Below are 50,929 nucleotides of genomic sequence, written 5' to 3'. Positions count from 1 at the left end.
ATGCCAAAAAGATATTGAATGAACACCATTTTAATAAGGACAACAGGGTCAATACTAGGTCTCCCATTGTCTAAGCTATACTTATCTTTTACCAGGTCATAAATGAATTCAAAATCAATAGCTTGTTCGATCTTTCTAACCAGATGATCTTCAGGCACTAATTGGTCAAGAGCGACCATTTCTATTTGATTTCTTCCATCTTCTACGTGTTTTGATAACATTTGAATCCCCCACAAAAAATCTTTTCAACTTCATTATACAAAAAAAGCTTGTAGACGTGGTCCGTAAAGCAGACTTTGTCTACAAGCTGAAATGCCGGGATACCCGGCATTTTTTTGTTTTGGTGACGATCAGCCGCAATGAATGTCTTAAATGTTTGAAGGCTGCTGTCGCGGGGCAAATTAATAGTTAATTTGATCCTATACTCTTGCTTTTTAACTGAGTTCGCGAATGAACATACAATTGTTCCCTTCTACCTGTTTTTTCACTGGTATCAGGTACGATTGAGCCCCGCCTGCATTCCCAAAAAAATACTACCGGTCATGCAGCTTGATAATAAACCTTCCAAACTGATTGGCAAATGGAAGGACAAGCAAAGATGATACGACATTGAACAGTACACTAATATGGGCAAGCTGTACGTCAGCGTGGTCAGCAGCATTTTGGCCAAGCGTAGCAAGTAAATCAATAAAAGGGTAAAAAGCCGCAACTCCAATGCAATTTAGCCATATATGGGCATAGGCAGAAAGCTTAGCTTCCCTGCCTGAACCAATGGTTGCTAAATAGGCATCAACGCATGTTCCAATATTTGATCCCAGCATAATGGCAATGGCCGTATTTAAATCCATCGTACCAGCAGTCAAAAAGCCCATTATAATTCCAGTTGTTGCGGTGCTTGATTGGATAATGGCAGTAATGATGATACCGGCGAAAACTGCATACAAATGGCTTCCATCAAGAGCAAGAAGCATTTGGTTAACCAAATCATTATTTTTTAGGGAACCTGCCAAATATTCAAAGCCCCTCATTGCTGCAAATACTGCAGATATGCCCAGCAAAGCGAGCCCCGCACTCTGAAGATTTTTTCTTTTCATAACTGCAAGGATACTTCCAGCCGCGGCCATAGGGATGATATAAGACTCTATATTAAAAGTGATTAGTTCGGTCGTAAAAGTTGTTCCAATATTTGTTCCTAAAATAATGCCTATGGTTTGCGGAAACGTGAGCATTCTTGCTGAAACCATTCCTATAGTAATGATCATTACGGCGGAGCTGCTTTGTAAAATAGCGGTAATAAAGGTGCCGATAAGCAGGCCTTTCCAGGGAGCATTTGTCAGCACTGCCAGCCAATTTTTCAATGAATCGGCGGATAGGTTGAAAAGTCCTGATCTTAAAAGTGTCATCCCATAAATAAATATCGCAATAAGAAGTAAAAATAATAACAGCTGGGTCAAGCCCTCACCCCCTACATCTAATACTATGGGGCATAATGCAAGGACATGCCTAAGGCAAAAAAATTGTTTAGTTTGTCGTCATACAGGGTAATAAAAAAGCACAATTATTAAAAACAAACGCTAGAGCAGGCTAATTACTGTTGACCTTGATAAGCTGTTATATTATAATTGCAAGGTACATGGAATAAACCATGTTGTTGATGTAAGTGTGTTGTGCTCGGAGGGAGGGAAAGAGAATGTCTAAAACCGTCGTTCGTAAAAACGAATCGCTTGAAGATGCTCTTCGTCGCTTCAAACGTTCAGTATCAAAAACTGGTACTTTGCAGGAAGCAAGAAAGCGCGAATTCTACGAAAAACCTAGTATTAAACGTAAGAAAAAGTCTGAGGCTGCTAGAAAGCGTAAGTGGTAAGAGAGGGTGTATGTAATGAGTCTTCTCGAGCGTTTAAATGAAGATATGAAACAAGCGATGAGGAATAAAGAAAAAGAAAAACTCACTGTCATTCGTATGATTAAAGCTTCGCTTCAAAACGAAGCCATCAAGATCGGTGAAGAGCTTAACGAAGAACAGGAGTTAACTGTCCTTTCTCGCGAAGTTAAACAACGCAAGGATTCCCTCCATGAATTTGAAAAAGCAGGTCGTGAAGACCTTGTTGAAAAAATTCGTACTGAACTTCAGTATGTCGAATTATATATGCCTAAACAGCTCTCTGAAGAAGAGGTTTCTAAAATCGTTGCTGAAACGGTTGCTGAAACTGGTGCATCCTCAAAGGCTGATATGGGAAAAGTGATGGCTGCCATTATGCCTAAAGTAAAAGGCAAAGCAGACGGATCACTAGTAAATAAACTTGTACAACAACACCTTTCATAAAACTATGTAATAAAAGACCGAAGGCCCTTGGCTAACGGTCTTTTTTATTTTATTTGAAAACCGGTAGTCACCAAAGTTTTAAGGCAGCTCATAAATTTTGGGTATGGAACTAACAAGCCAGTTTTTATAAAAAATTTCATTGTTAACTGCCCTAATACACCTAACAATAGACATTAGTGGGTTATACTAAAATAAGGATATATAGTTTCATTTTTTTCTTTTGGCTCTGTTAAAGATTATTGTTGTTTTTTAACACGAGCGAAAGGCACTAATCCCGCGAAAATGCATTCGCATTTCCTTCGTGCGGTGTTATTTCAGGGAAGCTTATTCAAAGTCCTGCGGGAGTGCGGATCAAAGGGAGACCCCGCAGGAGCAAAGCGACGAGGAGCGTCGGACCGCCCGCGGAAAGGGAGTGCCTCGTGCTGAAATCAACAGACTAATTTAACAGAGCCTTTCTTTTAAAAAAATGAAACTTTTATCAGTGTTCAACCGTAGATACATACATATATTCAAGTTTAACTTCGAAGGGGGGAAAGAGATGACTGTAAGAAGGCTTTTAACAATCTTTTCATTTTTGCTTACTTTTGTCCTGATGGCTGTCCCTTTTCAGGGAAAAGCCGATAATGAAATTGTCTATATAGCGCCTATTGAGGAAACGGTGGAAAAAGGGCTTTACGCTTTTTTGAGCAGGGCAGTCCATACTGCCGAGGAAGAGAATGCTTCTGCCGTTATATTTGAAGTAAATACTCCTGGTGGGGCAGTAGATGCAGCAGGTGAGATTGGAAAACTTTTAACATCGACAAAAGTGAAAACGATTTCGTTTGTTAATAAGCAGGCTTTATCAGCCGGTGCCTATATTTCATTAAATACAGATGAAATTTACATGGTGCCTGGCTCCACAATGGGTTCTGCCGCTATCATAGACCAGCAGGGCAATACGGCTGGGAAGAAAGCTGAATCATACTGGTTTGCTGCTATGCAAAGCGCGGCAAGACAGACGGATAGAGATCCTATTTACGCACTTGCTATGGCGGATGAATCAGTCGATTTGCCAGAGCTTGGCGCGCCAAAAGGAAAGCTGCTCACCTTAACAGCTGAGCAGGCTGAGGAAGTGGGCTATTCGGAAGGTACCGTTGATTCGAGGGCCGATTTATTGAAAAGGCTGGGATATGAGAATGCTGAAATAAGAACCATTGATGAAAGTTTTGCAGAAAAGCTGGCCCGCTTTATTACCCATCCGGTAGTGGTGCCAATTCTTTTATCAATTGGAAGCCTGGGGCTGGTGCTTGAGCTGTATTCACCAGGCTTTGGAATTCCAGGTTTTATGGGGCTATCGGCATTGCTGCTTTTCTTCTACGGGCATATGGTCGCCGGATTGGCAGGATATGAAACACTTATCCTCTTTGTGATCGGCATTGGCTTAATTATTGCAGAGTTTTTCCTCCCAGGCGGCATTGCAGGCATAGCAGGAATTGGTGCAATATTGGGCAGTCTGTTTTTGGCAACTGACAATGTAGTCCATATGGGAATTTCTCTTCTAATTGCACTAGGGGTTTCAGTTTTGGCATCTATTTTAATGATAAAGGTGTTTGGTAAAAAGATGAAATTCTTTAAAAAAATCATTTTAACCGATAGCACAAATACAGAAAAAGGCTATATTTCGAATAAAAGCAGGCTTGAACTGATTGGGCTGGAAGGGTATGCTTTAACGGCACTCCGCCCATCAGGGACGGTAGTCCTCAAGGATGAACGAATTGACGTTGTCAGCGAGGGAGGCTATATAGCCAAAGGTGCAAAAGTAAAAGTTGTTAAAGCGGAAGGTTCCCGTATTGTTGTAAGGGAAATATCTAATCTTGATTTAGATAAATAAAAATTTCAGGAGGTTAGAACATGTTAGAAGCAGGAACAGTATTTGTCCTGGTTGCCGTTGTACTGGGAGTTATTTTGTTGGGTGTTTTATTTACCTTTGTACCGGTGATGCTGTGGATTTCAGCATTGGCAGCAGGAGTAAGAGTCAGCATATTCACATTAATTGGGATGAGGCTTCGCAGGGTTATTCCCAGCAGAGTGATCAATCCGTTAATTAAAGCTCATAAAGCAGGGCTTGATGTTTCAACAAACCAGCTTGAAAGCCATTACCTTGCTGGCGGTAATGTTGACCGCGTTGTGAATGCATTGATTGCGGCACACCGTGCAAATATTGACTTAAGCTTTGAACGCAGCGCGGCCATTGATTTGGCAGGCCGTGATGTTTTGGAAGCAGTTCAGATGAGCGTTAACCCTAAAGTGATTGAAACACCTTTCATTGCCGGTGTAGCGATGGATGGTATTGAAGTAAAGGCTAAAGCACGAATCACAGTAAGAGCAAATATTGACCGCCTTGTCGGAGGTGCCGGCGAGGAAACAATTGTGGCGCGTGTCGGTGAAGGGATTGTATCGACAATCGGTTCATCTGACAATCATAAAAAGGTTCTGGAGAATCCAGATATGATCTCTCAAACAGTTCTTTCAAAAGGATTAGATGCAGGAACTGCCTTTGAGATTCTCTCGATTGATATTGCGGATGTGGATATCGGCAAGAACATTGGAGCAGAATTACAGACTGAGCAAGCAGAGGCAGATAAGAAAATTGCCCAGGCTAAAGCGGAAGAAAGACGTGCAATGGCTGTAGCGCAGGAACAGGAAATGAAAGCCCGCGTTGAAGAAATGAGAGCGAAGGTTGTCGAAGCAGAGGCCCAGGTACCGCTGGCCATGTCAGAAGCGCTTCGTTCCGGTAATATCGGTGTTATGGATTATATGAATATCCAAAACATTTCAGCTGATACGGAAATGAGAGATTCAATCGGCAATATGAGTGAAGACCGCAAAGATGGCCGCAAAAACGACTAAATGATCCCTTAAGGGGAGAAGGGAGGAAACTCTCTTGGAAATATTATTGGAGAATCCATTTATTCTCATAGCTCTATTAGCGTTTATCTCTTCATTCTTTAAGAAAAAGAAGAGAGAACAGTCTGAAAACCCAAACAAACCTCCACAGCAGAGGCCTCAGCCGCAAGCAGAGCGTCCTGCAGTGGAGGCTTCAATGGAAGAAGCTCTGAAAGAGGAAAAGAGGCAGCAGGCAGAGAGAGCAAGCAGGATAGAAGAAGAATACAGGCGGCGAAAACAGCAGGCTGAGGAAAGTATGAGGGCCCTTCAGAACCAAAAGCGAGCTGCTGAAAGAAAAGCAAATTCATTAATGGAGCCGGACGCGAAGTTAGTGGAACGTCCTCAAACCCAAAAACAAACTTCAGGCCAGTTTACGCCTCAAAAGCAGGCTCTTGTCGATGGAGTCATTTGGTCTGAGATCCTGGGTCCGCCCAGGGCAAAAAATCCCCATCGTTCGATTCAAAGGAAGTAATTAAAAATAAGTGCTAGAACCTTCGTTCATTTCATACATATGAGATGAAAGGGGGTTCTTTTTTTATGGCAAAAAAATGGGGACATTTCGTCCGCAGCTGGATGACTAAAAATATGGAGCTTCCTCAAGATGTCATGATGGATTTACCCCGCATCACTATGATTGGACAAATCCATATATATATTGAAAACCACAGGGGATTACTTGCCTTTTCAGATAAGGAACTAAGGCTTCTTTTGAAGCAGGGACAGTTATTAATTAAAGGTAAAGCGTTTGTTATAAAAACAATTTTGCCTGAAGAAATACTGCTGGAGGGAAAAATTGACTCAGTTACCTATATTACAGACAATGATTAATTATTCAGGGGGAAGGAAATGAAGAACCAGTGGATTGAGTTTTATAGGGGTCTTGTAACAGTTAAAGCAAGCGGAAAGGGAATTGAACGGTTTATTAATGCGCTTACCCGAAGCGGAATTTACATCTGGAATGTAAAGAATCATGGCACGCAGGCTGTGACTTTTAAAATGAAGCTTGAGGATGCCAAAAAAATCAGAAGCCTCGCCAGGAACAGCGATTGCAAAATCGAGTTCCTGCAGCGGGCGGGAGCCCCTTTTCTTTTTAAAAGGCTGTTGAAGAACAGCGGGTTTGTCGCCGGTGCTTTGGCTTTTTTTGCAGTAATCCTCCTTTTATCCAATATGGTATGGGGAATTGAAATTAAAGGAGCAAACCCTGCCACAGAATATCAGATTCGCAAAGAACTGGACAAGATGGGAGTTAAAAAAGGAAAGCTGCAGTTCTTTGTTGATAATGTTGAATCGATTCAGCGGAAGTTATCCAATAATATTGAGGCCATTACGTGGATTGGTGTCGAATTAAAAGGGACAACCTACCATTTACAGGTTGTGGAAAAGAATGAACCTGAAAAGCCGGAATATTTAAGCCCACGGCATTTAGTGGCCAAAAAGAAGGCCGTCATAGTGGACATGTTTGTTGAAGAAGGCCGGCCTGTCGTCGATATACATGATCATGTCCAGCCTGGCCAGCTCCTAGTGTCTGGCATAATCGGAAAAGAGGGGGAAACAGAGACTGTTCCTGCCAGAGGAGAAATTTTAGGTGAGACATGGTACAAGTCAACAGTGGAGCTGCCTCTCAAGAGCACTTTTCAGGTTTTTAATGGGAATGAAAAAGTAAAGCATTCCATTACAATTGGGTCATTAAACATTCCTGTATGGGGATTTGGCAAGCTGGAGTTTAAAGAATATGAAATAGAGGAAAATGAAAAGAGAATCAGGTTCTTGAAGTGGGAGCTTCCTTTTTCGTATAAAAATGTAACTTTCAGGGAAAGAGAACAGGTAACCAGGATTTATTCAAACGAAGAAGCATTTGATGTTGCGAAAGTTATGGCACGAAATGATATAAAAAACCGTCTAGAAGAAAATGCTAAGGTTAAGGGTGAAAAAGTTTTGCACCAATCAGTTGACAATGGTAAAGTAACAATATCAATACATTTCCAAATTATTGAGAACATTGCAGAAGGACAACCAATTATTCAAGGAGATACGGAATGACAGAAGACTTGAAGACAATGAATGTGCAGCTGGAAGACCCAAATGAAGCAATTGCCTTATTGGGGAATTCGGATGCGAATCTAAAAATTATTGAACAAGAACTGAATGTATCCATTGTGACTAGAGGCGAATCCGTTTATGTATCTGGAGAAATGGATAAGGTAGAGCTGGTCGGCAAGGTACTGGAAAAATTACTTTATGTTATTCGAAAAGGAATAAATATAAGCCAGAGAGATGTCATGTATGCACTACAAATGGCGAATAAAGGAACGCTTGAATATTTCAGTGATTTATATGAGGAAGAAATAACGAAAAATGCAAAAGGAAAGTCCATTCGGGTGAAAACCCTGGGGCAGCGCCAGTATATTAATGCTATCCGCAAAAATGACCTTGTGTTTGGCATTGGTCCGGCTGGAACAGGAAAGACGTACCTGGCAGTTGTCATGGCCGTCAACGCATTAAAGAATGGCAATGTAAAGCGAATTATCCTTACCCGTCCTGCTGTTGAAGCAGGAGAAAGCCTCGGTTTTTTGCCGGGCGATTTAAAGGAAAAGGTCGATCCCTATTTGAGGCCTTTGTATGATGCATTACATGATATATTAGGAACAGAGCATACCCAAAGAATGATTGAAAGAGGTACGATCGAAATTGCACCGTTAGCTTATATGCGGGGAAGAACACTGGATGATGCCTTTGTCATTCTGGATGAAGCACAAAACACAACCCAAGCTCAAATGAAAATGTTTTTAACCCGCCTGGGCTTTGGATCAAAAATGATCATTACTGGAGATCAAACACAAGTCGATCTTCCAAAGGGAGTAAAATCAGGGCTAATTGTGGCTGAAAACATTCTTGGCGGAGTCAAGGGTTTATCATTTGTTCATTTGGAACAAAGCGATGTTGTGCGCCACCCGCTGGTAGCAAAGATTATTCAGGCCTATGAAAAAGACAATACCTAAAAAACCGCCGACTTTTTGGCGGTTTTTTCTATTGCAATGATGTACATGGTCTAATTGCTGTAAGCTCCAAAATTTTTTGGCAAGAATTTGCACTTTTTAAGAAGATTATGGAATTATTTGCTATTAGTGAAATGTTTAGGTAACCTGTTAATAAATAGATATTTTTGTTGGTGAAACTTAGTAAAAAAACTGTTATGATTTTACATAATTAAAGAGATTGCATTGAGTTGCTAATAAAAGCTTATCTGGCTGCTTTTAGCCAAGATAGGAGGGGTAAATATGGCAAACCTTCAGCAGAGTATGACTAAAATCAGGAATTTACTAAATATGACTTTTTTTCGGGTGCTGCTATTTCTTCTTTTGGGCATCGTTATGTATTTTTCCATGTATAGTAATGTTAAGCCGGAAAAATTAGATCTTGGTTTATTCTCTGTAGCTGAACAAACCATCAGATCCCCGATAACCATTGAAGATAAAGCGAGCACAGAGAGAAAGAAAAAAGAAGCCGAAAATAATGTTAAAGATATATACGTTGTAAAAAAAGAAATAGCGCAGAACCGGGTTGATCTAGTCACCTCCATTTTTGGATCTGTTTCTGAAGTGAATGAAGAAGTGAAAGAGGAGATGGAAGAAAAGGAAAAAGAGGCTTCTGAATCGGCACAGGAGGGGGCAGAGGCTTCGGAGCCGTCAGTTCCTTCTCCAAATGAGAAACTGGAAAGGGTAAAAGAAAAACTGACAGAAGATGTAACAAGGGAAGTTTCCGATGGGGTATTTCTGGCATTGCTGAAGGCAAAAGAGGGTGAACTTTCAATAGCCAAAGACCTCACGGTAACAGCCATTAATAAGATTATGAATAGTGAGATACCGGCAGAACAGGTAGAGAATGCTAAAAAGCGGGTCGAGGAAGAGCTTCGATTTACCAGTTTAAGTTCTGATTTAAAGCAGGCTGCAATTGAATTAGGGCGTTATGCTATTTATCAAAATCAATTTTATGACCCGGTTGCAACAGAAGAATTGCGCCAGCAGACAGTAGAGAGTGTTGAACCTGTTAAAATTCTTCAGGGCCAGATTATTGTTGAAGAAAATCAGCTGATTAGCAGAGATATATATAAACAGCTTGAGCTTGTAGGGCTGCTCGACAGCGTTAATTCCATACAGCCCTTCATTGGACTGTCAATGATTATCGTGATTGTTCTTTCTGCTCTGTATTACTACTTCCATGAATTAAATGTTCAATCTGAAGTCAAGCAAAGTTATTTGCTGCTGTTCAGCCTTGTTTTTATATTGTCCATATTGCTGATGAAGGTCATAAGCATTTTCCAGGAATACGATTACTCGGAAATAGGCTATATTTTCCCTGCCGCTATGGGAGCCATGCTAATTAAGATTTTAATTGATGAAAAACTGGCGCTTTACTTTACAATTATTATGGCTATCTGCGGAAGCATCATCTTCAACGACGGAATTACCGGCACATTCCAGGTAACCGCCGGAATCTATATTATTTGCAGCGGTCTTGCAGCAATCCTGTTTTTAAGCAAGCAAAATCGCCGCTCCAAAATTTTGCAGGCTGGCATGTTTGTATCAGCAGTAAACATTATCGTTATTTTTTCACTGTTGTTTCTAAGAAATGGCCATTATGATACTGTTGAATATGGTTTTTACTTTGTGATTGCACTTATTTCAGGTATATCTTCCGCAGTCCTTACGATTGGGCTGCTGCCGTATTTTGAAGCTGGATTCGGTATTTTATCAACCATGAGGCTGATCGAGCTGTCGAATCCAAACCATCCGCTGCTGAGAAAGATTTTGACGGAGGCACCGGGTACTTACCATCATAGTGTGATGGTTGCCAATCTCTCAGAATCCGCCTGTGAAGCAATTGGTGCCAATGGGCTTTTGGCGAGGGTTGGCTGCTATTATCACGATATCGGCAAAACAAAGCGCCCGCAATTTTTTATTGAAAACCAGGTTAATATTGAGAACCCTCACGACCGGCTGCCGCCGCAGACCAGCAAAAATATAATCATTGCACATGCTGCAGATGGTGCGGAAATGCTGAGAAAGCACAAGATGCCGAAAGAGATTGTCGATATTGCCGAACAGCATCATGGGACTACATTGCTAAAATATTTTTACCATAAAGCAAAACAAAATGGACTGGAAGTCAAAGAGGAGGATTATCGATATCCCGGACCGAAAGCGCAATCAAAAGAATCCGCAGTTATTGGGATTGCAGATAGTGTGGAGGCTGCAGTTCGATCCATGTCGCACCCTACTACTGAACAAATTGAAGGACTGGTCAGAAATATTATTGCAGACCGGCTTCAGGATGGACAGTTGAATGAATGTGATTTAACCTTAAAAGAACTGGAAACCGTTTCACACTCATTTTGTGAAACGTTAAATGGAATATTCCATTCTCGTATTGAGTATCCTGAAATGACAAAACAGAAGGTGAAACAAGCATGAGTTTAATCATTGACTTTTTAGATGAAACAAATGAGCTGAAGGAAAACAATATTGTCCAAATAGAAGATTTAATTAACTTTGCCGCCTCAAAAGAAGGAGTAGAGCCGGATAGCGAGGTATCCATTACATTTGTGACCAATGATCGTATACAGGAAATCAACAGGGAATACCGTGAAAAAGATCGGCCGACAGATGTTATTTCTTTTGCTATGGAAGAACTGGGTGAAGGAGAAGTTGAGCTTGTTGGAGCCGATATGCCAAGGGTTTTAGGGGACATTATTATATCTGTTGCAAAAGCACAGGAGCAGGCAGAGGAATACGGACACTCTTTTATGCGGGAACTTGGTTTTTTGGCGGTTCATGGCTTCCTCCATCTCCTAGGGTATGATCATGAAAACGCTGAGGATGAGGAAAGAATGTTTTCACGCCAGAAGGATATACTTGATGAATTCGGGCTTACGAGGTAATAACAAACGTACCCACAGTGTCCTTAAATCCTTTACTTTTGCATTTGCCGGCATCAAATCAGCTGTGAAGAAAGAAAAGAATCTGCAAATACATCTTGTTATTTCTGCAGCTGTTATTTTGCTGGGAATAATGCTTGCGATCTCCCGTCTTGAGTGGATTATGGTCCTTTTCGCCATCGGTGGAATGCTGTCACTTGAATTAATGAATACGGCTGTTGAAAGGGTTGTTGATCTTGCAACCGAAGATTATCACCCCCTTGCAAAGCAAGCGAAGGATATTGCTGCCGGAGCCGTTTTTATATATGCCGCTTTAAGCGTAATAATTGGAGCCATCTTATTTTTGCCGAAGATCATCGCTTATATGAGTTGACCACGAAAGCTGTCCAATTGGGCGGCTTTATTTTTTCTAACCTGCTTATTTCAAGGCATCAAAGAAAGTTGTTCAGGCCAACCTAATTTCTTGTAACAAAATTGTTGTTTCCAAGGTTTGAAAACGCTCACTGAATCCGCTAAAATGACAGAACAGCCTATTTAAATTTTGGCTCTGCTAAACTTGCCTGTTGATTTCCGCTCCAGGCGCTCAGCGAACAGCGGGCGATCCGGGAGCCTCCTCGGCGTCTTGCGCCTGCGGGGTCTCCCTTTGATCCGCACTCCCGCAGGACTTTGAATAAGCTTCCCTGAAATAATAACGCACGAAGGAAATGCGAATGCATTTTCGCGGGATTAGTGCCTTCCACTCCAATCAATAGGGTGCTAAATCCATATGGAGCTTTAACACAGCCTAAATTTTAAAAGCTGAATTATTTTTAGAAAATTCAAATTTTTTATTACGTTTTTGCTACAAACGGTGAAAATGGCGGCAAAATGTTGTAAAATAAAAGGGAGGCGGCAGCCTTCTTACTCGAAAGGAAGAAATAATCGTGAAAATGGATCAACTAATTGGAGAAGCAAAGATTGCAAGAGATAGAGCTTATGTACCTTATTCAAAATTTAAAGTAGGAGCGGCGCTTTTAAGTGATGACGGGCAGGTCTTCCATGGCTGCAATATTGAGAATGCAGCATACAGCATGTGCAACTGTGCCGAAAGAACTGCTCTGTTCAAAGCGTATTCAGATGGAGTTAAAAATTTTTCAGCCATTGCTGTTGTCGCTGACACAGATCGGCCTGTACCACCATGCGGAGCATGCAGGCAGGTAATTTCAGAGTTATGCCCCCCAGATATGAAAGTGGTTTTAACGAATTTAAAAGGGGATATAAGTGAATTAACAGTAGAAGAATTATTGCCAGGAGCATTTTCACCGGAGGATTTACATGAATAACGAAACTACACCAAAGGGCCACAAATCAGGATTTATTTCCATAATTGGCAGGCCAAACGTAGGAAAATCGACCTTTTTAAATCGCGTAATTGGACAGAAAATTGCCATTATGAGTGATAAGCCGCAAACGACACGCAATAAAGTCCAAGGTGTCCTGACAACAGATGATACACAATTTATCTTCATCGATACACCTGGAATCCATAAACCAAAGCATAAGCTGGGAGACTTTATGATGAAAGTTGCCCAAAACACGCTTAAGGAAGTTGATGTCATCCTGTTTATGGTTAATGCCCAGGAAGGCTTCGGCCGCGGTGAGGAATTTATCATTGAAAAATTTCAGTCAGTTCGTACTCCCATTTTCCTTGTTATCAACAAAATTGACCAGGTGCATCCGGATGAACTGCTGAAGTTAATAGAGTCATACAAGGAGAAGTACGAATTCAGTGAAATTATCCCCATTTCAGCTCTTGAGGGAAATAATGTTGAGACACTATTGGGACAGATTAAGGAATATATTCCGGAGGGCCCTCAATTTTATCCTGCCGACCAGGTGACAGATCACCCTGAAAGATTTATTGTTTCCGAACTGATCAGGGAAAAAGCACTGCATCTAACAAGAGAAGAGATTCCGCACTCGCTGGCCGTAATTATCGATAAAATGGAGCGCCGTGAAGAGAAGGATGTCGTTCATGTAATGGCCACCATAATCGTAGAACGTGATTCGCAAAAAGGCATCGTAATCGGAAAGCAGGGAAAAATGCTGAAGGAAGTTGGTAAACGGGCTAGGGTGGATATAGAAAATCTGCTCGGGTCAAAAGTATACCTTGAGCTTTGGGTTAAGGTTCAAAAAGATTGGCGAAACAAAATGTCCCAGCTCCGCGATTTTGGTTTCCGTGAGGATGAGTACTAATTTACCAGCCCTAATTAAAGTATTAACGTTTTTTGGTTAATATGCATGATACTGATTGACAATATTTTCGTCTCATGATTTTACAAAGACAGGCTATGATATAAATAAAGTATTGGGATAAATAAATTGCTAGTTGAATAACGGAAAGGTGGGGTTTTCGATGATGGACTTTACCTGGAAAGTGTTTTCCCAGACAGGTAATATTGACACATATCTTCTCTTCAAGGAGCTAGAAAAGGAAACTCAAGAAATACCCGGAAATAACGATGAAGAGCTAGCAGAAGCTGATTTTCCCATCTCATAGGTTTGTCGAAAGACAGGGATGGTGTCAAAGGTGCTTGATAAATGTGAAGGCATCGTCATAAGGACTACTAATTATAGCGAAACAAATAAAATAGTTACTCTATTTACCCGTGAGTGGGGAAAGGTTGGTGTGATGGCACGCGGTGCGAAAAAGCCGAACAGCCGGCTTGCTGCTGTCACCCAGCTTTTTACATACGGATACTTTTTAGTACAAAGAGGGAGCGGATTAGGGACTCTTCAGCAGGGGGAAATGGCCTCATCCATGCGTTCCATAAAGGAAGATATTTTTCTGACGGCTTACGCAAGCTATATTGTGGATTTAACCGATAAAAGCACAGAGGACAAAAAACCAAACCCTTTTCTATTTGAATTGCTTTATCAATCACTGAATTATATAAATGAAGGGTATGACCCCGAAATCATTACAAATATTTATGAAATGAAGATGCTGAATACTTTGGGATTATATCCGGTTCTTGATCAATGTTCTGTCTGTGGAAGTATTGACGGGCATTTTTCGTTTTCTATCCGGGAAAACGGCCTCATATGTCACCGTTGCCTTGAAAAAGACCCGTATCATTACAAAGTTTCACAGGGGGCAATCAAGCTGCTTCGCCTGTTCTACTTTTTTGACTTGTCCAGGCTTGGAAATATCTCTGTCAAGCCGGAAACAAAAGCAGAATTGAAAAAAATTATTTCAGCTTATTACGAAGAATACTCTGGCCTAAACTTAAAGTCAAAGAAGTTTCTTAACCAAATGGCCAAGTTTGATGACCTCATGTGAATGAAACGAAGGACAGGGCCTGCTTGAATATTGACAATCAATATTGTTTCCGCTATGATTCAAATTAATAAAATAATTGCAGTGAAGGGGAAGAGTACTTAACTCATTCTATAAAAGCGAACCTGGGACGGTGGAAGCCAGGCATGGAAGGTTAAGGAAGGGCGCTCCAGAGCAAATATTGTCTTTTGACATAAAAGAGGCTGCGGCAAAGGCTGCAGCAAATAGGGTGGAACCGCGGGTAAACTCTCGTCCCTATGCCTTGAGCATAGAGACGGGAGTTTTTTTATGTTTAGCTCTATTAAAGCTTATTGTGGTATTTAACACCCTGTTGATTAGAGCGGAAGGTACGGATCCTCGGAAATGCAATCGCATTTCCTTCGTGCGGTGTGAATTCGGGGAAATTTATTCAAAGTCCAGCGGGAGGAGCGAGTCAAAGGGAGACCCCGCAGGCGTAGACGCCGAGGAGGCTCCCTGATCGCCCGCGGAAAGCGGGGTCTGCAGCAAAATCAACAGACAAGGTTAATAATGCCAAATGTTTCAATACTAAAAACAGGAATAAGGAAGAGGTGTCCTATGAATATTCAAAACATGATTTTAACACTCCAAAAACATTGGTCAGGCCATGGATGCATCCTAATGCAGGCTTATGATGTTGAAAAAGGCGCAGGTACGATGAGCCCTTATACTTTTTTAAGAGCAATCGGCCCGGAACCATGGAATGTGGCTTATGTAGAGCCTTCACGCCGCCCTGCTGATGGACGTTATGGAGAAAACCCGAACAGGCTTTATCAGCATCACCAGTTTCAGGTTATTATGAAGCCTTCTCCAGACAATATCCAGGATCTATACCTTGATTCTTTAAAAGCATTAGGCATTAATCCTCTTGAGCATGATATCCGCTTTGTTGAAGATAACTGGGAAAACCCATCCCTTGGCTGTGCCGGCTTAGGATGGGAAGTATGGCTAGATGGAATGGAAATTACACAATTCACCTATTTCCAGCAGGTAGGCGGATTGGAGTGCAAGCCGGTTTCTGTTGAAATTACATATGGGATTGAAAGGCTTGCTTCATACATCCAGGATAAAGAAGATGTTTTCGACCTTGAATGGACTGATGGGTTTACCGTAAGAGATATTTTCCTTCAGCCTGAATTTGAGCATTCAAAATATACTTTCGAAACATCGGATCCGGAAATGCTTTTTAATTTGTTCAATATCTATGAAAAAGAAGCACACAGACAAATGGACGAAGGCCTTGTCCACCCAGCTTATGATTATGTTTTAAAATGTTCGCACACTTTTAACCTGCTTGATGCCAGAGGGGCTATTTCTGTTACAGAAAGAACTGGTTATATAGCACGCTGCAGGAACCTGGCCAGAAAAGTTGCCAAAACCTTCTATGAAGAGCGAGAGAAGCTTGGCTTCCCGATTTTAAAGGCAAAGGAGGAAGGAACCCATGAATAAAAAAGATCTGCTATTGGAAATAGGCCTTGAAGAAATGCCCGCCAGGTTTGTGACTAATTCAATGAACCAGCTTTCAGATAAAGTATGCTCTTGGCTTACAGAAATGAAAATTTCATTTGAGGAGATTATAGCCTACTCTTCTCCGCGCCGTTTGGCTGTTCTTGTAAAGGGAGTCAGTACAGCTCAGGAAGATATAAATGAAGAAGCAAAAGGTCCTGCAAAAAAAATCGCATTAACTGAAGATGGCCAATGGTCAAAAGCGGCCATTGGGTTCAGCAGGGGCCAGGGAGCAAGTGTAGAGGATATTTTCTTTAAAGAAATTAACGGGGTTGAATATGCCCATGTTAACAAATTTATAAAGGGACAGGAAACAGCTGTCCTGCTGCCAGAACTGCAGCAAATTATTACTTCATTAACATTTCCAAAGAATATGAAATGGGCAGACCAGGACCTTCGTTTTGTAAGGCCTATTAAATGGCTGATGGCCTTGTTCGGAAACGAAGTCATTCCTTTTGCCATTACTAATGTCCAAACATCAAACTGGACGAGAGGACACCGATTCCTGGGTGAAGAAATTGAGCTCAACCATCCTGCTGATTATGAAAAATCCCTGCTGGCGCAATATGTGATTACTAATCCGCAGGTAAGAAAAGATGCCATTCGGTCACAGCTGGAAAAGATTGAAGAAGAGAACGGATGGGTTATTCCTGTAGACGAAGATTTATTAGAGGAAGTAAATAATCTAGTTGAATACCCAACTGCTTTATATGGGCAATTTGAAGAGGAATTTCTTGATCTTCCAGAAGAGGTATTGATTACATCTATGAAGGAACATCAGCGTTATTTTCCGGTGAAGTCAAATGACGGAAAGCTGCTTCCATACTTCGTTACAGTCAGGAATGGCGGGCATGAAAATTTGGAGAAAGTCGCCAAAGGAAATGAAAAGGTTTTAAGAGCAAGACTTGCAGATGCTGCATTCTTCTATAAAGAAGACCAAAAAACGGATATCAATGTTTCATTGGCTAAGCTAAAAAGCATTGTATACCATGAGGAAATCGGTACTCTTGCAGAAAAAGTGGATCGTGTGCGCGAATTGGTAAATAAATTGAGTGACGAACTCAGTTTTAGTGAAGAGGATAAAGCAGTTGCAGACCGTGCTGCTGAAATAAGCAAATTTGACCTTGTTACCCATATGGTATATGAGTTCCCAGAGCTTCAGGGCTTCATGGGAGAAAAATATGCTCTTCAAAAAGGAGAAAAAGAAGCTGTTGCACTTGCCGTCAATGAGCATTATATGCCGCGGAATGCAGAAGATAAAACGCCATCAGGAATTACGGGAGCTGTATTGGCCATTGCTGAAAAAATGGACACAATAGTCTCTTCCTTTGCTATTGGCATTATCCCTAGCGGTTCCCAGGATCCATATGCCCTAAGAAGACAGGCAACAGGAATCATTCAAACATTACTGGCGAAAAATTGGAATATTAAGCTTGAAAACCTGATCGCATTAGCTTTGGATGCAGTCCAGAATGCGAAGATCGGCAAGAAGACAAAAGAGGAACTTCTCCAGGAATTGATTTCCTTCTTTAAGCTAAGAATAAAGTATCTGCTACAGGAAAAAGCTGTTCGATATGACTTAATTGACGCTGTTTTAGGCGGTGAAATCGGCTCGGTGCCATCCCTTGTAAAAAGAGCTGAAGTCCTTGAATCCAACAAGAACGCTGAAGGCTTTAAAGAAAGCATAGAAGCTCTTAGCCGTGTTATTAATATTTCTTCAAAAGCAGAAGAAAAGGGCGAAGTGGATAGCAGCCTGTTTGAGAATGAATTCGAAAAAGCTCTTTTCAATAAATACCTATCAGTGAATGAAGAGTTGGGGAAAGAAGTTTCGGAGGAAGCAGCCTTTACCTTGCTCATAAGCATGAAGCCTGAGATTGATCAATACTTCGAACATACAATGGTTATGGCCGATAATCAGGCCATCCGAACAAACAGACTGAATCAAATGGCACTTTTAGCCGAATTAATTATGCAGTTCGCCAATATGAATGAAATTATTGTTAAATAACGAGCTAAAATTTTGCGTTTCATGATGGAATAGGATTAAATTTGAATAAGAAGGGCAGCAGGAACTGCTGTTGGAAAAGAAAGAGCCTGTTATATATTTGACGGGCTCTTTCAAATTTTTGACATAATAGAGTGGCTAATAACTGATTATGTATGAAACGCATCTTTTCATTTATGGCAAATAGTATATAATAATTATATAAAAGTATAACCTTATTTATATTGAATTCAGAAGGTTGGGCAATGTAAATCCTATATTGTAGTCCCGATCTTTCCCTTGTTAGGTGGTGAGGAAAATCGAATTAAATAAAAGGCAGGAAAAGATTATTGAAATCGTGAAGGAAAATGGTCCAATTACTGGCGAGAGCATAGCAGAACAATTAAACTTGACTAGGGCGACTTTAAGGCCTGATTTGGCCATTTTGACCATGGCTGGCTATTTGGATGCACGCCCTCGTGTAGGCTATTTTTATACTGGCAAAACAGGTGCCCAGCTTTTAACGGAAAACCTTCAAAAGCTGTATGTAAAGGATTATCAGTCGATTCCGGTTGTGGTCAATGAAAATGTCTCAGTATATGACGCTATTGTTACGATGTTTCTGGAAGATGTAGGCACGTTGTTTGTTGTCGACCAGCATTCATTGCTTGTTGGAGTTTTATCCAGAAAGGATCTTCTTCGTGCAAGTATTGGCAAGCAGGAGCTGAACTCGATTCCTGTAAATATTATTATGACAAGAATGCCGAATATAACGATGTGCGAGAAAGATGATTTACTTATAGAGGTAGCTAAAAAGCTAATTGAAAAACAAATAGATGCACTGCCGGTAGTAAAGAAAACGGATAAGGGATTCGAAGTTAACGGCAGAATAACAAAAACAAATTTAACAAAAGCATTCTTGGCCCTTGCGGGGGAAAAGTAGATTTGTGATAGAAGGAGATGGTTTTGAAGAATGGGAAAAATGCCGATCATCTATGTTGTTTCTGACTCAGTTGGGGAAACAGCCGAACTTGTTACAAAGGCTGCAACGAGCCAGTTCAACGGCAGTGATATAACCATCAAGCGGTTTCCGTATGTTGAAGAAAAGGTACATATTGATGAAGTCATTTCTCTTGCTAAGCTGGATAATGGGATGATTGCTTATACGATGGTTAAACCTGATATGAGAAAATATATTAACCAAAGGGCAGCTGAAGAAGGAATTTATACATTCGATATCGTCGGCCCTTTAATGGATCAAATCCAAAAGGCGTGTGATGTAACGCCGCTTTTTGAACCAGGATTGGTCAGGAAGCTTGATGAAGATTACTTTAAAAAAATTGAAGCCATTGAGTTTGCGGTAAAATATGATGATGGCCGCGATCCTCGGGGAATATTAAAAGCAGATATTGTCTTAATTGGTGTTTCAAGAACTTCGAAAACACCACTTTCACAATATCTTGCACACAAAAGGCTGAAGGTTGCAAACGTCCCTCTTGTGCCTGAAGTGGATCCTCCTGAAGAGCTTTTTCTTGTGCCGCCGGAAAAATGCTATGGCCTAAAAATCAGTCCTGAAAAATTAAATTATATCCGCAGAGAGCGTTTAATATCTTTAGGATTAAGTGATAGTGCAAGCTATGCAAATATAGAGAGAATTAAAGAAGAAATATCTTATTTTGAAAAAATTGTTTCCAAAATCAAATGCCCGGTTATTGATGTTACCAATAAAGCTGTTGAAGAAACGGCAAATATGATCTTAAATCAATACCGAAAAAGCTTTCCAAGAAGTTAGCACATAAAATTTTTTATGTGCCTTTTTCTTTTGCCGAAGTTTTCTTCGATGTAATCTTTCCATCAAGTGCTGAATACTTATAAAATCGGACATTAGTTCTGCAAAAATAAGCAAACTGGGAATAGACGGTGCAGCTGTCTGTAGACTTCCGATGTTCAAATTGATGTTTCAGATTATAGAGATAAAATAATGGCAAAATAGACTTTAATGTACTATAATAAAAAATTGTGATAAAAATGTACCCGAATAGGTTTAGAGTTCATTCCGAACGAATAAACTATTTATTGTGGCATGTCAAGGTTTCGTCCAAGAAAAAATTCGACATATATCTCAATGCAAAAGTTATTCTTGGAAAGAAGGAATATGCGGAGTGATGTAGAATTATTAGAACATTAGGCAAACCAATCATTATGGTAGATGCAGATTCCTGTCCCGTGAAAGAAGAAATTGTCGAAATTGCCAATTCCTTTTTCGTGGATGCAGTGTTTGTTGCTTCATTTGCCCACATGAAAAATGATCTGAACGGGGCAGTTTGGCAGTTTGTTGATTCCAGCAAGGAAGCAGCTGATTTATTCATCATGAATAATGTCAAATCTGGAGATGTGGTTGTTACACAGGATATTGGATTGGCATCGACTCTTTTGCTAAAAGGAGTTTATGTCCTTTCACCCAAGGGAATTTTATTTGAAGAAAATGAAATTCGCACTGCGCTTGATATGAGATATTTATCAGCGAAAGCGCGCAGAAAAGGAGTATACGGGAAAGGCCCAAAACCTTATAGTCGGGAGGACCGGTCCAGGTTTGTGGAACAACTGACAAACATTTTGTCGAATTTTGAAGGGATTCGGTAATATTTATAGAATACCTCAGTAAGTAATGGAGTTGTTCATATGGCAGAGCGGATCGCCGAGGAAAAAGTTAATGAAATTCGGCAAGCTGTAGATATTGTTGATGTCATTGGCGACTATATTCAATTAAACAAGCAAGGGCGCAACTACTTTGGTCTTTGCCCTTTTCATGGTGAGAATACTCCTTCCTTTTCTGTTTCACCTGAAAAGCAAATCTATCATTGCTTTGGGTGCGGAGCAGGAGGCAATGCCTTTTCATTCTTGATGGATTTAGAAGGCTATTCCTTCCAGGAAGCTGCACTAAAACTCGCTGAAAAAGGAAATGTTAAGCTTGAGATTGATGCTTCATCAGTTGCGTCAGCAAAATCAATGCCTGTTGATTTGCAGCAGATGATGGAAGCCCATGAGCTTCTACGTAAATTTTATCACCATCTGCTTGTAAACACAAAAGATGGTCAGCATGCACTTGAATACCTGCTTAACAGAGGCTTTTCAATGGAGTCAATTGAAAAGTTCCAAATCGGCTATTCATTGAAGTCCTGGGATTTTGTCTTTAAGTTTCTGACTAAAAGAAAATTCCCAGCAGGTGTTATGGAAAGAGCTGGGCTGATTATCAAACGGGAGAAAGATGGGAACTATTTTGACCGCTTCAGAGACAGAATCATGTTCCCGATTTTTGATCGCAGCGGAAATACGATTGCTTTTTCAGGAAGATCACTAGGGGACGATGAGCCCAAATATTTAAATAGCCCTGAAACAGCAATCTTCAATAAAAGTAAAACTTTATATAATTTTCATTTGGCGAGGCCTCAGATAAAAAAACTGCAAAGAGCCGTTCTTTTTGAAGGGTTTGCAGATGTTATCGCCGCTGATCGCGCCGGTGTTGGAAATGGTGTCGGCACGATGGGTACAGCATTAACGGAGGAGCATGTCGCTTCCTTAAGAAGAAATGTTCAATCAATCACGATCTGTTACGATTCCGACAACGCAGGGATAGAAGCAGCTTATAGAGCCGCGAATCTGCTGACGGAAGCGGGCTGCAAGGTAAGAGTAGCTTTAATGCCTGATGGATATGATCCTGATGATTATATTAATGAGTATGGCGAAGAGAAGTTCCGCAATGAGGTAATTGATTCAAGTGTAACTCTCATGGCTTTCAAGCTGCTTTATCTGCGCAGAGGCAAAAGGCTTCAGAATGAAGGAGATCGCCTTCTTTATATCGAAGAAGTATTAAAGGAAATCAGCCAGCTGGATAAAGCAGTGGAAAGAGACCATTATCTCCGCCAGCTTGCAAGTGAGTTTTCACTTTCCCTTGAAGCTTTGAAAGAGCAGCAAAAGCAGGTTTTTTACGCGGAAAAGAAAAAGAACCAGCAAGGCAAGGGGGCTTTTGAGCCTCAAAAAAAGCTTCAAGTGGTGCCGAAAAGGGCAGACCGTCTTCAACCCGCATACCATACAGCGGAAAGAAGACTAATCGCCCACATGCTTCGAGATAGTGACGTAGCTTTTAAAGTTCAGGATATGCTTCAGGGAAATACCTTTAACATCGATGAGCATCAGGCCATTATCACATATCTTTTGGGTTTTTACGAAAAAGGCCATTCACCTGACCCAAGTGCATTTATAAATTTTATAAACGATGAAAAGCTTAAGCGGATCGTGGTGGATATCGAAATGATGTCCATAAATGAGGAAATAAGCGAACAGGAATTAACTGATTATATTAAACAGGTGTTGAATTATCAAAAGATGTTAAAAATAAAGGAAAAACTTAATGAAGAAAAAGAAGCAGAACGACAAAAGGATTATGCAAAAGCGGCATTAATCGCAATGGAAATTATCCAATTGCGCAAGTCACTATAGATGGCAGTAAATTGAAACCAGGCCGTGGAAAAGCGCCTGGCACATGCTACTTGGGATAAACGTCTCCTATGAAATTTTCCCATGTGCATGATGGATGACGAATGTCTGTGATTTTTGGAAGGAGGGGGACATATGGCTGAAAAATCGGCCCGTTCAAAAGAGGTTGATTCAGAGTTGACCCTTGAACAAGTAAAAGACCAATTAGTTGAAATAGGAAAAAAGACAGGTGTCCTAGCCTACGATGATATAGCGGAAAGAATGTCTCAGTTTGAGGTTGATTCCCATCAGATGGATGAATTTTATGAGTTCCTTGGCGATCAGGGTGTTGAATTGGTAGGCGATACCGAAGATGCCGATCCAAATGTCCAGGAACTTGCCAAAGGTGAAGAGGAATTCGACCTTAATGATTTAAGCGTGCCTCCAGGAGTTAAAATCAATGATCCGGTCCGTATGTACTTAAAAGAAATCGGACGCGTGGATTTGCTCTCAGCAGAGGAAGAAATTTCGCTTGCCAAGAGAATCGAGGAAGGCGATGAAGAAGCAAAAAGACGATTGGCAGAAGCAAACCTTCGGCTGGTTGTTAGTATCGCTAAAAGATATGTAGGCCGCGGAATGCTTTTCCTTGACCTGATCCAGGAAGGAAACATGGGATTAATTAAAGCAGTTGAAAAGTTCGACTACCGTAAAGGTTATAAATTCAGTACTTATGCAACATGGTGGATCCGTCAGGCCATTACGAGAGCCATTGCCGACCAGGCAAGAACGATTCGTATTCCTGTGCATATGGTTGAAACCATTAACAAATTGATTCGCGTTCAGCGTCAGCTTCTCCAGGATCTAGGACGTGAACCAACTCCGGAAGAAATCGCAGAAGATATGGACTTGACTCCTGATAAGGTACGTGAAATCCTGAAGATTGCACAGGAGCCTGTATCTTTGGAAACACCAATAGGCGAAGAGGACGACTCTCATTTAGGTGATTTCATTGAAGACCAGGATGCGACATCACCATCTGAACATGCTGCATATGAATTATTGAAAGAGCAGCTGGAAGACGTTCTCGACACACTTACAGACCGCGAAGAAAATGTTCTCCGCCTTCGTTTTGGATTGGACGATGGCCGCACAAGGACTTTGGAAGAAGTCGGTAAGGTATTTGGCGTAACCCGTGAACGAATTCGTCAAATTGAAGCCAAGGCATTAAGAAAATTAAGACATCCAAGTCGCAGCAAGCGTTTAAAAGACTTTTTAGAATAGAAAAAGGATTGCCAGGAAATAGTTTACTTCTTAAAATGGAAGTAAACTATTTTTTTTACAAAATTTTCATATTGGATGTGCTAATGGTTGAATAACAGCAGAAAATAAATTATTGTTAATGAGCTATTATACTGGAAGATTGGCCGAATGCTTCCTGATCAATATTATGATTACTTATTAGCTCTTTACACGGAAGGAAATCAGCCGAAGGAATTAAGAAAAGAGAAAATAGGACTGATGGTATATTTATTAAACCTTATTTTCTTGCTGCTTATTCCAATTTCTGTGTTTTTAATTTATTTTACTGAATTGTCTATTATTTTGCAAATCGCCTTTTTGTCCCTTTTTGTTTTTGCAGGTATTTTCGCGGTTTTTTATTTTTCTAAAAAAGGAATATCTTATCATTTGCCTATAATTTCAGCCGCGTTAATTCTGCTGATTGGATCTGGTGCTTTTGTGTCGGGTGAATACAGAGTAAATCATTCTATGCTGTATTTGACTCTGGTTTTAAATTGTTTGTTTTTTGCTGGCGGGAGGCTGGAAGCTAAACCTTCACTATTTTTGGATATCCGGTATATTTGGTTTGTTACTCTTATTTATTTCTATATTCATATAATAAAATATTTTAAAAAGTTTTTAAATGTTGAGAAAACTTATACATCCCTTATATAATGGTAATGAAAGCGGATACAGAAAACGGAATGAGGGGGATGTAAATGAATTTCGATTTAACAGCAGAACAGAATATGATACTTAAAACAATAAGGGATTTTGCTGAAGAAGAGGTAGCGCCAGGCGCTCTTGAAAGAGACCGGACGAAAGAATTTCCGGTGGGAGTTTTCAAGAAAATGGCCGATCTTGGTTTAATGGGACTTCCTTTTCCTGAAGAATATGGCGGAGCAGGGGCAGACACAGTCAGCTTTGCAATTGTAACTGAAGAGCTAAGCAGGGCTTGTGCTTCTACCGGGATTACCTATTCAGCCCATATTTCTCTTGGGGGGGCACCGCTTTATTTATTCGGGACGGAAGAGCAAAAGCAAAAATATCTTGTACCGATTTGTACTGGGGAAACTTTTGGAGCTTTCGGTCTTACTGAGCCTAATGCAGGATCGGATGCAGGCGGTACAAGGACAAGGGCAGTCGAAAAGGACGGAGAATATATAATCAATGGAAATAAATGCTTCATCACAAATGCCAGCTATGCCAAGCATTTGGCCTTAACAGCTGTAACTGCTGAACAGGATGGCAAAAAAGAAATCAGTGCAATTATTGTGCCGACGGATGCTCAAGGATTCACTGTCATTGATAATTATGAAAAAATGGGACTGAATGCTTCCAATACAACAGAACTTGTTCTTGAAGATGTGCGTGTACCGACTGAGCACTTGCTCGGCAAAAAAGGTGAGGGCTTTAAACAGTTTTTAATCACTTTAGATGGCGGCCGTATTGGAATTGGTGCTATGGCTTTGGGCATTGCTCAGGCCTCATACGAAAAAGCCCTGCAATATGCAAAGGAGCGCCAGCAGTTTGGTCGTTCTCTATCAAACTTTCAGGCTATTCAGTTTAAGTTGGCTGATATGGCAATGAAAATTGAATTGGCAAGAAACATGGTTTATAAAGCTGCATGGCTGAAAGACCAAGGAAGACCTTTTGCGAAAGAGGCCTCTATGTGCAAGCTATATGCTTCGGAAATTTGTATGGAAATAGCCGATCAAGCAGTACAGATTCATGGCGGATACGGGTATATGAAAGATTATCATGTGGAACGATACATGAGAGATGGAAAGCTTACTGAGATTGGAGAAGGTACCTCCGAGATCCAGCGAATGGTTATTGCACGCCAAATTGGCTGCTAATGCAGGGAAAGTAAGCGTATTCAAATCAAGTGGAAAGCAGATGCTGAAAACAGACAGAACGATTATCAATAAAAATCATAATTGAAGGGACGGCAATAAGCCAGTTCTTAATGAAAACTCCATCCAGCAGGATGGAGTTTTTGCCTAAATTATGAACAAGATATGACAAAGTTTACTTTAGGGCTTTTCCTTCTGCCCTTTTTAAAGTAAAATAGAAATTGTTTGTATACTTACTTAAACTGAAATGTGCTTACATAAGGGAGGTTAAGTCATGAATCGCAATCCAATCATTCCATTTGTATTAATTATGGTTTTCGGTGTGGTAGCAATGTTCCTTGTTTCTTTTAAAGGTCTTGGCGATATGGACCAGCTTGCAAAAGAACAGGAAGGCGGCGGTGCTGAAACCGAAGAAACAGCAGCTGCAAGCCCTGAAGAAATCTATCAGAAGAGCTGTATTGGATGTCACGGTGACCAGTATCAAGGAGGAGTCGGCCCAGCTCTTACTGGTGTAGGCGAACGTTTATCTCAGGATGAAATCGCAGATATCGTTGTGAATGGTAAAGGCTCTATGCCTCCAGGGTTAGTGCCTCAAGACAAGGCTGCAGAAATGGCCGAATGGTTAGCAGGCCTTAAGTAAACCTATAATGAAAGTCCTTTGCATATGTAAAGGACTTTTTTTATACTATAAGAAAGCTATCGTAAATATTCGATAGCTTTTTAACTATTTCGCACTAGGAGCAGATAGGCGTGGCGCGCTCTGCGCTTTTAAATACATAGATAAGTGGTGACAGAATGAATACGGACAAATTATCACAGCGGCTTGAAGCTGTAACAAATTATATTCCCAGTGGTGCACGTGTAGCTGATATTGGTTCAGACCATGCGTATTTGCCATGCTATGCAGTAAAAAAAGGTATTGTCCCTTTTGCTATAGCTGGTGAAGTAGTGGAAGGGCCATTTCAATCGGCTAAAAGCCAGGTTGAAATGGAGGGGCTTTTGGATCAGATAGCTGTTCGCAAAGGAAATGGCCTTGAGGTTATTAACTCAGGGGAAGTAGATTGCATTACAATTGCTGGTATGGGAGGCGCTTTAATTGCGACCATTCTCGAAGAAGGAAAGAGCAAGCTTGATTCTGTTCAAAGGCTTGTTCTGCAGCCCAATTTAAGTGCAATTTCGATTAGAACCTGGCTTATAGAACATGGATGGGAGCTTATAGCCGAAGAGATTCTTGAAGAAGACGGAAAGATCTATGAAATACTCGCAGCAGAAAAAGGGGAGCCGCTTAAGCCGTATAAAAACGCGGAACAAGGTTTGCTTATGGGTCCTTTTTTAATCGAAGAAAAGTCAGCGGTCTTCCAAACTAAGTGGCAGGGGGAATTGAGAAACTGGGAACGTATTCTCATGCAGCTTGAGAAGGCAGCAGACACTGAAGAGACCGAAAAGAGAAAACAGGAATTAAAACAGAAAATAAAAATGGTGGAGGAGGTTTTAAACCAGTGAAAAAAATAAACGGGCATGAAATCATTCAATTGTTTGAGCAGTTCTCCCCAAAAGGATACGCGATGGAAGGTGACAAAATTGGCCTGCAAATCGGAAAGCTCAACAATCCTGTCCAAAATGTAATGATAGCCCTTGATGTCTTGGAGGAAGTTGTGGATGAAGCAATCGAAAAGAATGTGCAGCTGATTATTGCGCATCATCCTCTTATTTACAGACCTTTACAAAAGATTGCAACAGACTCTCCATCAGGAAGAATTATTGAAAAGCTTATTAAACATGATATAGCGGTATATGCAGCCCATACCAATCTTGATGTAGCCAAAGGCGGTGTCAATGATATGCTGGCGGATGCTCTGCAGCTTTCCAGTACAGAAGTCTTATATCCAACATTTGAAACCGTTTTGAAAAAGCTTGCTGTGTATGTGCCAGAAGAAAATGCAGAGGTGTTAAAAAAAGCTCTTGGCGATGCAGGAGCAGGTGCTATTGGGAATTACAGCCATTGTACGTTTTCTTCAGCAGGGACTGGCCAATTCAAGCCAAACGAAGAAGCCAATCCTCATATTGGCCAGCAAGGGAAGCTTGAATCTGTTGCTGAGGTCCGCATAGAAACTATTTTTCCTGAGCATTTGGAGAAAAGGGTACTCTCTGCAATGTTCAAAAACCATCCATATGAAGAAGTTGCCTTTGATATTTACCAACTTGAAAACAAAGGGGAAGTTTTAGGCCTCGGCAAAATAGGAGAAATCCGCGAGATGACATTAGAGGAATTTGCCGGCCATGTAAAAACAACTCTCGAGGTAGACGGAGTCCGAGTTGTAGGAGACCTTTCCTCAAAGGTTAAGAAAGTGGCTGTTCTTGGCGGTGATGGAAATAAGTATTTTATGTCCGCAAAAATGAAGGGTGCGGATGTTTATGTTACCGGAGATATGTATTATCATGTTGCCCATGATGCCATGATGGCGGGTCTAAATATAGTGGACCCTGGCCATAATGTGGAAAAGGTAATGAAAAAGGGCGTCACAAAAAAATTGGAAAAGCTTTGTGCGGAAAAAGGGTATGAAGTGTCGATATTTCCTTCCGAGATACATACGGATCCTTTTCAATTTATATAAAGGTAAAAAAAAGCCGGCTTCCCTCGAAACCGGTTCTTTTTGTATTAAATTTTAGTAGCTTTCTTTACTTTAGGAAGAATTTTATTTAACGGTACTTTTTTCTCGAGTGTCCATGTAGACTCTTCTTTTGGATCGTATTGTTCAAGGAAGGTGATGACTTCCTTAGTAATAGGTGTTGGCGTTGAGGCGCCTGCAGTGACTGCAACAGTGGAAGCCTCTTTAAGCCAACTTACATCAAGTTCAGTGATGTCGGCAATCCGGTAGGCTTTCGTACCTGCGATTTCCTCAGAGACTTGGGCAAGGCGATTCGAGTTATTGCTCTTTGGGTCCCCAACCACAATCAGAACATCAGCCTGGCCAGCTTGTTCTGCGACAGCCTCTTGGCGTACCTGGGTAGCCATACATATTTCTTTGTGAAATTCTGCGTGAGGATATCGTTCCTTTATCTGCTCCATGACATGGCCAACATCCCATTGGCTCATTGTCGTTTGGTTTGTCACAAGAATTTTATCAGCCTTGATATTTAATTCGTTCACGTCTTCAATTGTTTGTACAAGGTGAACAGCGTGCGGCGCTACCCCCACAGCCCCTTCAGGCTCAGGATGTCCTTTTTTGCCGATGTAGATGATCTGAAAACCTTCCGTTTCTTTCTCTCTAATCAGATCATGGGTCCTTGTTACATCTGGACACGTAGCATCAATTGTCACTAGGCCTTTTTGTTTGGCTGCTTCCCGTACTTGAGGAGAAATGCCGTGGGCTGTGAAAATGACAGTCCCTTTATCAACTTTATCCAAAATTTCTTTTCTGTCTTTTCCATCAAGAGTAATGATGCCCTCTTCTTCAAAAGCATCCGTTACATGCTTATTGTGGACGATCATACCCAAAATATAAATCGGTCTTGGCAATGATGGATCGAGTGCTGCGTTTCTGGCAATCACCATCGCATCAACCACACCATAACAATATCCCCGAGGAGAGATTTTTATGACATTCATCCGTTTATCCTCCCTTATTACAGCTTTTATCTGAAATTGTTATTTGATTATGTTCAGGTTAAAACACCAGGGAAATCCCCAGCATGCTTATTCTATTATATAAGAGATAGAAGGATAATACAAAAAGCAAAAAAGGAAAGAAAATAACATGCTTTAGGCTTCAATGACACTATTCCCAGAGGAGAGAATGGTGAAAGGGAGTTATAGTTCTTGTAATAAAGCCATTTATATCTTCATAGCCACGGTCCTGCAAAGTAAAAAAACAAAGAATGCCTTTCGCATTCTTTGCCATTATATATATAATTTAGGCTTGGATTCACGGCTTCTCGTACTTTCGGAGACCGGCGGTTCTGTTTCATTAACCGTTTCATCCTTTTTTCGTTTTGGAGGTTGCTTAGCTCTGGCTTTAACTTCTGTGCTTGTTTTTTCTGTTTCTTCGGAAGACTGATCTTCCGGAGCATTCTTCAAGCCCCTGTACAGCTTCCACATGGCCGGCAGGTTCCTAACCAGCGGCCCATACTGCTGAACCATGGGCCCAATCTGCTGCGCTGTATTTAAAACCTTTTGGGTATTATTTAAGAAGCCATTTATAGAAGTAGGATTGCTTATTGCCTGCAGTATGCCCCCCCCTGCACGGGAGCCTCCTGCTGCTCTGGCAGCACCCATTCCGCCTGGAGTCTGAGCATTGCCTTTTCCTAATAATTTAGAGAGCAATCCCCCTCCTCCGCGGCGCATTCCCGGAGCGCCTCTCATAGTTGGCCCCATGGGAGGTCTGCCTTGCATCGGATTCATAAAAGGATACGGGGGCATTCCTCCGCGCATGGGAGGTCTTGGTCCTGGCATCATCGTTGTTTGCCTCCTTTCAAAAAACACTCGCTTCTGCCATAGAAGCAGACAGTGGAGATAGTCTAATTGCACCCATATATTAAAGTATGCGTTTATCACATTTTGGTTTAGGTATTATGCGGAAGATTCTTATTTTCTTGTTAAAAATCATTTGAATAGCCCATCATAAAAATATATATGCCTGTATGAGTGGTTATTTGGAGGAAACTTTATTATAATAACAGGATGTAAGAAAAGCTCGATTAACAGAGCTTACTTTTGAATATGCTGTTTTCGCAAACTTTGTTGCTTTTTAAACAAGTAGTGAGGAGTGGTTGATTTCCGCTCCAGGTTGCTCGCTTTCCGCGGGGCGGGCGGTGAGCCTCCTCGGTGCGCACCACCTGTGGGGTCTCACCTGTCCCACTCCTCCCGCTGGAGTCTCGCACCTTGCGCTCCAATCAACCAACCTTATTTATCAATGTTTTTATTTACAAACTCTATTTTAAAACAACAATCTTTTAGAAAAGAGCCTTTAAATAAATGAATCGGGTGCATTCCAATACTGCTGAATATCTAGCAGCATTTGCTAACCTGAATCACTGAGGAGTTTTTATATGAACGAAACGAAATTTGACCGATTTAACCTTAAGCCATTTATAATAGAAGCAGTGAAAGAATTCGGCTTTTACGAGCCAACAGAAATTCAGGAAAGAATGATTCCAGCTGTACTCAAGGGGGAAAGCGCCATTGGCCAGTCCCAGACAGGTACAGGCAAAACCCATTCCTACGTATTGCCTATTTTGCAAAAGGTTGATCCTTCCCGCCAGGAGGTTCAGGCAATAATAGCCGCGCCTACAAGAGAACTTGCCAACCAGATCTATCATGAAATCCTGAAGGTAACTGAGCATTGCCCTGAGGGAGAAGAAATAACAGCACGCTGTTATATCGGAGGAACGGACAAGCAAAGGACGATTGAAAAACTGAAAAAACAGCCGCATGTTGTAGTTGGGACACCTGGCAGAATAAATGACCTTGTCAAGGAGCAGGCTTTGTTTGTCCATACCGCAGGAATCCTTGTGGTTGATGAAGCGGATTTAATGCTTGATATGGGATTTATCGAGGACGTTGACCAGGTTGCCGCGAGAATGCCGGAAAAACTGCAAATGCTTGTGTTCTCAGCAACGATCCCTGAGAAACTGAAGCCATTTTTAAAAAAGTATATGGAAAATCCAAAGTATGTGCATATTGAGCCTAAGCAGGCAACCGCCGCCAATATTGAACACTGGATGCTTCCATCCAGGCATCGCAATAAAGTAAATCTGGTATATGAAGCACTGACTTCTTTTAATCCTTATTTAGCCATTGTTTTTACAAATACGAAGAAAAAAGCGGATGAAGTCGCGGATGGATTAATCAGCAAAGGCCTTAAAGTCGGCCGTATTCACGGGGACCTTAACCCGCGTGAACGGAAAAAAATGATGAAGCAAATATTGGATCTTGAGTTCCAATACATCGTGGCGACTGACCTTGCAGCAAGAGGAATTGATATAAAGGGAATCAGCCATGTGATTAACTACGAGCTTCCAACTGATTTGGACTTTTATATTCATCGTGTGGGTCGTACAGCCCGAGCAGGTTTCTCAGGAATTGCACTGACAGTGTATGAGACTTCCGATGAAGATTCATTAAATAGGCTTGAAAAGATGGGGATTGAATTCCAGCATAAGGATCTGCAAAAAGGGGAATGGACAGATCTTGAAAATCGAAATAAAAGGAAGAACCGCCAAAAACAAGCGGATGACATAGATAAAAAAGCTTCATCCTTGGTGCAAAAGCCGAAAAAAGTGAAGCCAGGCTATAAAAAGAAAATGAAATGGGAAATGGATAAAATTAAAAAACGCGAAAGAAGAATAAAGCGTAAATAAATTTTATAAGGGAGAGGCAGGAATCATCATGCTGAAAATTGGTTCACATGTTTCCATGAGCGGGAAAAAAATGCTTTTAGCAGCAAGTGAAGAAGCTGTTTCATACGGCTCCAATACTTTTATGATTTATACAGGCGCCCCGCAAAATACAAGAAGAAAAAAAATAGAGGATTTAAATATTGAAGCCGGGATAAGGCATATGGAAGAGAACGGTATAGCTGATATTGTTGTACATGCTCCATATATTATCAATATTGGCAATACGACAAACCCGTCGACTTTTGAATTAGGTGTTAATTTCCTCCGCTCTGAAATCGACCGTACAGAAGCAATTGGTGCAAGACAGATCGTCCTTCATCCTGGGGCACATGTAGGCGCAGGAACGGAAGAAGGAATAAAGAAAATCGTCGAAGGCCTGAATGAGGTGCTAGGTGGCGAAGAAAAGGTACAGATAGCACTTGAAACCATGGCCGGCAAAGGTTCAGAATGCGGAAAATCTTTTGAAGAGCTTGCCATGATTATTGATGGGGTCAATTATAATGACCATCTTTCTGTTTGCTTTGATACATGCCATACGCATGATGCAGGATATGATATCGTTAATGATTTCGATGGCGTATTGGAAAATTTTGATAAGATTATCGGCTTGGATCGCTTGAAGGTTCTTCATATTAATGACAGCAAAAATGAACGCGGCATGCGCAAAGACCGCCATGAAAATATCGGTTTTGGCCATATTGGTTTTAAAGCATTAAATTATATCGTCCATCATCCTCAATTAAAGGATGTCCCAAAAATTCTTGAGACTCCTTATGTTGGGGAAGACAAGAATAATAAAAATGCGCCATACAAGCATGAAATTACTATGCTCCGCAATAAGGAATTCGATGAAAACCTTTTGGATGCTATTATGGAAGGCTAGTTGAATAGCAAAAAGCTGTGTATCGATTACACAGCTTTTTGTATGGGTAAATTAAGTATTAGTAAAAACAATAGGCTATTTTGTGAATTGCAGGAAGAGGCGGTTTACTTCCCTGGCGGTTTCCGGTCCGGCAATTTTGGCAATTTCCTTTATTAATTTTGTCCGCTCGCGATCTTCGAAGATATTTATTTGCTTTCCTCGCAGGTAGCCAGCAATCTTTTGTGCCTGCGGTTTTGTAATGCTGATGTTGAATTGCTCTCCATATTTTAATAATTCTTCTGCAGTAATATTGCTCAATTTATGATTTATGATGTTTTCAAAAATTTTCATCCTCATCACTCCTCCCCTGTACTGTATGAGGGAAGAAGGGAAATCGTGACAGTTTTTCTTTACCGGCTGTTAATTTATAAAAATCCTGTTTTCTTTACTTTAAAGGCAAGTTCCTGTATACTTCTTTTGTAAATCGGAATGATTCTTAATATTACGGGTGATAAAAATGGCAGAGCCAATAATAGAAATAAGGCACGTTTCTTATCGATATGAAAAAGAAAATGTTCTTGAGGATATAAATTTAACCATACATGAAGGGGATTTTCTCGGCATTGTAGGACCAAATGGTTCCGGTAAATCCACCTTGATAAAACAGATATTAGGTTTGCTGAAGGTTCAAAAGGGGAGTATTAAGCTTTTTGGACAGGAAATAAACCGTTTTAAGGAATGGCAAAAAATAGGATTTGTTTCGCAAAAGGCCAATTCATTTAATACAGGTTTCCCAGCAACTGTCTTTGAAGTTGTATCCAGCGGACTTACAAAGAAGCTCGGGCTTTTTAAGTTTTTTGGAAAAGCAGAACATCACAAAGTACTGCAGGCGATTGATTCGGTGGGCCTGCTTGAATTTGCGAAACGGAATATTGGAGAACTTTCGGGCGGACAGCAGCAGCGGGTTTTTATTGCACGTGCATTAGTGAGCGACCCGAAGCTGTTAATACTTGATGAACCGACAGTAGGAGTGGATGCAAAAAATGTCCAATCCTTTTACGAAATGCTTGAAGACTTAAACAAGAAATTTGGAATTACTCTTTTGCTGGTTACACATGACATTGGGACAATCTCGGATAAGGTCACTCATGTTGCCTGCCTGAACAAAAATTTGCATTTCCATGGAAATACAGCAGAATTTGAAAGCTTGAATATTAGTGAGATGTCGGAGATTTACGGCCATGATGTCCATGTATTGACCCATAATCATGACCATCACAACCACGGGGGAACAGTCCGATGATAGCAGGGGTTTTACAATACGAATTTTTGCAAAATGCATTTTTAACTGGAATCATAATCGGAATAATCGCACCCTTGCTGGGCGTTTTTATCGTTGTCAGAAGGCTGTCATTAATTGCTGATGCTTTAAGTCATGTAACGCTTGCCGGAATTGCTGCCAGTCTTCTGCTTGAGAAAAAAGTGCTTGGATTGAGCGGGTTAAACCCCCTTTATATGGGGATGGCTTTTTCAGTCGCTGGGTCTTTGTTTATTGAAAAGCTTAGGGCTGTTTACAAGCATTATCAGGAGCTGGCAATTCCCATTATATTGTCAGGGGGAATTGGACTTGGCGCAATATTTATTTCCTTGGCCGACGGGTTCAATACAGACTTATTTAGTTATTTATTTGGAAGTGTAAGTGCGGTAAGCCGTCTAGATTTATGGACCATTTTAATCATTAGTGTTTTTGTTATTGCACTTGTTATTTTATTGTATAAAGAATTATTTTTGCTGTCTTTTGATGAAGAGCATGCAAAAGCATCCGGCATAGCAGCAAAGAGTGTTCATTTTATTTTTATTATCATGGTGGCTTTGGTTATTGCTGCCTCTATGAGAATTGTCGGTATCCTTCTGGTTTCCTCTTTAATGACATTGCCGGTTGCAGCAAGCATAAGGATTGCCAAAGGCTTTAAACAAACTATTTTCCTGTCCATGCTGTTTGGTGAAGTTTCCGTTTTAGGCGGATTGACGATTTCTTATTATATTGATCTTGCGCCGGGAGGAACAATTGTCATTATTACAATCCTCATACTGATTATCACCATTCTGGTAAAGAAGATTTCAAGCATGAGGCCGGCCTAAAAAAATTTAACAAAAGAGGAATATTTGAAGGCACTATCGAACAGGTTGTTTCCGGTTAGGCAAAAGCTTTGATTGTTAAGAGCAGGAACACGAGGTGAAAAGAATGAATGTAAATGAAGCAATGCAGCTTTTAAAAGATAAAGGCTATAAGCATACAGGAAAAAGGGAAGAGATGCTTCAGCTTTTCGCTGATAGCGATAAATATTTAACTGCCAAAGATGTTCTGGAAAAAATGAAGGACAACTACCCTGGGCTAAGCTTTGATACAATATACAGAAATTTATCATTGTTTGTGGATTTGGATATTTTTGAGATGACAGAGCTTTCGGGAGAAAAACACTTCCGATTTACATGTTCACATGAGCATCATCATCATCATTTTATCTGTTTGGACTGCGGAAAGACTAAAGAAATTGAAGCTTGTCCCATGAAACAGGTTCAAGAAAACCTGAAAGGCTATGATGTCTCCGGCCACAAGTTTGAAATATACGGAAAGTGTCCGGAATGTTTCTAAATCACGTACAAAAAAGCATGGGTGCTAATAAAAGCTCCATGCTTTTTATATATGGTGAATTTATTTTAGCCAGTTGTCTACCCATTTATAAGCTTCATGCCAACTGCTGACCCTTATGACTCCATTTGGGACAGGGTCTTGATTATAAGGGGTATCGAATAAAATGACAGGGATTTTGCAAGCTTCATGAATCATGACAGCATTATCATGTTTATCTTCAAGAAAGATGTCTACCTCAAACTTCTTTGCTGCCTGAATTTTATCATGTGTTCCAATCAGCTCAATGTGATCAAATTCTAAAGCGTTCTCCAAAAACCATTCTTCTGTTATTTGCTGAAGATGTGAGCCGCGTGCACTAATAAAATATAATTCATGAACTTGTCTCCATTTTGTCAGGATTCCTTTTGCCCCTTCTGCAAGGGGAGATCCCCTGTAAATTACTGGTTCATTTTCTTTAAACCATTTCGCAAATTCTTTTTCGGATATATCCACAAGTGGAGTTAAATCATATTGCTTAATATCATCCAGGGTTATATTCAGGTTAAATGCTTTATTTAAATATGGAATCATGGATGATGGACATGTAACCGTGCCATCAATGTCAATTCCAAAACGCTTCTTCATAATAGTTGCTCTCCTTTAAATACATATATCCCTTATCTTAACAAAAGTCCCGTCCATGCAAAAGAGCAATGGCTCTAATGCTGTTCTGCCAGGCATTAATTGATAGTCAAACATTAACATCTTAAAAAGAACACATATCGCAAACACTATAAATGCTCCATTAAGTAATACTTTTGCAAGGAACACAGTAAAGAAAGCGAGGGATCATGATGGCAGACCAAGAGCGCACCAATGAAGAGTACGATCTTCGCCATAGCGAGCGAATTGGGGAAGCTAATACAGATTATGATTATACAGAAGAAGCCTCTGCTGAAATCGCAGCGCCTGGTGTCTATGACAGGGCGATGGACAGGGAAGAAGCTAATGCAGATTATACAGAAGAAACCTCTGCTGAAATCGCAGCGCCTGTTGTCTATGACAGGGCAGTGGACAGGGAGGAAGAAAACGAAACTGCTACTGCCGGCAGGGGAGTCGGATACGCCGCCCTGGCATTGTCCATTCTATCTCTGTTTGTATTGCCGGTTCTGTTTGGAGCAACAGGCATTGTCCTTGGTTTTATAGCCCGCCGAAGAGGATCAGAAACCCTTGGCAACTGGGCCATAGGAATTGGAGCCATTTCGATTATTGTTGGCATGTTTATCTTGCCGTTTTTTTAAGCAAAGTAAAAAGCCTGGCATCTTCTGGCCAGGCTTTCTTTTTATGATTGGATGCTTTCACCTTTGATTTTTTCTTCTTCTTGTTTTGCGAAGTATTCTTCAGCAATTTTATCTATTTCGATCTTCAGTTCATCCACCATTGTTGCTTCAGGAACCTTCCTTACAATCTGGCCTTTGCGGAATAGAAGACCTTCACCGCGGGCACCGGCAATGCCGATATCAGCCTCTCGTGCTTCCCCTGGACCATTAACCGCACAGCCCAGTACTGCCACCTTAATCGGTGCTTTAATCTTTTGGATATATTCTTCCACTTCATTTGCGATGCTGATTAAATCAATTTCAATCCGTCCGCAGGTTGGGCAGGAAATCAGCGTGGCTGCATTCGATGACAGGCTAAATACTTTTAGAAGCTCGCGCGCTACCTTTACTTCTTCAACAGGATCAGCACTTAATGAGATTCTTAAAGTATTACCGATTCCTTTGCTTAAGATTGCTCCAAGGCCGGCAGCACTTTTAACAGTACCGGCAAAAAGTGTGCCTGATTCTGTAATTCCCAAATGTAATGGATAGTCAAAGGCTTTTGCCGCTTTTTCATATGCTTCAATTGCCAGATTAACATCCGAAGCCTTCATTGATACAATGATGTCATGAAAGTCGAGGTCTTCTAGAATCTTGATATGATGAAGGGCGCTTTCGACCATTCCATCGGCAGTAGGGTACCCGTACTTCTCTAGAATCCGTTTTTCAAGGGACCCAGCGTTCACGCCAATACGGATTGGTATTCCTTTTTCCTTTGCCGCCTTAACAACCGCTTCCACTTTTTCGCGTTTGCCGATATTGCCGGGATTGATCCGAATCTTATCTGCCCCGCCTTCAATTGCTTTTAAAGCAAGTTTATAGTCAAAATGAATATCGACCACAAGCGGTATATTTATTTGTCTTTTAATATCTGCGATTGCATTTGCCGCCCTTTCATCCGGGCAAGCCACACGGACAATTTGGCAGCCGGCTTCCTCAAGCCTTTTAATTTCAGCTACAGTAGCTCCCACATCATGTGTTTTAGTCGTGGTCATACTTTGGATGAACAGCTCATTGCTGCCGCCAATGGTTAAAGGCCCGACTTTAACAGGCCGTGTTTTAGTTCGATGTATAATATTACTCAATGGAGATTCGCTCCTTTTTATCTATTCATATAACAGCATGGAAATTTTGATGCTGATAAAGAAGGTTCACTTTATTGTATCAATGAACCGATGCGATTGACAAGAATGATGATAAAGATTAGTTGTTCTTATTATATTTCGGAAACTTATAGGTTTTTCCTGATTTAATTTCTTCTGGTTTCATGCCGCTGTTTAATTTAGAGAAATCTGCCACAACCTCATCTATGCTGACAGGGATTGGCCCATCAAGATTTAACTCCACAATCGAAAGAACGGTCTCTCCAGGGCTCACTTTTTTTTCAAAAAAAGACATACCGGATTCAGCCGGCTGTGTGCTGGCCTCTAATACTTGTTCTTTTCCAGCAGGGAGTGTGCCTTGGCTTAAGTCATAATAAATAACATAAATAACAAGAACTGAAAGCAGGATTCCAGCGATTCGCTTCATATTGGCCTAACCCCCTGTAATTAGCGTATTTACCCAATATGTATGCTTGTCCTATAATGGATAGAACGTAAAAACCAGAAAAAATTTCACCCAACTAAGAAAACAAAAAAACGCGCCAAAATGGCACGTTTTATTTCTGCGTTTGTTGTGAAACTTCTTTGACAGCAAGCAGGAGAATGATCAGCGAGACAAACCAGTTTATGAAAGCTCCATTCGGTACAGCAGTCTGCAAGGCTGCCATAATTGTGAAAAAGACAGTCGGCAAGGTGATGCTATAGGCAGACATTCGCCATAAATGCCGGTATTGCAAATTTTTCCCTAAGGCATTTTTAATAAGAAGGCCAATTAAGGCGAGAATGGATATCTCAATAAACCTTATCCCAGCAGTAAAAATATAAATGACAATCGCAATCAACGGGATAATAATGGGTACTAGAGATTTAGCAGAAACCAAATAGTCTGATAAGCTTTCTCTTGTAAGTGTGCCATTGGTTAGCATCGAATAAGGATAGGATTGTTCCTGCCCCGCAGCAATTATGTATAGATCATTTTTGAGAAGGGCGATTGTATTGTCGCTGTTTGAAAAGGCAGATGGCTTTACAGTTCCTGTAGAATCCACAATAATTGCAAAGCCATTTTGGTTAATGGTAACAGGCGCTTCTTGATCAGTAAGCAGTTCTCCGTCTTTGATCTGGAAATCCGGCAAATCGCTATCAATTGTTTCGTCTATAGCATTTAAGCTATTTACTATTGCTGTGCTGGAATAAAAAACGGTTGGAATGATGGATAACAGGGTAAGGAAAAAAACATATAGTATTGTTTTCCCAATTCCTTGAAAGCGGAATAAAGTTATATCTTTGGGAGAATATAAGCTTTTATAAAATTGCTGAAAAATATTCATTTTTGACACACCCTTATAAAGATTCATCTTATTAGTTTAGCCACATTATGCGGTCTCTACAAGTAACTCAGCTTATTTAAAATTAGCAAGGGATTCTTTTTATTTGTAACATAAATGTAATATTTAAAAGAAATGTTAAGCTATTGTAAATTTGATAAAATAAATCTTTACTTTTTATTCACTTTTCCTTAATAATTGTATGGGGTTTGATGAATCATGTCGAATAAACAGTTATAGGGGTTGAAAAATTGTGGAACTAGACGTTCAACAAATGCTTTTTGAGTTTCTTGGCGGACTTGGTATTTTCTTATATGGAATCAAGTTCATGGGTGATGGACTGCAAAAGTCAGCTGGTGACAAGCTGAGAGATATTCTGGATCGCTTTACGACAAATCCGCTAATGGGGGTATTAGCAGGTATTGTTGTAACAGTATTACTTCAGACTAGCAGTGGTACAACTGTTATTACAGTTGGACTAGTTAGTGCCGGTTTCATGACACTCCGTCAAGCAATTGGGGTAATAATGGGTGCCAATATTGGTACAACTGTTACTGCATTCATTATTGGTATTGATATTGGTGAATATGCCCTGCCAATCATTGCAGTTGGTTCAATACTTCTGTTTTTCTTTAAAAATAAAAAAATACACAATTTCGGGCAAATTGTTTTTGGTTTTGGAGCACTTTTCTATGGATTGGAACTAATGAGCGGCGGTATGAAACCATTACGCAGTTTAGAGGCTTTCCATGATCTTACTGTAAGTATGAGTTCAAACCCGGTTCTTGGAGTAATCATTGGTACTGTATTTACAGTGATTGTTCAAAGCTCTAGTGCGACAATCGGTATCCTGCAAGGTCTTTATGCTGAAGAACTTGTTAATTTGAATGCTGCCTTGCCGATTTTATTCGGTGATAATATTGGTACAACGATTACGGCTGTCTTAGCAGCTATTGGAGCATCCGTTGCAGCGAGAAGAGCTGCTGCTACTCATGTCCTGTTTAATTTAATAGGAACAACTGTGTTTTTATTACTTCTAAAGCCTTTCACATTGCTAATTGAATCTTTAGCGGTTAATTTAAACCTTAATCATGAGATGACCATAGCGTTTGCTCACGGAATTTTTAATACTACAAATACGCTTATACAACTTCCTTTTATTGGAATTCTTGCTTTGATTGTAACAAAGCTTATACCAGGAGAAGATTCGGTTGTAGAATACAAAACAAAGCATTTAGACCCTGTTTTTATTGAGCAATCACCTTCTATCGCTCTTGGTCAATCAAAAGAAGAAGTATTGCGAATGGGTCAATTTGCTGTGCGGGGACTTGAGGAAACAAATCAGTTCTTAAAAAATAAACAGCAAAAGCATTCTGAAACGGCTTATCAACTTGAAGATGCCATTAACAATTTAGATCGCAAAATTACAGATTATCTAGTTAAACTTTCAACAAGCTCACTTTCAGTTCATGAGTCTGAAGAACATACAGTTCTGATGGATACTGTCAGAGATATTGAGCGAATCGGTGACCACTTTGAAAATATTATTGAGCTTGCGGAATACCAGCAGGCAAACAAAGTTAAAGTTACTGAAAATGCAATGGATGATCTTGATGTAATGTTTAACCTTACTATTTCGACGGTTAAGGAAGCTCTTCAAGCGCTGGATCATAATGATAAAGAAATAGCAAGACAAGTGGTTGAGAAAGAAGAAGAGATCGACAAAATGGAAAGAAAGCTTCGCAAACAGCATATTCTTCGTTTGAACGAAGGAATCTGCTCCGGACAAGCAGGCATTGTGTATGTTGACATTGTCAGCAATCTTGAGCGAATCGGTGACCACGCTGTGAATATTGCGGAAGCTGTTTTAGGAGAAGAATAAGTGGTAAAATAAGCAAGGGGAATTCCCCTTGCTTTTTGTTTATTTTTAACGCATTTTATAAAAAGGGTGCTGAGGATGGAAATTATTTATTGGACTTTAATTATTATTTTATTTGTTATAGCTTTTGCTGGGTTGATCTTCCCAATTATACCCAGTGTGCTGTTTGTTTTGGGCGGATTTATTCTTTATGGCGTTCTCTTTACTTTTGAGTCCTTTAATTGGCTGTTTTGGACCATCCAGTGCCTTTTTGTTGTTTTACTTTTCGGGGCGGATTATATAGCCAATATGATTGGGGTAAAAAAATATGGAGGCTCCAAAGCCGGCGTTTGGGGAAGTACAATTGGACTTTTAATAGGACCGTTTGTGATTCCGGTGTTAGGAATTCTGATCGGGCCATTCCTGGGCGCGATCCTTGCTGAAATGGCGGTAAATAGAAAAAACCTGAATGATGCAATAAAAATTGGATTTGGTTCTGTTATAGGATTTGTCAGTAGTGTAGCGGCAAAAGCTGTTGTTCAAGCAGTAATGATTTTTTATTTCTTGATCGTGGTACTTTAAATAATTCATAGGAGGGAACAGTCATAAGGCTTTGTTATGGCTGTTCCTACTTTTTTTAATTGAGTTACTTAATTCACTCCGCATATTTCACTCGGGCAGTTTTGGCAATCTGTTTCCCGCTTTAAATAGCTCAGATCTTTAATTATAATTTTTTGCCCGTCATAAAGAATAATTTCCTCTTCCCTTAGTTCCTTCAGCATTCGCTGAATGACTTCCCGTGTACCGTAAGTAAGGTTAGCCAATTCCTGGTGGGTTAAGGGCAAATCAATTAATATCCCGTCATTCACGCTTATGCCATATCGGCTGGCAAGTCTTATTAAAATAGAGTACAAACCGCCTTTTTTTCCATTGATCATTAGATCCTGGCATCTTAGCTGAGACTTAATATACCTTGAACTCAGCCATCTTGTAAGATAGCTCATTGCCCGCATGTCGCCCAACATGAACTCTTCAAAATCTTCTTTTTTAATCTGAAGGAATTTGCATTCTGTTATGGCTTTGGCATGGAAATGGTATTTTGGCGCCTCCTTAAACATTTGATATTCGATTAATACTTCTTCGCCGTCCAGGATTTTTAAAGTGAATTCCTTTCCTTTTCGATGGGATCTTCCTAAAGCCAAACTGCCTTCCAATAGGAGGTAGATATTTTTTACCCTCTCACATTCCTCAAAAAGAGTGTTTCCTGGTTTTACTTTTAAAATTTTTCCTTTATCGATAAATCGCTGCAATAAAAAACTGTAAAGCGAAATTCTGAAGTCATCCATGATATCACTCCTTTTCTTCCTACACTTTGATTTAAAGAAAATACCGAAACACTGTCAATCAGGTGAAAGGGGGTGTAAGAATGAAATAAAATCTAAACGTTAAAAAATGGTTGATACAGTGCACTTCTAAACACTATTGACGAATTTATGAAAGTTGCACCAGGAGATGGTTTTTGCAGTCATTTTATCTATGGATAGAGGGTTGCAAGAGGGAATTTGAATAATAAAAAATAAATGGGCAATTGTATATATGTAGCAATGCTTTTTGTTTGAAACAAAAACCCAACTTTGGTAATCTTAAGCTAAAGATCTTTAGAAACATTCTAATATCAGAATTTTGTAAACGATTGAATGTTTCGGGATCTACTAAACCAGATACATAGGGAGGAATTTTTAATGGCATTCGAACTACCGCAATTACCTTACGCTTATGATGCATTGGAGCCAAACATCGACAAAGAAACGATGAATATCCACCATACAAAGCATCACAATACTTATGTAACAAACCTGAACAATGCTTTGGAAGGAAACGAAGAGCTTCTTTCTAAAACAGTCGAAGAAGTTGTTTCCAACTTGGATGCTGTTCCTGAAGCTGTTCGCACTGCTGTCCGCAATAACGGCGGAGGCCATGCAAACCATTCATTATTCTGGCAGGTTATTTCTCCAAATGGCGGAGGAGAGCCTACTGGTGAGCTTGCTGACTCGATTAACAGCAAGTTCGGAAGCTATGATAGCTTTAAAGAAGAATTTGCAAAAGCTGCTACAACTCGTTTTGGTTCCGGCTGGGCTTGGCTTGTTGTGAACAATGGCCAATTAGAAGTAACAAGCACTCCTAACCAGGATTCTCCTTTAATGGAAGGCAAGACTCCGATCCTTGGTCTTGATGTATGGGAGCATGCTTACTACCTGAACTATCAAAACCGCCGTCCTGAATACATCAATTCCTTCTGGAATATTGTAAACTGGGATGAAGTTACCAAGCGTTACAGCGCTGCAAAATAATAAAAGGTTAAACACGGCAGGAAATCTCTGCCGTGTTTTTTGTGTTTCTCGCCAATCTTTAAATCATTGCATAAGCACACTAACTTTGTAGGAGACTACCCTTTAGAACCAAAGGGGAGTTTTTTTATGAGCAGATTCAAAAAACTGATCGGAGATGTGGACTTAACAAGAGATTTAAAATTGCTTCTGATTATTGGGGGGCTTTATTCCTTAAGCGCTGCCCTTTCAAATACATTTGTAAATATTTATCTATGGAAGCAATCTGGTGAGTTCAGCGATCTTGCACTATACAATTTGTCCATCGTGGTTATGCAGCCCTTAACGTTTATTTTGGCGGGGAGATGGGCTAAGAAAATTGACAGGGTTATTGTATTAAGAATAGGTGTAATCTTTTTGGCATCCTTTTACCTGACAGTGCTTTTCATTGGTATAAATGCTTCGAAATTTCTGGTGCTGCTAGGTGCTCTGCTGGGTGTTGGATATGGTTTTTACTGGCTTGCGTTCAATGTGCTGACTTTTGAAATAACGGAGCCGGAAAACAGGGATTTCTTCAATGGCTTCCTTGGAATACTCACATCCGTTGGCGGAATGATCGGTCCGATTGCAGCGGGTTTCATTATTTCAAGGATGGAAAAGTTCACCGGCTATTCGGTTATTTTTGGGATTTCTCTGACGCTCTTTTCAATAGCCGTCTTTTTAAGCTTTTTTCTAAAACGGCGGCCTGCAAATGGGAGGTATTGGTTTAGAAGAATCCTTTCTGAACGAAAAAACAACCCGAATTGGCGAATGATTACCAACGCCCACTTTTTTCAGGGGCTGAGGGAAGGCACATTTGTTTTTGTTATCTCGGTATATGTATTTATTTCAACAGGGAGTGAACTTGCCCTTGGAACTTACGGGCTGGTTAACTCGGGCATTTCCTTTATGGGATATTTTCTGGTATCAAGGCTTCTAAAAAAGCAGTATCGGAAAAGGGCGATATTAATCGGCGGATTGTTATTGTATGCCGCCATATTTTTTATCATATTTGAAGTTACTTATCCCAAGCTGCTTATGTATGCTGCAACTATTGCCGTAGCATATCCGTTATTGCTGGTCCCTTATATTTCTTTAACTTATGATGTTATCGGCCGAGGCTGGAAAGCTGCGGAAATGAGGATAGAGTATATAGTTGTCAGGGAAATCTTCTTAAACTTGGGACGAATCGTTTCTATTTTGGGCTTTTTGGCAGCTGTAACTTTTTTTAATGATGAAAAAAGCATCCCAATATTACTTGTATTCATTGGTGCTGGACATGCTGTAATTTATTTTTTCGTCCGGAAAATACATTTTCAGTCGACATGAGAGAGGCCAGCCTCTCTCTTTTTTAGTGGAAGGATAGTATTTCCAACATTTTATTTGTGTCGAAAAAAGGTTCTTTATAGAATTAATTGCCGATTTCTTTTAGAATGGTAAAAGAGACTTTTTTAAAGGAAGTGTGCGATACCTTGAATAGAAAGAAAAAAAAGAAGACCCATGTTCCTTTTCGACTGAATATGCTCTTCTTTGTTGTTTTTTTATTGTTCTCAATGCTGATCCTCCGGCTGGGGATGGTTCAGATAGTCTATGGTGATGACTACAAGCGTGAGATTGAAAGAACGGAAGATGTTACAGTCAATAGTCCGGTTCCTAGAGGGAAGATGTTTGACCGAAACGGGAAGGTGATTGTTGACAATACTCCGCAAAACGCAATTACCTTTACAAATAACGGTTACAAACAGGACGAGATGCTTGAGGTAGCTGAAAGGCTTGCCCAGCTCATAGAAATAAATACAAAAAAAGTCCAGGAACGCGATAAGAAGGATTATTGGATTATAAAGAATCCAGATGAGGCAGAAAAGAAGGTATCTGAAAAAGAAATAGAAGCACTTAAGAAGAAGCATGAAGGAGAGCAAAAAGAACTTGATAAAGCAATTTATCAGCTTACATTGGACCGGATTACGGAAGAGGAATTGAAAGAACTGAAGGAACAAGACTTGAAAGTTCTTGCAATATTCAGAGAATTTACGAGCGGCTATGCGTTAACACCGCAAATCGTAAAAAATAAAGATGTTACCCCGGAAGAGTTTGCGGTTGTAAGCGAGAATCTCCAGCTGCTGCCTGGTGTTGATACCACAACAGATTGGGAAAGATATTATGCTTTTGGCGATACTTTAAAATCTGTTCTTGGCAAGGTGACAAGTTCCGACGAAGGGATCCCTGCTGAACAGCTTGAGTATTATATGGCTCGTGACTATAGCCGCAATGACAGAGTTGGAAAAAGTTATATTGAGATGCAATACGAAGAGGTGCTGCACGGACAAAAGGCTAAAGTAAAAAATATTACCGATAAAGCCGGAAACGTCCTGGAAACTGTGCCGATCACGGATGGTCAAAGAGGAAAGGACCTTGTGCTAAGCATCGATATGGATCTCCAGAAGGCAGTTGAGCAGATCATTGAGGAAGAACTGCGCGCTGCCAAAGCTTCTCCTGGTACTGCATTGCTTGACCGGGCATATGTTTTGCTAATGGATCCTCACACTGGGGAGATTCTTTCAATGGCCGGAAAAAGAATTGTGAAGGATGAGAAGACCGGCAAGTCAGAAATGCAGGATGATGCACTAGGCAATATTACTACTACTTACAATGTTGGTTCTGCCATAAAGGGAGCGACCATTCTTACAGGGTTTAAGGAAGGAGTTATTCAGCCTAATTCCGTCATTTATGACCGTCCGCTCCAAATTAAGAACACACCAGTGAAGAAATCATGGAAAAACTTTGGTCCGTTAAATGATATCAATGCGCTAAAGTATTCTTCGAACGTTTATATGTTTGAGACGGCCATACGAATTGGAAACGGTGAATATAAATTTGACCGTCCACTGCCCCTTGATCCTAAAGGCTTTGATACGATCAGGGATTCTTTTGCACAATTTGGTCTAGGAGTCCGGACTGGAATTGATTTGCCGAATGAACAAACAGGCTTTAAAGGAATGAGTACTATGCCTGGTTTTATGCTTGACCTTGCAATAGGCCAGTATGATACGTATTCCAATATGCAGCTTGCACAATATGTTTCTGTCATCGCCAATGGCGGAAATAGAATGGAACCACATATTGTTAAGGAAATCCGTGAACCGTTAATGGAAAACAACGAGCTCGGACCTATTGTGGAGGAAATGGAACCCAAAGTGCTTAACCGGGTTGAACTTGAAAAAGGCTGGATGGAACGGGTGCAGGAAGGCTTCCGCAGAGTTATGCAAGAAAAAGGCGGAACGGCTTATACCTATTTCGCAGGCAAAGAATATAAGCCGGCAGGAAAGACTGGAACTGCAGAGGCATTTTATGATGGTCCTGAAAGAAGCAAATTTGGCAAGGAGCCTCCTGAGGTGATGAATCTCAGCCTTGTCGGCTATGCACCATCTGTAAATCCGGAGGTAGCTATGGCTGTACTGGTTCCGTGGGCTTATCAAGGCGGCCGGGATCACGGAGCAAACAAGAAAATTGGCGAACGTGTACTGGATGCCTACTTTGATCTTAAAAAAAATCGCCATGAAGAAGGCAAAGACAGCGAAGATCCTGTCCAGAAAGTAGAAAATATTAATGAAGTTCTTGAAGGGCAGGAAGATGTACGCGAAGAAGAAGAAAATGAATAAGTATGGCTATACTGTCTCCCGTTTGTACGGGAGGCAGTTTTTTTTATGAAGAGTTCATGTATTTGAAGCTGGCTAAACTGGAATGCTAAATTAAACGTTATACCTCTATTTCGACATATTTACACATTAATCGCCAACATTTACAAAAGCTTTACAATTAGTTAAAACCGCGTTAACAGTAAACCCTTATTCTATTACTCGTAGGACAAAACAACCAATTTTCTTAGGGGGAATTCAGGAATGAAGAGTCTTAAAAAAATGAGCCTGTTTTTAATGCTTGCAGCTGTGATGGTATTTACTGCAGCTTGCGGGGGCGGAGATACAAATGAAGGTGCAAATGGAGAAAACGGTGAAGAGCTTGAAGGCAGCGTAGTTATTGACGGATCTGGTACAGTTTATCCTTTTATGGCACGCATGGCTGAGAACTATATGGGAGAACAGGAAAATGTCTCTGTTGAAGTAAGCCGCTCTGGAACTTCAGCTGGCTTCAAGAAATTCCTTGCAGAAGACGGAACAGACTTTAATGATGCTTCCCGCCAAATTAAAGATGAAGAAAAAGCACAAGCGGAAGAGCTTGGCATTGATGTACAAGAAATGAAGGTTGCTTTAGACGGTATAACAATTGTAATAAACAAAGAAAATGACTGGGCTACAGAGCTTACACAGCAAGAGGTTATTGATATCTTCCTTGCAAGTGCCGGCAAGAAAAAGTGGTCGGACGTTCGCGCTGACTTCCCGGATGAAGAAATCCAAACTTATGGCCCGAATGAAAACCACGGTACTTATGAATTCATGTTTGAAAATATCCTTGGAGAACAAGATCTTCCTGAAAACATTAACTTGCAGCAGGATTACTCAACTCTTGTAGACCTTGTGTCTAAAGATAAAAATGCAATTGGATTCTTTGGATATGGATACTACGATAGCAATAAAGACAAGTTATCCGCTGTTAAGGTTGACTTTGGCAACGGCCCAGTTGAGCCATCATTGGACACAATTAAAGAAGACGGCGATTATGCTCCTTTTACACGCCCTGTATTCACATACTTGAATACAAATATGGCTAAAGAAAAGCCGCAAGTGCTTGATTACGCTATTTATACAATGGAAAATGCACAGGATGTTGCAGCAGAGACTGGCTTTGCCCCATTATCTGATGAAGATGTCCAAGCTTCTCTAGATGCTTTAAACGGATTAAAGTAAGATTTTAAAAGTGTTGAACATGGGAAGATGAGAAGTTAACCTTCTCATCTTCTTGTTGGTGTTAAATGTTAATTTGGGTTTCCCTTGGGTAATATAAGCTAAAGAGTTCTTCCTTGGATGAGAAGGATGAAAGGGGTTTTACACTTGGCAAAAAGCGCTGTTCACGGTAACAACAAAAAGTTGAATGTACGTGAAATCATACAGGAAAAGAAAAAATCTCGAAGCGTTAATAACGTTACGGAAAAATTAATACCAAAAATTCTATTTGGAATAGCAGCAATTTCTGTACTAACAACTATTGGAATTGTACTTACTTTACTAACGGAAACAATCGCCTTTTTTAAAGACGTTCCTTTTATAGATTTCTTTACAGGCACAAAATTAAAGCCATTAGGGGAAAATGCAGTCTTTGGAGTAGTGCCGCTGTTGACTGGTACAATTATTTCATCTGCAATTGCCATGCTGGTAGCCATCCCAATCGGACTGATGACCGCTATTTTCTTAAGTGAATATGCGTCAGAAAAATTAAGAAGAATGTTAAAGCCTCTTCTTGAGATTCTGGCAGGTATTCCTACTATCGTTTATGGGTTTTTTGCCTTTACATTTGTAACGCCAATATTAAGGTCTATTATTCCTGGCCTTGAACCAACCAATATTCTAAGCCCTGGGATTGTAATGGGGATCATGATCATCCCGATGGTAGCGTCATTATCTGAAGATGCGATGAGTTCGGTGCCAAATGCTATGAGGGAAGGTGCTCTTGCATTAGGTGCAACAAAGCTGGAAGTAACCTGGAAAGTAGTGGTTCCAGCCGCAATTTCAGGTATCATAGCTTCCTTTGTACTCGGAATTTCGAGGGCGATTGGGGAAACCATGATCGTCACCATTGCGAGCGGAAGTTCAAAAAACTTTACCTTTGACGTGACTCAATCCATGCAGACGATGACTGCTTATATAGTAGAAGTAACAGGCGGAGAAGCTGCGGCAGGTACAACTTTGTATTACAGCCTTTATGCAGTTGCTATGACATTGTTTGTATTTACGCTAATTATGAATCTTATCGCTCAGTATATCTCTCGCAGGTTCAGGGAGGAATATTAATATGAAGTATGTTGACTCAACTCAAGTGCATAAAAAAATGGGCAGCCGCCTATTTGCCAATAACCTGGCAAAAACACTCTTCTTTTTGGCAACATTGTTTGGCCTAGTTGTATTAGTTATTTTGATTTATCGGGTCCTGGCAGATGGATTAGGATGGATTAACTTTGATTTCTTGACGAATAGGCTATCAACCGATCCAGAAAGAGCGGGAATCTGGGGAGCTATATTGGGAACATTATGGCTTATGCTGGTTGTCGCTCCTGTAACGATGATTTTAGGGGTAGGTACAGCTATTTATCTTGAAGAATATGCCGCCAAGGGACGTATTTCCTCATTTATTAAAACGAATATCTCCAACTTGGCAGGTGTTCCATCCGTTGTTTTTGGTATCCTTGGATTAACTGTTTTCGCAAGGGCATTGGATTTGGGTTCTGTAGTACTTGCGGGCGGCTTGACTATGGCGCTGCTCGTTCTTCCAGTCGTTGTAGTGGCCAGCCAGGAAGCAATCCGGGCTGTGCCTCAATTTTTAAGGGAAGCCTCTTATGGAATGGGTGCTACAAAGTGGCAGACCATTAAAAATGTAGTTCTTCCCGCGTCCTTGCCGGGAATTCTTACTGGAGTTATTCTGGCGCTATCCCGTGCTATTGGTGAAACAGCACCGCTGGTGGTAATCGGTATACCGGCATTGTTAATTCCTGTTCCGGACGGAATCTTTGACAAATTTACCATTTTACCGGTGCAGATTTATTATTGGACAATTGACTCGGCTCTTGTAGCTGAATACGCAAACCTTGCAGCAGCGACAATTGTTATTCTATTAATTGTTTTGTTCGCGATGAACTCAATTGCCATTATGATTCGGAATAAATTTCAAAAAAGATTTTAGTCTGGGAGGTTTTATAAAATGCCTGTAATGACAGAAAAAGCAAATCCAAATGTAAAAACAGATAAACTAAACGCGGGAACGAAAGAAAACAAGAAGGTTGTTTATAATACGAAGGATCTTAACTTGTGGTATGGGGAAGGCCATGCTCTAAAGAATATTAATTTGGCTATTAATGAGAATGAAGTAACAGCCATTATTGGACCTTCAGGCTGCGGTAAATCAACCTATATTAAAACGTTAAACCGGATGGTTGAATTAGTGCCTTCTGTAAAGATATCCGGAGAAATTTTATACCGTGAACGAAATATCCTTGATAAATCGTTTAAAGTGGAAGACTTAAGAACAAGTGTAGGTATGGTTTTCCAAAAGCCAAATCCGTTTCCTAAATCCATTTATGAAAATGTAGCATATGGTCCAAAAATACACGGAATCCGCGATAAGAAAATCCTTGATGAGATTGTTGAAAAAAGCTTAAGGGGCGCAGCAATCTGGGATGAAGTAAAGGACCGTTTAAACCAGAATGCATACGGCCT

The 50,929-nt window shown here is 40.5% G+C and carries 52 protein-coding genes and 1 other annotated feature (1 of these 53 running past the window's edge); of the genes, 42 read left to right on the top strand and 10 right to left on the bottom strand.

The genetic code is table 11. From position 1 onward, the window contains the following. A partial coding sequence (locus IQ19_RS21895; RefSeq protein WP_199749522.1) for a transposase occupies nucleotides 1-221 on the bottom strand: 221 nt, incomplete at its 3' end. 312 nt (nucleotides 222-533) lie between these two features. Next, nucleotides 534-1,454 carry a Na/Pi symporter gene (locus IQ19_RS21890; RefSeq protein WP_144545080.1) on the bottom strand — a complete coding sequence of 307 codons (921 nt, stop codon included), beginning with the start codon at nucleotides 1,452-1,454 and terminating at the stop codon, nucleotides 534-536. Between the two features lie 236 nt (nucleotides 1,455-1,690). Between IQ19_RS21890 and rpsU the strand changes: the two genes are divergently transcribed. From rpsU to IQ19_RS21755, 27 genes are all read left to right on the top strand, one after another. Then, entirely contained in the window at nucleotides 1,691-1,864 is a 174-nt protein-coding gene (gene rpsU, locus IQ19_RS21885; protein WP_009333009.1) for a 30S ribosomal protein S21, read from the top strand. Between the two features lie 15 nt (nucleotides 1,865-1,879). Then, the gene (locus IQ19_RS21880; protein ID WP_144545078.1) at nucleotides 1,880-2,323 is read left to right on the top strand and encodes a GatB/YqeY domain-containing protein; all 444 of its coding nucleotides are present in this window, start codon (nucleotides 1,880-1,882) and stop codon (nucleotides 2,321-2,323) included. Between the two features lie 538 nt (nucleotides 2,324-2,861). After that, the gene (locus tag IQ19_RS21875; RefSeq protein WP_144545076.1) at nucleotides 2,862-4,193 is read left to right on the top strand and encodes an NfeD family protein; all 1,332 of its coding nucleotides are present in this window, start codon (nucleotides 2,862-2,864) and stop codon (nucleotides 4,191-4,193) included. 20 nt (nucleotides 4,194-4,213) lie between these two features. Continuing rightward, on the top strand, nucleotides 4,214-5,212 hold the full coding sequence (gene floA, locus IQ19_RS21870) for a flotillin-like protein FloA (protein ID WP_110066117.1): 999 nt from the start codon (nucleotides 4,214-4,216) through the stop codon (nucleotides 5,210-5,212). 34 nt (nucleotides 5,213-5,246) lie between these two features. Beyond that, nucleotides 5,247-5,720 (top strand): hypothetical protein, encoded by a 474-nt coding sequence (locus IQ19_RS21865; RefSeq protein ID WP_144545074.1) that lies wholly within the window; start codon nucleotides 5,247-5,249, stop codon nucleotides 5,718-5,720. Between the two features lie 65 nt (nucleotides 5,721-5,785). Next, nucleotides 5,786-6,076, top strand: coding sequence for a sporulation protein YqfC (gene yqfC / locus IQ19_RS21860; RefSeq protein WP_110066119.1), 291 nt, complete (start codon nucleotides 5,786-5,788; stop codon nucleotides 6,074-6,076). A gap of 18 nt (nucleotides 6,077-6,094) precedes the next feature. Beyond that, a complete protein-coding gene (yqfD, locus tag IQ19_RS21855) occupies nucleotides 6,095-7,288 on the top strand; it encodes a sporulation protein YqfD (RefSeq protein ID WP_144545072.1) in 1,194 nt (397 codons plus the stop codon). Beyond that, nucleotides 7,285-8,247: a PhoH family protein gene (locus IQ19_RS21850; protein ID WP_144545070.1), complete on the top strand. Its 963-nt coding sequence runs from the start codon at nucleotides 7,285-7,287 to the stop codon at nucleotides 8,245-8,247. The genes yqfD and IQ19_RS21850 overlap by 4 nt, the downstream gene beginning before the upstream one ends. Nucleotides 8,248-8,526: 279 nt before the next feature. Continuing rightward, complete coding sequence (locus tag IQ19_RS21845) at nucleotides 8,527-10,719, top strand: HD family phosphohydrolase (protein WP_144545068.1); 2,193 nt, start codon at nucleotides 8,527-8,529, stop codon at nucleotides 10,717-10,719. Further along, nucleotides 10,716-11,186 (top strand): rRNA maturation RNase YbeY, encoded by a 471-nt coding sequence (gene ybeY / locus IQ19_RS21840; RefSeq protein ID WP_144545066.1) that lies wholly within the window; start codon nucleotides 10,716-10,718, stop codon nucleotides 11,184-11,186. Before IQ19_RS21845 ends, ybeY begins: the two co-directional genes overlap by 4 nt. Next, complete coding sequence (locus IQ19_RS21835; protein WP_144545064.1) at nucleotides 11,164-11,556, top strand: diacylglycerol kinase family protein; 393 nt, start codon at nucleotides 11,164-11,166, stop codon at nucleotides 11,554-11,556. Before ybeY ends, IQ19_RS21835 begins: the two co-directional genes overlap by 23 nt. Before the next feature lie 556 nt (nucleotides 11,557-12,112). Beyond that, nucleotides 12,113-12,505 (top strand): cytidine deaminase, encoded by a 393-nt coding sequence (locus IQ19_RS21830; protein WP_144545095.1) that lies wholly within the window; start codon nucleotides 12,113-12,115, stop codon nucleotides 12,503-12,505. Beyond that, complete coding sequence (gene era, locus IQ19_RS21825; RefSeq protein WP_144545062.1) at nucleotides 12,498-13,418, top strand: GTPase Era; 921 nt, start codon at nucleotides 12,498-12,500, stop codon at nucleotides 13,416-13,418. Before IQ19_RS21830 ends, era begins: the two co-directional genes overlap by 8 nt. Before the next feature lie 160 nt (nucleotides 13,419-13,578). Further along, nucleotides 13,579-13,722 (top strand): YqzL family protein, encoded by a 144-nt coding sequence (locus IQ19_RS21820; RefSeq protein ID WP_110066126.1) that lies wholly within the window; start codon nucleotides 13,579-13,581, stop codon nucleotides 13,720-13,722. 30 nt (nucleotides 13,723-13,752) lie between these two features. After that, complete coding sequence (recO, locus tag IQ19_RS21815; protein ID WP_144545060.1) at nucleotides 13,753-14,505, top strand: DNA repair protein RecO; 753 nt, start codon at nucleotides 13,753-13,755, stop codon at nucleotides 14,503-14,505. Between the two features lie 72 nt (nucleotides 14,506-14,577). Continuing rightward, nucleotides 14,578-14,762, top strand: a binding site (T-box leader). A gap of 316 nt (nucleotides 14,763-15,078) precedes the next feature. Beyond that, nucleotides 15,079-15,969: a glycine--tRNA ligase subunit alpha gene (glyQ, locus tag IQ19_RS21810; protein ID WP_144545058.1), complete on the top strand. Its 891-nt coding sequence runs from the start codon at nucleotides 15,079-15,081 to the stop codon at nucleotides 15,967-15,969. Then, on the top strand, nucleotides 15,962-18,034 hold the full coding sequence (gene glyS / locus IQ19_RS21805) for a glycine--tRNA ligase subunit beta (RefSeq protein ID WP_144545056.1): 2,073 nt from the start codon (nucleotides 15,962-15,964) through the stop codon (nucleotides 18,032-18,034). The genes glyQ and glyS overlap by 8 nt, the downstream gene beginning before the upstream one ends. A gap of 283 nt (nucleotides 18,035-18,317) precedes the next feature. Then, on the top strand, nucleotides 18,318-18,953 hold the full coding sequence (gene ccpN / locus IQ19_RS21800; protein ID WP_110066130.1) for a transcriptional regulator CcpN: 636 nt from the start codon (nucleotides 18,318-18,320) through the stop codon (nucleotides 18,951-18,953). Between the two features lie 30 nt (nucleotides 18,954-18,983). Beyond that, entirely contained in the window at nucleotides 18,984-19,802 is an 819-nt protein-coding gene (locus tag IQ19_RS21795; protein ID WP_144545053.1) for a pyruvate, water dikinase regulatory protein, read from the top strand. A gap of 410 nt (nucleotides 19,803-20,212) precedes the next feature. Next, on the top strand, nucleotides 20,213-20,653 hold the full coding sequence (locus IQ19_RS21790) for a YaiI/YqxD family protein (RefSeq protein WP_199749521.1): 441 nt from the start codon (nucleotides 20,213-20,215) through the stop codon (nucleotides 20,651-20,653). A gap of 39 nt (nucleotides 20,654-20,692) precedes the next feature. Beyond that, nucleotides 20,693-22,510, top strand: a complete 1,818-nt coding sequence (dnaG, locus tag IQ19_RS21785) for a DNA primase (protein ID WP_144545051.1) — start codon at nucleotides 20,693-20,695, stop codon at nucleotides 22,508-22,510. Nucleotides 22,511-22,642: 132 nt separating this feature from the next. Further along, nucleotides 22,643-23,767, top strand: a complete 1,125-nt coding sequence (gene rpoD, locus IQ19_RS21780; RefSeq protein ID WP_144545049.1) for an RNA polymerase sigma factor RpoD — start codon at nucleotides 22,643-22,645, stop codon at nucleotides 23,765-23,767. Nucleotides 23,768-23,914: 147 nt separating this feature from the next. Next, nucleotides 23,915-24,439: a hypothetical protein gene (locus IQ19_RS21775; RefSeq protein WP_242021087.1), complete on the top strand. Its 525-nt coding sequence runs from the start codon at nucleotides 23,915-23,917 to the stop codon at nucleotides 24,437-24,439. 44 nt (nucleotides 24,440-24,483) lie between these two features. Beyond that, entirely contained in the window at nucleotides 24,484-25,623 is a 1,140-nt protein-coding gene (locus tag IQ19_RS21770) for an acyl-CoA dehydrogenase (protein WP_144545047.1), read from the top strand. A 271-nt stretch (nucleotides 25,624-25,894) separates the two neighbouring features. Continuing rightward, nucleotides 25,895-26,260, top strand: a complete 366-nt coding sequence (cccA, locus tag IQ19_RS21765; protein ID WP_144545045.1) for a cytochrome c550 — start codon at nucleotides 25,895-25,897, stop codon at nucleotides 26,258-26,260. A 155-nt stretch (nucleotides 26,261-26,415) separates the two neighbouring features. Further along, a complete protein-coding gene (locus tag IQ19_RS21760) occupies nucleotides 26,416-27,123 on the top strand; it encodes a tRNA (adenine(22)-N(1))-methyltransferase (RefSeq protein ID WP_144545043.1) in 708 nt (235 codons plus the stop codon). Then, nucleotides 27,120-28,235: a Nif3-like dinuclear metal center hexameric protein gene (locus tag IQ19_RS21755; protein WP_144545041.1), complete on the top strand. Its 1,116-nt coding sequence runs from the start codon at nucleotides 27,120-27,122 to the stop codon at nucleotides 28,233-28,235. The genes IQ19_RS21760 and IQ19_RS21755 overlap by 4 nt, the downstream gene beginning before the upstream one ends. Before the next feature lie 44 nt (nucleotides 28,236-28,279). On the opposite strand, the gene IQ19_RS21750 is transcribed toward IQ19_RS21755, so the two are convergent. Then, nucleotides 28,280-29,230: a 4-hydroxy-3-methylbut-2-enyl diphosphate reductase gene (locus tag IQ19_RS21750; RefSeq protein WP_144545039.1), complete on the bottom strand. Its 951-nt coding sequence runs from the start codon at nucleotides 29,228-29,230 to the stop codon at nucleotides 28,280-28,282. A gap of 291 nt (nucleotides 29,231-29,521) precedes the next feature. Beyond that, nucleotides 29,522-30,076, bottom strand: a complete 555-nt coding sequence (gene vrrA, locus IQ19_RS21745) for a VrrA/YqfQ family protein (protein ID WP_144545037.1) — start codon at nucleotides 30,074-30,076, stop codon at nucleotides 29,522-29,524. A gap of 593 nt (nucleotides 30,077-30,669) precedes the next feature. Between vrrA and IQ19_RS21735 the strand changes: the two genes are divergently transcribed. Together IQ19_RS21735 and IQ19_RS21730 are read left to right on the top strand one after the other, a co-directional pair. Continuing rightward, nucleotides 30,670-31,980 (top strand): DEAD/DEAH box helicase, encoded by a 1,311-nt coding sequence (locus IQ19_RS21735; RefSeq protein ID WP_144545033.1) that lies wholly within the window; start codon nucleotides 30,670-30,672, stop codon nucleotides 31,978-31,980. A 28-nt stretch (nucleotides 31,981-32,008) separates the two neighbouring features. Then, nucleotides 32,009-32,902: a deoxyribonuclease IV gene (locus tag IQ19_RS21730; protein ID WP_144545031.1), complete on the top strand. Its 894-nt coding sequence runs from the start codon at nucleotides 32,009-32,011 to the stop codon at nucleotides 32,900-32,902. A 75-nt stretch (nucleotides 32,903-32,977) separates the two neighbouring features. Here the strand turns inward: IQ19_RS21730 and IQ19_RS21725 are convergent, their stop codons facing one another. Further along, complete coding sequence (locus tag IQ19_RS21725; protein WP_144545029.1) at nucleotides 32,978-33,232, bottom strand: DUF2624 domain-containing protein; 255 nt, start codon at nucleotides 33,230-33,232, stop codon at nucleotides 32,978-32,980. Nucleotides 33,233-33,398: 166 nt separating this feature from the next. On the opposite strand from IQ19_RS21725, the gene IQ19_RS21720 reads away from it, so the two are divergent. The 3 genes from IQ19_RS21720 to zur all read left to right on the top strand — a co-directional run bounded on the left by IQ19_RS21720 (nucleotide 33,399) and on the right by zur (nucleotide 35,537). Beyond that, a complete protein-coding gene (locus IQ19_RS21720) occupies nucleotides 33,399-34,184 on the top strand; it encodes a metal ABC transporter ATP-binding protein (RefSeq protein WP_144545028.1) in 786 nt (261 codons plus the stop codon). Further along, a complete protein-coding gene (locus IQ19_RS21715) occupies nucleotides 34,181-35,023 on the top strand; it encodes a metal ABC transporter permease (protein ID WP_144545026.1) in 843 nt (280 codons plus the stop codon). Before IQ19_RS21720 ends, IQ19_RS21715 begins: the two co-directional genes overlap by 4 nt. A gap of 103 nt (nucleotides 35,024-35,126) precedes the next feature. Beyond that, nucleotides 35,127-35,537: a zinc uptake transcriptional repressor Zur gene (gene zur, locus IQ19_RS21710; protein WP_144545093.1), complete on the top strand. Its 411-nt coding sequence runs from the start codon at nucleotides 35,127-35,129 to the stop codon at nucleotides 35,535-35,537. Nucleotides 35,538-35,597: 60 nt separating this feature from the next. Here the strand turns inward: zur and IQ19_RS21705 are convergent, their stop codons facing one another. Next, nucleotides 35,598-36,161: a 5' nucleotidase, NT5C type gene (locus IQ19_RS21705; RefSeq protein WP_144545024.1), complete on the bottom strand. Its 564-nt coding sequence runs from the start codon at nucleotides 36,159-36,161 to the stop codon at nucleotides 35,598-35,600. A gap of 209 nt (nucleotides 36,162-36,370) precedes the next feature. Between IQ19_RS21705 and IQ19_RS21700 the strand changes: the two genes are divergently transcribed. Continuing rightward, nucleotides 36,371-36,817: a DUF4190 domain-containing protein gene (locus tag IQ19_RS21700; RefSeq protein WP_394137637.1), complete on the top strand. Its 447-nt coding sequence runs from the start codon at nucleotides 36,371-36,373 to the stop codon at nucleotides 36,815-36,817. Between the two features lie 41 nt (nucleotides 36,818-36,858). Here the strand turns inward: IQ19_RS21700 and ispG are convergent, their stop codons facing one another. The 3 genes from ispG to IQ19_RS21685 form a co-directional block, all read right to left on the bottom strand. Continuing rightward, nucleotides 36,859-37,971 (bottom strand): flavodoxin-dependent (E)-4-hydroxy-3-methylbut-2-enyl-diphosphate synthase, encoded by a 1,113-nt coding sequence (gene ispG / locus IQ19_RS21695; protein WP_199749525.1) that lies wholly within the window; start codon nucleotides 37,969-37,971, stop codon nucleotides 36,859-36,861. 127 nt (nucleotides 37,972-38,098) lie between these two features. Beyond that, nucleotides 38,099-38,425, bottom strand: coding sequence for a hypothetical protein (locus IQ19_RS21690; protein ID WP_144545019.1), 327 nt, complete (start codon nucleotides 38,423-38,425; stop codon nucleotides 38,099-38,101). Between the two features lie 130 nt (nucleotides 38,426-38,555). Next, a complete protein-coding gene (locus IQ19_RS21685; protein ID WP_144545017.1) occupies nucleotides 38,556-39,326 on the bottom strand; it encodes a DUF1189 domain-containing protein in 771 nt (256 codons plus the stop codon). Nucleotides 39,327-39,576: 250 nt separating this feature from the next. Between IQ19_RS21685 and IQ19_RS21680 the strand changes: the two genes are divergently transcribed. Then, nucleotides 39,577-41,205, top strand: a complete 1,629-nt coding sequence (locus IQ19_RS21680; protein WP_199749520.1) for a Na/Pi cotransporter family protein — start codon at nucleotides 39,577-39,579, stop codon at nucleotides 41,203-41,205. Nucleotides 41,206-41,280: 75 nt separating this feature from the next. Then, nucleotides 41,281-41,763 carry a DUF456 domain-containing protein gene (locus IQ19_RS21675; protein WP_144545013.1) on the top strand — a complete coding sequence of 161 codons (483 nt, stop codon included), beginning with the start codon at nucleotides 41,281-41,283 and terminating at the stop codon, nucleotides 41,761-41,763. Nucleotides 41,764-41,831: 68 nt separating this feature from the next. On the opposite strand, the gene IQ19_RS21670 is transcribed toward IQ19_RS21675, so the two are convergent. Next, the gene (locus IQ19_RS21670; protein ID WP_144545010.1) at nucleotides 41,832-42,527 is read right to left on the bottom strand and encodes a Crp/Fnr family transcriptional regulator; all 696 of its coding nucleotides are present in this window, start codon (nucleotides 42,525-42,527) and stop codon (nucleotides 41,832-41,834) included. Between the two features lie 396 nt (nucleotides 42,528-42,923). Between IQ19_RS21670 and IQ19_RS21665 the strand changes: the two genes are divergently transcribed. The 7 genes from IQ19_RS21665 to pstB form a co-directional block, all read left to right on the top strand. Then, nucleotides 42,924-43,532 (top strand): superoxide dismutase, encoded by a 609-nt coding sequence (locus IQ19_RS21665; RefSeq protein WP_144545008.1) that lies wholly within the window; start codon nucleotides 42,924-42,926, stop codon nucleotides 43,530-43,532. Nucleotides 43,533-43,658: 126 nt separating this feature from the next. Continuing rightward, nucleotides 43,659-44,876, top strand: a complete 1,218-nt coding sequence (locus IQ19_RS21660; protein WP_144545006.1) for an MFS transporter — start codon at nucleotides 43,659-43,661, stop codon at nucleotides 44,874-44,876. 143 nt (nucleotides 44,877-45,019) lie between these two features. Further along, on the top strand, nucleotides 45,020-47,206 hold the full coding sequence (locus IQ19_RS21655) for a peptidoglycan D,D-transpeptidase FtsI family protein (RefSeq protein WP_144545004.1): 2,187 nt from the start codon (nucleotides 45,020-45,022) through the stop codon (nucleotides 47,204-47,206). A 240-nt stretch (nucleotides 47,207-47,446) separates the two neighbouring features. After that, nucleotides 47,447-48,409 (top strand): PstS family phosphate ABC transporter substrate-binding protein, encoded by a 963-nt coding sequence (locus IQ19_RS21650; protein WP_144545002.1) that lies wholly within the window; start codon nucleotides 47,447-47,449, stop codon nucleotides 48,407-48,409. Nucleotides 48,410-48,535: 126 nt separating this feature from the next. After that, nucleotides 48,536-49,510: a phosphate ABC transporter permease subunit PstC gene (gene pstC / locus IQ19_RS21645; RefSeq protein WP_144545000.1), complete on the top strand. Its 975-nt coding sequence runs from the start codon at nucleotides 48,536-48,538 to the stop codon at nucleotides 49,508-49,510. Between the two features lies 1 nt (nucleotide 49,511). Further along, the gene (gene pstA / locus IQ19_RS21640) at nucleotides 49,512-50,396 is read left to right on the top strand and encodes a phosphate ABC transporter permease PstA (protein WP_144544998.1); all 885 of its coding nucleotides are present in this window, start codon (nucleotides 49,512-49,514) and stop codon (nucleotides 50,394-50,396) included. 27 nt (nucleotides 50,397-50,423) lie between these two features. Beyond that, nucleotides 50,424-50,929, top strand: partial view of a phosphate ABC transporter ATP-binding protein PstB gene (gene pstB / locus IQ19_RS21635; protein WP_394137635.1) — the 5' portion only. 313 nt of this gene lie beyond the right edge of the window; only the first 506 of its 819 coding nucleotides appear in the window; it begins with the start codon at nucleotides 50,424-50,426; its stop codon lies beyond the right edge, outside the window.

The organism is Cytobacillus oceanisediminis, from assembly GCF_007830235.1.
GTDB lineage: Bacteria > Bacillota > Bacilli > Bacillales > Cytobacillaceae > Cytobacillus > Cytobacillus oceanisediminis.
This window is presented reverse-complemented; position numbering and strand designations above follow the sequence as displayed.

Excerpts from the sequence above, each read along its gene's own strand:
- IQ19_RS21670 (WP_144545010.1), bottom strand. The coding sequence starts at position 42,527 with ATGGATGACTTCAGAATTTCGCTTTACAGTTTTTTATTGCAGCGATTT.
- IQ19_RS21730 (WP_144545031.1), top strand. The coding sequence starts at position 32,009 with ATGCTGAAAATTGGTTCACATGTTTCCATGAGCGGGAAAAAAATGCTT.
- rpoD (WP_144545049.1), top strand. The coding sequence starts at position 22,643 with ATGGCTGAAAAATCGGCCCGTTCAAAAGAGGTTGATTCAGAGTTGACC.
- IQ19_RS21830 (WP_144545095.1), top strand. The coding sequence starts at position 12,113 with ATGGATCAACTAATTGGAGAAGCAAAGATTGCAAGAGATAGAGCTTAT.
- IQ19_RS21775 (WP_242021087.1), top strand. The coding sequence starts at position 23,915 with ATGCTTCCTGATCAATATTATGATTACTTATTAGCTCTTTACACGGAA.
- cccA (WP_144545045.1), top strand. The coding sequence starts at position 25,895 with ATGAATCGCAATCCAATCATTCCATTTGTATTAATTATGGTTTTCGGT.
- IQ19_RS21660 (WP_144545006.1), top strand. The coding sequence starts at position 43,659 with ATGAGCAGATTCAAAAAACTGATCGGAGATGTGGACTTAACAAGAGAT.
- IQ19_RS21880 (WP_144545078.1), top strand. The coding sequence starts at position 1,880 with ATGAGTCTTCTCGAGCGTTTAAATGAAGATATGAAACAAGCGATGAGG.
- IQ19_RS21770 (WP_144545047.1), top strand. The coding sequence starts at position 24,484 with ATGAATTTCGATTTAACAGCAGAACAGAATATGATACTTAAAACAATA.
- IQ19_RS21690 (WP_144545019.1), bottom strand. The coding sequence starts at position 38,425 with ATGAAGCGAATCGCTGGAATCCTGCTTTCAGTTCTTGTTATTTATGTT.
- floA (WP_110066117.1), top strand. The coding sequence starts at position 4,214 with ATGTTAGAAGCAGGAACAGTATTTGTCCTGGTTGCCGTTGTACTGGGA.
- IQ19_RS21715 (WP_144545026.1), top strand. The coding sequence starts at position 34,181 with ATGATAGCAGGGGTTTTACAATACGAATTTTTGCAAAATGCATTTTTA.
- IQ19_RS21735 (WP_144545033.1), top strand. The coding sequence starts at position 30,670 with ATGAACGAAACGAAATTTGACCGATTTAACCTTAAGCCATTTATAATA.
- IQ19_RS21720 (WP_144545028.1), top strand. The coding sequence starts at position 33,399 with ATGGCAGAGCCAATAATAGAAATAAGGCACGTTTCTTATCGATATGAA.
- glyQ (WP_144545058.1), top strand. The coding sequence starts at position 15,079 with ATGAATATTCAAAACATGATTTTAACACTCCAAAAACATTGGTCAGGC.
- IQ19_RS21875 (WP_144545076.1), top strand. The coding sequence starts at position 2,862 with ATGACTGTAAGAAGGCTTTTAACAATCTTTTCATTTTTGCTTACTTTT.
- IQ19_RS21790 (WP_199749521.1), top strand. The coding sequence starts at position 20,213 with ATGGTAGATGCAGATTCCTGTCCCGTGAAAGAAGAAATTGTCGAAATT.
- glyS (WP_144545056.1), top strand. The coding sequence starts at position 15,962 with ATGAATAAAAAAGATCTGCTATTGGAAATAGGCCTTGAAGAAATGCCC.
- ybeY (WP_144545066.1), top strand. The coding sequence starts at position 10,716 with ATGAGTTTAATCATTGACTTTTTAGATGAAACAAATGAGCTGAAGGAA.
- IQ19_RS21850 (WP_144545070.1), top strand. The coding sequence starts at position 7,285 with ATGACAGAAGACTTGAAGACAATGAATGTGCAGCTGGAAGACCCAAAT.
- yqfC (WP_110066119.1), top strand. The coding sequence starts at position 5,786 with ATGGCAAAAAAATGGGGACATTTCGTCCGCAGCTGGATGACTAAAAAT.
- dnaG (WP_144545051.1), top strand. The coding sequence starts at position 20,693 with ATGGCAGAGCGGATCGCCGAGGAAAAAGTTAATGAAATTCGGCAAGCT.
- rpsU (WP_009333009.1), top strand. The coding sequence starts at position 1,691 with ATGTCTAAAACCGTCGTTCGTAAAAACGAATCGCTTGAAGATGCTCTT.
- IQ19_RS21685 (WP_144545017.1), bottom strand. The coding sequence starts at position 39,326 with ATGAATATTTTTCAGCAATTTTATAAAAGCTTATATTCTCCCAAAGAT.
- IQ19_RS21650 (WP_144545002.1), top strand. The coding sequence starts at position 47,447 with ATGAAGAGTCTTAAAAAAATGAGCCTGTTTTTAATGCTTGCAGCTGTG.
- vrrA (WP_144545037.1), bottom strand. The coding sequence starts at position 30,076 with ATGATGCCAGGACCAAGACCTCCCATGCGCGGAGGAATGCCCCCGTAT.
- IQ19_RS21750 (WP_144545039.1), bottom strand. The coding sequence starts at position 29,230 with ATGAATGTCATAAAAATCTCTCCTCGGGGATATTGTTATGGTGTGGTT.
- IQ19_RS21760 (WP_144545043.1), top strand. The coding sequence starts at position 26,416 with ATGAATACGGACAAATTATCACAGCGGCTTGAAGCTGTAACAAATTAT.
- IQ19_RS21705 (WP_144545024.1), bottom strand. The coding sequence starts at position 36,161 with ATGAAGAAGCGTTTTGGAATTGACATTGATGGCACGGTTACATGTCCA.
- yqfD (WP_144545072.1), top strand. The coding sequence starts at position 6,095 with ATGAAGAACCAGTGGATTGAGTTTTATAGGGGTCTTGTAACAGTTAAA.
- pstA (WP_144544998.1), top strand. The coding sequence starts at position 49,512 with ATGAAGTATGTTGACTCAACTCAAGTGCATAAAAAAATGGGCAGCCGC.
- IQ19_RS21820 (WP_110066126.1), top strand. The coding sequence starts at position 13,579 with ATGATGGACTTTACCTGGAAAGTGTTTTCCCAGACAGGTAATATTGAC.
- zur (WP_144545093.1), top strand. The coding sequence starts at position 35,127 with ATGAATGTAAATGAAGCAATGCAGCTTTTAAAAGATAAAGGCTATAAG.
- IQ19_RS21795 (WP_144545053.1), top strand. The coding sequence starts at position 18,984 with ATGGGAAAAATGCCGATCATCTATGTTGTTTCTGACTCAGTTGGGGAA.
- pstC (WP_144545000.1), top strand. The coding sequence starts at position 48,536 with ATGAAAGGGGTTTTACACTTGGCAAAAAGCGCTGTTCACGGTAACAAC.
- era (WP_144545062.1), top strand. The coding sequence starts at position 12,498 with ATGAATAACGAAACTACACCAAAGGGCCACAAATCAGGATTTATTTCC.
- IQ19_RS21725 (WP_144545029.1), bottom strand. The coding sequence starts at position 33,232 with ATGAAAATTTTTGAAAACATCATAAATCATAAATTGAGCAATATTACT.
- IQ19_RS21835 (WP_144545064.1), top strand. The coding sequence starts at position 11,164 with ATGAATTCGGGCTTACGAGGTAATAACAAACGTACCCACAGTGTCCTT.
- IQ19_RS21845 (WP_144545068.1), top strand. The coding sequence starts at position 8,527 with ATGGCAAACCTTCAGCAGAGTATGACTAAAATCAGGAATTTACTAAAT.
- IQ19_RS21665 (WP_144545008.1), top strand. The coding sequence starts at position 42,924 with ATGGCATTCGAACTACCGCAATTACCTTACGCTTATGATGCATTGGAG.
- IQ19_RS21675 (WP_144545013.1), top strand. The coding sequence starts at position 41,281 with ATGGAAATTATTTATTGGACTTTAATTATTATTTTATTTGTTATAGCT.
- IQ19_RS21700 (WP_394137637.1), top strand. The coding sequence starts at position 36,371 with ATGGCAGACCAAGAGCGCACCAATGAAGAGTACGATCTTCGCCATAGC.